Origin of the sequence: Rheinheimera maricola (genome assembly GCF_016918075.2) — a bacterium.
In the GTDB taxonomy this organism is placed as follows: domain Bacteria; phylum Pseudomonadota; class Gammaproteobacteria; order Enterobacterales; family Alteromonadaceae; genus Alishewanella; species Alishewanella maricola_A.
Map to the genome: position 1 here is coordinate 1 of NZ_JAERPS020000012.1, position 55,310 is coordinate 55,310.

The following is a 55,310-nucleotide window of genomic DNA, read 5'->3' on the forward strand; positions in this document are numbered from 1 at the left end:
TTTGGACAGCCGCAGGCTGGTCCCGTAGAGATGAGGCGCACGATGCGCCGAGCAATGTAGTTCACCGCTGGAAGGCCAGCCCCGCAGGCTCCTCATTAAGCAAACAAGCCCGTCTCGAAAGAGTCGGGCTTTTTGCTTTGCGCTTCGTTAGCAACTTTTTATATTAAAATCTTACACAACTGCTAAGCTTTAGGTCTTGGAGCTAAGTACAAAAGGAGTTGCCATTGGCTCATCCCATTCGAATTGCCAATTTTGCTGTTTTGGGGTTATGTTTTTCCCTTTTCATTGCGCTACTAAATATTACTTTGTTACTACTGGCCTCCCAGTCATTCCTGCTTCAACTTTACTTACCAATCAATGTTGTATTAATACTGGCGGTTGTTATTGGACTGTGGCTAAGTATGAAGGATGCTAGGTTACAGTCTGTATCCAGACAACAACTTGAGTCGGCCGTTTCTGCTGTAGCAAGCAAACTTGAATTAACTAAGTGGCAAAAAGCTGAGACAATAGATGTTGTTAGCCAAATAGCAGCACAAGTAGATCAGTTATTGAAACGCGAACTGGAAGTCAGACATCTGGTAAGGGTGCAGGGATTAGTGGATCATGAGTTAGCTGTAGGTAACCGGGTTTTTTTTGAAAGTAAACTACAGCATTATCTTAGTGATCAATCTGAAGCTAGTTTTGGCGCGATCTATATTATTCAGTTGTATTACCAAGATAAAACCCAATCTGGGATGCAACAGGTTAGCCAGCTCAAAGGTTGCATTGATGTATTGCATGGCATTGCTGCGGGTTATGCCGATACGGTAATTGCCCGTTTATCCGATACTGATTTGGTCTTATTAGTAGCCGGTATCAGCCCTAAAGATATGGAGAAGCTCGGTGATAGGATGGCGGTATTACTGAGTCGGGCTAGTTGCTTTGCAGGCTGTGCGGAACAAGATATATTGCATATCGGCTACGCTGCTTATCAACGAGAGCAGACTTCTTATCAAATACTTTCTGAGGCGGATATGGCGCTGAAAACAGCTCAGCTTCATGGTCCGAATGCCGCTTTTGGTTTTGTACAAAATGAAGACAAGCCTGAAGTAAAGGGCTCTGTGTGGTGGCGCTCTGAATTGAACAAAGCTCTTCAAGAACAAAGATTTGTACTTGGTTTTCAGCCTGTATTCTCTTGGCATGACCAAGAAATATTGCAGCATGAGGTATTGGTGCGGCTGCAAAGTAGCGATGATGTCCAGGTCCCCGCTGCGGTATTCTTACCCATGGCTTACAATTGTGGTTTGACTAGCCAAATTGACCAACATGTGTTGATTAAAGCGGCCAAAATTTGTGCAGCGGATGTTGGCAACTACAACCGGTGCAGTGTTAATATTAGTGTGCAATCGCTGCTGGAACCGCAATGGTGGCAGTGGTTAGAGCATAGCATATTGTCAGGCCAGCTTGAGCCTAAACAACTGGCTATTGAAATTAGTGAGCATCATCTTTTGAAGCATTACAAGCAACTGCGCCGGGGCCTGTTAAAATTGCATAAGCTTGGTTTTACGCTGATCGTCGACCAGGTTGGTCTGGCAATAGACAATGCGTTATATATTGATGACTTGCCACTGGAGTCAGTAAAGCTACATCCTTCAGTAGTACGCAATATCGATCAGCATTTGGAGCAGCAGTTATTTGTGCGAGGTCTCATTGCCACTTTTGCTGGTAAAAGTATCCGGGTTTTGGCAACAGGTATCGAGCTGGCAGCAGAATGGCAGGTGCTACAAAAATTGGGTATTGCTGGCGGGCAGGGTTTTCATTTTAGTAAGCCTCTAAACCAGATAATAACGCATAATCAGCTGCTGTAATTAGGCCACGATAATGTAACCCGGCGAGACCTTGTAAGCCACCGGTGTGAAAAAAGCTGAGTCTAGCTCTTCGCGGTATCTGGCCTGCAGCAATAAGGCTAAATAGTGCTGCTAGCGCTTTACCGCTGTAGATCGGTTCCAAATACAACTGTTGCTTTGCCATCTGACGACAAAACTGCAGTAAGGGCTCGTCGAACCTTGCATAGCCCGCACCGCAGTATCCCGTGATAAGCTGCCAGTTATGATTGTGGTTGTGATGCAACAGCGACGTGATACGCTGTTTTAACGAGTCATCTTTGACTACTGCTATGGCCAGTACACGAGTTACGTCTTTCGTTGCGTTTATTATTCCGGCAACGGTTCCCCCGCTGGCGGATGGACTAATAATAACATTTGCCGGACCAGCGGGTGTATTTAGCAGGTCCAGTTCTGTTACACCTCTAACACCCTCTATCGATGAGCCGCCTTCAGGCACTAACAGCATTGAAGGATACTGTTGCTGAATGTGTTGTATGAACTCAACTTCGGCCCGTTGTCGGTATTGTTGTCGGTCGAGTAACGTAAAATCCATGCCCTGCTGTTTGCAAAGCGCCAAGGTAGGATTATCTAAATCAAGGTTATCGGCACGCAAAAAAGCCAAGCTTTGCATATTGTGATGTTTACACATGGCTGCAACAGCGGCTAGATGATTGGAAAAGGCACCGCCAAAGGTAGCTATGCCGCTCTTCTGCATTTTTTGCGCTAGTATAATATGGTATTTTAATTTCAACCATTTATTACCCGATAGCTGTGGTAACGTAGTGTCTAGATGAAATACCCACAGCTCTTGCTGATGCTGCAGTAATAACGGATGTCGAATTTTTTGCCAACGACCAGAAATCGTTAATGTGGAATTTGTACTAGACAGCATAACAGTATGCAAATGACAGCGAATAGAAATGTCGCTAGTATAGCTTTACATAAGGAGTAATTGGCATCGCTATGCTGAGAAAAATAACACAACACCTTGGCAGAAAATCTGAATCGTCTGAGATAGCAGCGGTTATTCACCTGGCACAGCAAACGATAAAGTTGCTTGTGTTACGCAATGGCGAAGTCATACAAAACCAAATATTTGACGATAATGCCGCTAGCGTTCAGGAGAATCTGCGCGCAGCTATACGTGATATACCGGGTAGCAGCATGCTGCACTTGGTGTTATCCGCCGAACATTACCAGTTGGTCCAGCTAGACAAACCCGCAGTGGCAGCAGATGAAATGCTGCAGGCATTACCTTGGCAGGTAAAAGAGCTTGTCACTGTGCCGCCTGAGGATATGTTGCTAGATTACATTGACTTGCCTGGTGGTAACTCGCAGCAAACAAAGATTAGTGTTGTAGTTGCGAGTTTAAGTTGGTTGCAGCAGGTAGTCGCACTGGTTGACGCTGCAGGGCTGCAAGTTAGCACTATAGTTCCGGATGAGTGGTTACTACCGCGATTGCTGCCTAAAGCAGAGCAAGCAACGATGTTGGTTGCGCATCAGCAAGATCAGGAAGTACTTATCCAGATCGTCCGTGACGGCTTATTGTATTTTTCCCGCAGGACTCGCGGTTTTAGTCGCATCAATCTGAGTTCTGAAACTGAATTACGTGAAGGCATGCTAGATCGGCTCTTGCTTGAGCTACAACGTTCGATGGATTATTTTGAAAGTCAGCTGAAACAGCCACCGGTGCGTGACATCAGATTAATGATGGCTAATACCGACTTGATGTGTCAGCTGTTTCGCCAAAATGGCTTTACCCGAACCGAGCCTTTAACACCATATGCTGGTGCACCGGTAGCAGACTATGAAGAGTTGTTGCTACGTTGTCCGGTTATAGCTGTTGAGAATGCTATTGCCGCAGGTAAGCTGAAACAGCACGTTAATTTATATCAACCGCTACTACATCCGGTGCGGGAGCGGCTGAGCTTACAGCGTTTGGCCGTGGCACTAACATCGCTAGTGGCTGTGGTAGCAGTTAGTGGCTTGTTATTGTTGCAGCAGCATAGTCAGGCAGCAACAGCATTAGCCAATACCCAACTGAATTTGACACAACAGCTAGAGCAAATCACCTTATATCAACAAGCATTATCCCAACGGAAAGCAGATGATGGTTTGATTCGGCAGTATCAGCAGGCCGAACGTGCTGTCGCACATAAACAACAGTTGTTGGATTATTTGTCAGTGCAACAGCAACAAGCAAGCCAAGTGTATAGTCCGGTATTGCAGCATTTGCAGCAGATAGATATTGACGATCTTTGGCTGCAAAATTTTGCACTTCGCCAACAACATAGCAGTTTCTCCGGCATCACATTAAAGCCCGCTAGTGTTACGCTGTGGTTAGAAAGTTTGCGACAGTTAGGCTATTTCCGTGGTCAACGATTTAGCCAGGTTAGCTTGACACAGGTTGAAGGCGAAACTGCCGTGGGTTTTGAGCTGATAGCCCAACAAGGAGATACGCCATGAGCTTGTGGCAGCAGCAAGCGCTGAAGTTTGCTCAGCTTAAGCCGCGCGAAAAATCGTTAGTATTTTTTGGTAGTTTGGCTTTGGTGCTATACCTCAGTGTTATTTATTTTTTGGAGCCTGCATATCAAAAATTGCAGCTGGCAAAAACGCAGCAAGTTCGTGCCACTCAGCAGTTGCAAGACGCCATGCAACAAGCGGAGTTGTTTCGGCAGCAGCTGGCGAGCGATGTAAATCAGGATTACCGTGACGGGATCCTTGCATTGGACTTAGCACAGCAGCGGCTGAACGACAGCATAAAGCAAAGCGCCAGCCATTTTATTGGTGCAGAGCAAATGGTATCTCTGCTGCGAAACATCTTGCAGAATAGCCAGAGTGTACAAGTAAAAAGTTTGCTGACGTCTCCTCCAGACGCCATTCGTTTGCCGGGACAACAAGAAAGTGAGCCGGCCGTACTATATCAACATAACACGACCCTGGTGATTAGTGGCAGCTATGCTGACCTGCTGCAGGTAGTGCAGAAGATGGAGAAAATGCCCTGGTTACTGAATTGGGCTGAGCTGCAATATAAGGTTATTAGCTATCCAACGGCTGAGCTGGCGTTAACACTAATCACAGTGAGTGAATATGAAGATTTTATTCGGCTTTAGTATGCTTTTCAGCTTGGCTGTTTTAGCTGATCCGACTAAACCAGCGCCGTCCTGGCAAGGGGCTTCGTCAAGTGACTCGGCTGTATCAGCGTTGCAGGCTGAATCGTTGCAGCTACAGATTATAAGGACCAGTGGCGCTGGCAATGTTGCTGTTATAAATGGCCGGCAATTACGCCGTGGCGATAAATTGAATCAATACAATGTACTTAGCATTACAGCTGACCAGGTAGTGCTAGAGTTAAACGGTGAACGTAAAATTTTGCAGTTAGTTAATACGGCGATCAAACTATATGAATAACAAGCCATTACATAAAATGTTAGGCGGCTGTGGCGCCCTTTTGCTTTCGGCGTGCCAGGCTTTTCAACCCAGTGAAATAGGCCAGGGCGCACAGCGCGAACTGCAACAAGCCGCACAAGCTGCTGAGCTAGTACCGGCAACGGCTGCGGTACCGGCCGCCGTAACACAAGATCTATTGGCGGGTAGTTATATCCCGGCGCAGCCAGAATTGCCGCGTTTTGATGTGGCGGCGACCAAGGCCGGCTTAAATGATTTTTTTCAGTCCTTAGTTGCTGACACACCTTATAGCGTGGTGATGCATCCTACTGTAAGTGGTGACATAAGCTTGCAGCTTAAGCAGGTTACAGTACCTGAAACCATGGCAATCGTGCAGCAGCTATATGGTTTTGATATTCGCCAACATGGCTTGGTATACAAAGTCTATCCGGCAGGTTTGCGCACAGAAAGTATCGCGGTGAACTACCTGATGTTGCAGCGACAAGGTTTTTCTTCTATTGCTGTTAACTCAGGCGGTGTGTCACAAGACAATCAAAACAGCCAGAACAACCAGAACAACCAGAACAACCAGAATAGCAACAATCAGGGTAATAGTGGTTTTGGTAATCAGGCTAATCAAAATGGCCAACAGTCTGGACAGCAGCAATTCAATGGCAGCACCATTCAAAGTGAAAGCAAAACCGACTTCTGGAAAGATCTGGAAAAAGCGGTTAGCGCAGTATTAGGTGGTGGAGCAGAACGTATTGTGGTGGTGACACCACAAGCAGGTTTAGTGACGGTGCGTGGTATGCCAGAAGAAATAGCTGCAGTTAAGGCCTATCTGGGCCAGTCAGAGCAACACTTGCAGCGCCAGGTAGTGCTGGAAGCGAAGATTATAGAAGTCACATTAAATGATGAGTATCAGCAAGGTATAAACTGGCAAAACGCCATTATGAACCTGCGAAACACCGGTTTTAATTTTAGCACCAGCGGTGCCGTTGCCGGCAACGCAATAAGTTCGTCACTAGGTGGCGTAACTGCTATCTCTTTTAACAACGCTGATTTTAACGGTGTTATTAACTTGCTGGAAACGCAAGGCAATGCGCAGGTGCTATCCAGCCCGCGTGTTACTGCAATGAATAATCAAAAAGCGGTAATAAAAGTAGGCCAGGATGAGTACTTTGTTACCAACGTCAGTAGTGACACCACCATAGGAGCCGGCGCCACCACCAGTACGCCAAATATTTCATTACAACCGTTTTTCTCGGGTATCGCGCTGGATGTTACGCCACAGATTGATCAAAATGGTAGCGTGATTTTGCATGTTCATCCCTCAGTGACGGAAACGTCCGAGCAAAATAAAACTATCCGTTTTAGCAATGAGCAAATTGTGTTGCCATTAGCACAAAGCAATATCCGCGAGTCAGACACTATTATTCGGGCCCGTAGCGGTGAAATTGTTGTCATTGGTGGCTTAATGCAAACAGTAACCAGCGACAATGAATCACGTACCCCCGTGCTGGGCTCTATCCCGCTCATTGGTAAGCTGTTTACCAGCATCAACAAAGTAGACAAAAAAAAGGAGTTGGTCATCTTGCTTAAACCGACAGTGGTAGGTGAAGGGGTATGGTCGCAGCAACTGCAGCAGTCGTCTCGCTTGTTGTCAGGTTGGGATCAGTAAATACCATGTACTTGCAGCATTTTCAGCTCAGCAAGATGCCGTTTGGCTTAACGCCGGATACCGCATTTTTTGTTGCGCTGGAACAGCACCAGGATGTATTAGCCATGCTGCAAACCGCACTTAATGCCGGAGAGGGCTTTATTAAAGTCTGCGGTGAGGTTGGAAGTGGCAAAACTTTGCTATGTCGTAAATTATTGCAACAAGCACCGGCAGACTGGCAATTAGCTTATGTTCCCGACCCTTGTCTTACACCACTGGAATTGCGTTGGGCTCTGGCACTTGAACTAGGCCTGAAACATTCCGCCAATATAGAACCGCCACAGTTATTGCAGTTGTTACAACGACAGCTAGTGCTTTTGGCGGCACAAGGTAAAAAAGCCATAGTGTTGATAGATGAAGCCCAGGCGTTACCGGACGATACCCTCGAAGCGCTGCGGCTGCTTACCAACCTGGAAACCGAGCAGCGTAAATTGCTGCAGGTGGTGTTATTTGCGCAGCCAGAATTAAATAAGCGCTTGGCTGCTTATCGTTTTCGGCAATTGCGTCAACGCATCACCTTTGCCAGTAATTTAGCGCTAATGAGCCAGCCTCAGGTTCGCGCCTATGTTCAGCGCCGGTTGCAACAAGCCAGTGCCGACGGCATGCTGTTTAGTCGGCTTGCTTTATTCAGTATTGCCCGTTACAGCAGAGGGATCCCAAGGCTGGTAAATATACTGGCGCACAAAGCATTGCTGCTAGCGTTTGGAGAGGGTAAAGCCCGTGCGGGTTTTCAGCATGTGCGTCTTGCGGCTATGGACACTGAAGATGTTACTACCATCGTTGCGGCCCGTTGGCTTGCTGTTAGCGGTATGCTAATGCTGCTGGTTGGTGTCGTGATGGTATGGCAAAGTGGGCTATTAGCTGCGGTAGGAGGCGGATGAGTGTAATAAACAAAATGCTGCGCGATTTAGAGCAACGCCGCAGTATTGAACATGGCAATATGGATATTATCCGCCAGCAGCGTCAGCCTCTGTGGCTCACCATATTATTGTGCTCGACGTTGCTGCTGGCCATGTTTGCCATTTATGCAGTGTTAAATCGTAATCCGACCAGCGCACCAGTGCCAAACACGTTGTCGTTGCAGAGCAAGCCAATGGCGGTGCAAGCCACAGCACAACCGGCCATTTCTAACGACACCGTAACAATAACAACGGACAAACTGTTAGAGCAACAGCGTGTATCAGACCGCTCCGTGGTCGAAGCAGTTGTTACTGCTGCAACTAATACCAATACCGTTAAGACCAGAGCAGCAACCACAACAATAATTGCCGAGCCAGAGGTTATGTCATCGGCTACGCAATCTAATAGCTCAGCAACAGACCTGCAGGCAATCGAGCAGCAAGCCGACAAGCCCGCATCCATATCACAAGCTGTTTCGCCCGCTGCTGAAACCAGCATAGCAACAGCGCCGCCAGTTGCACAGTTAAGCATTACGCCTAGTGCTCCAGGTAACGAACAACGCGCAGCAATATTGCGTCAACAAGCATTAACTGCCACAGAAGCCGGGCAATGGTTGCAGGCTGTGAATTTCTGGCAACAGTTACAACAGATGCTACCGCAACAAGCGCAGTCATATTTGGCGCAGGCTCGTCTGTGGTTACAATTGGGTAACCGACAGCAGGCCGAGCTGATATTGCAGCAAGCTCGCACGCAAGGTATAGAAAACGCAGATATTCAGTTGCTGCTGGCCCAAGCCGCGGCTAGCCGACAGCAATGGCAGCAGGTCGACGAATTGTTATCCGCACAGTATGCGCTGGCACAGTATCCGCAATACTATGGTCTTAAGGCCACCGCCTTACAGCAAATGGCGCAGCACCAACAAGCGCTGTTGTGGTTTGACCGGCTTAGCCAGCTGCAGCCGCAGCAGGCTAAGTGGTGGCTGGGCGCAGCCATTTCGCTTGATGCTTTGGCACGCCAGGCAGATGCCAAGCAATATTATCGCAATGCTTTGCAATGGGGTGACAACTTATCGCAGCAAAGCACCAGTTACATTCATCAACGATTAGCGGCCACTGAGTAAAACCATGCAAAGACCTCGTTTAAAAATGCGTTTGGGCGACCTGCTGGTGCACGAGAACATTATCTCTGAGCAGCAACTGCAACAAGCACTAGCGCAACAACAGCAAAGCGGCCGCAAATTGGGCGCTACGCTAATTGAGTTGAAATTTCTCAGTGAAGTGCAGTTGCTACAATTTTTAGCACAACAGCTAAATGTCCCTTTTTTAGATATTGCCCAGAAACAAATTGATCCCAAAGCCGTGCAATTACTGCCAGAGGTGCAGGCGCGGCGTTTCCGCGCGCTGGTGCTCGAGGACCGAGGTAACGTTGTGCTGCTGGGTATGAGCGACCCGGCTGATCTGGCGGCGCTGGATCAAATTGCCATGTTGTTGGCACCAAAACAGATGGAAATGGCGGTAGTACGTGAAAGCCAGCTAATTGATGCCTTTGACACGCTATACCGGCGCACCAAGGATATTGAAAGCTTTGCTACCCAGTTAAAGGCCGAGCATGGTGCTGACAATGGCTTAGACTTGAATGTGCTGGATGAGCAAGCTGATGCTGATAACACCATCGTTAAGCTATTACAGTCTATTTTTGAGGATGCGGTCCAGGTTAAAGCATCCGATATCCATATTGAGCCAGATGAAAAAGTGTTGCGCATTCGCCAACGGATAGATGGCGTGCTACAGGAAAGTATTTTAAATGAAGTAAGTATCGCGTCGGCTTTGGTTTTACGGCTTAAGCTAATGGCAAATCTGGATATTTCGGAAAAGAGGCTGCCACAGGATGGCCGCTTTCAGATCAATGTGAAACAGCACCAGATCGACGTGCGGATGTCGACCATGCCGGTTCAATATGGTGAATCAGTGGTTATGCGTTTATTGGACCAGTCTGCGGGTTTGTTGCATCTGGAAGAAACCGGTATGCCAGCGCACTTGCTTACGCGGCTAAGGCGTATTATTCAAAGCCCACACGGTATGATACTGGTAACCGGCCCCACTGGCTCGGGCAAAACGACAACACTTTATGGATTACTCAGTGAGCTAAACCAGGCGGGCTGTAAAATTATTACCGTAGAAGACCCGGTAGAATATCGGCTGCCACGGGTTAATCAGGTGCAGGTGAATCATAAAATTGGTTTAAGTTTTAGCAATGTATTGCGCACAACCTTACGCCAGGACCCCGACATCATTATGGTGGGGGAAATGCGCGATCAGGAAACCGCCGAGATGGGCTTGCGTGGTGCATTAACCGGCCATTTGGTGTTATCAACGCTGCATACGAATGATGCCGTTACCAGTACACTGCGGTTGATTGATATGGGCGCCGCGCCATATTTGGTTGCATCTGCTTTGCGGGCTATTATTGCCCAGCGTCTGATTCGCCGCTTATGTGACTATTGCAAACAACCTTATCAACCAGACGAGCTGGAAAGCAGCTGGTTACAACATAACAAAGCTAATACGTCGGCAACATACTGGCATGCTAGTGGCTGTCAATCCTGCAATCAAAGTGGTTATAAAGGCCGGCTGGGTGTGTTTGAACTGTTGCTGATCACCAAACCCTTGGCCGATGCATTGCGACGCAACGATACTGCAAGTTTTGCTAATTTGGCACATAGCAGTGACGGTTTTACCAGCTTGGGTACTATGGCGCTTAATTATGCCCAGCAGGGCATTACCAGCCTTACTGAAGTGATCCGGGTGTCAGAATATCTCGATACGGAAAGCGGCTCTACGCCGTCTGAGGGCTAAGTACAATGGCAAGCTTTGTTTATACCGCCCGGGACAGCAAAGGCAAAGCTGTGACTGGCCAGGTTGAGGCGGGCAACGAGAGTGCTGCGGCCGATCTGCTGCGGCGGCGCAGTTATCTGCCGCTTACCATACTGCGCCAGGCCGAGCCGGCAAAAGCAGGGCTAGCACAGCTTGAGTTTTGGCAAGCCAAGGTGTCACTGACTGATTTAATTATGCTGTCGCGGCAAATGTATTCATTAATGAAAGCGGGCATTCCTATTGTCCGGGCTATCGAGGGCTTGTCGCAAAGTACCAGTTCAAAAAAATTACAGCAGGTTCTAACCGAGCTGGTAGAGCAGTTGCAGAATGGCCGCACGTTATCGGTAGCCCTAGCCGAGCACCCTAAGGTGTTTAGTCGCCTTATGGTTAGCCTGGTGCATGTGGGTGAAAACACCGGAAGGTTGGACGAAGCCTTTTTGCAACTGACCTATTATTTTGAACAGGAACTGGAAACGCGCAAGCAAATTAAGCAGGCCACCCGATACCCAATTTTTGTCATGTTAACTCTGGTGGTGGCACTGTTTATTTTAAACCTGGCGGTAATACCGCAATTCGCCGCCATGTTTGCCCGTTTTAATACCGAGCTGCCCTGGTCGACCAAAGCGTTATTAAGCAGTTCGGAGTTTTTTGTTGCCTATTGGCCGCTGATCCTGATTGTTATGGTAGGTAGCACAGTAGCGCTACGTCGTTATATTACTACCGAAGACGGTCGGGTAGCCTGGGGACGCTGGAAACTGCGTTTTCCTATTATCGGTAGTGTTATTTACCGCGCCACATTGGGGCGGTTTGCCCGCAGTTTTGGCATGATGTTAAAAGCCGGCGTACCCATGACCAGCGCATTGACGTTAGTGTCTGATGCGGTAGATAACGAATACCTGGGAGAAAAAATTCGTGACATGCGGCGCAATATCGAGCGTGGTGAAAGCTTGCTCAGAGTGAGCCAGCAAAGCCAGATGTTTACCCCGTTGGTATTACAAATGATAGCCGTAGGTGAAGAAACCGGTGCCATGGACGACATGCTGGCTGAAGTAGCCGGCTTTTACGAGCGTGAAGTCGCGTTTGATTTAAAAAGCCTGACAGCAAAGATAGAACCTATTTTAATTGCTATCGTGGCGGTAATGGTGTTAATTCTGGCATTGGGTATTTTTACGCCGATGTGGGATATGTTAAATGCGTATAAAGGCAGTAGCGGTTAAAATTTAGCGCAGCTGTCAACATTAGGGTGTAATTACAGTTTTTAGCGATATACTAACAATAACAAGCAACTTGGAGACGCAAGTATGAAGAAGCAAAGTGGTTTTACGTTAATTGAATTAATTATAGTGGTGATCATTTTAGGCTTACTGGCCGCGACAGCGCTGCCACGCTTTCTGGATATTACAGAGCAAGCTGAAGATGTCGCCGTAGAAGGTGTCGCCGGTGGTTTTGCTGCTGCCGTAGGTTTAGTAAGAGCGCAATGGGAAGTGAATGGTCGTCCTACCGGTAACAACACCGCCACGGGTACTTTTGTTACTATCGATGGAATACAAGTGGGTGTAAATGGTGATATTAACGCGATTCCGCGCGGCTACCCGACTGGCGCAAACTCCACAGATACTACCCTGGCTTCGGTAGATGCCGACGCCTGTGTTGATGTGCTGCAGCTCATTTTACAAAATCCGCCTAGTGCCTCAACCACTTTTGCCACTTCGAATAGCTTGTTTGTTCGCTTTGCGAATAATCTTTGTGAGTATCATCAAACTGCAGGTTTAACGGCTGCGCCCGCTGCGGGTCTATTGGCGACTAACGGTTTTACCTACAGTCCGGCAAATGGTAACGTTAGTGTATTTTTAAACCGGTAATAAATTAAAGGTGGGTTGTAATGAAGCGTAATCAAGGTTTTACATTAATTGAATTAATCATTGTTATCGTTATTTTGGGTATTTTGGCAGTAACGGCGGCGCCGAAGTTTTTAAACTTTTCCGGCGATGCCAAAGCCTCTACGCTAAGTGGTGTGCGCGGTGCACTGGAGTCCGCTGGTGCATTAGTGTATGGCAAAGCCATTATTGCCGGTAAGCATACTGCAGCTACCGAAACGCTAACAGATCCAGCTATTGCTATCGTTTATGGTTACCCGGCAGGTACTGCTGCAGCAATACAAGCCGCCGCAGAGTTGTCATCGGCAGAGTGGGCTATTCTGCCTGTCGCTACCGCTGGCGAACCGGCAGGTAGCGCAGTTGGTGATGTTGTTATTGCTACTGAGGGCACCCTTGCTGCAGATCTGGCCGCATTAACCTGCCATGTACTGTATAAACCTGCAACGGGTGCGGGTACGCCAGTTGTAGTGACTAAACCGGTTATTACTGTCGTTAGCACAGGTTGCTGATAGTTGTAGCTTGTTATGAAATCACAGCGCCGGGCCTCAGGTTTTACGTTAGTTGAGCTTATCGTGGTGCTGGTGTTAATCGGGGTGCTGGCGGTAAGCTTAGTACCCCGTTTTTTTGATGGCTCGGGCACATCTGAATACTTATACCGCGATCAGGCGCTAAACCTGTTACGCCGGGTGCAAATGCAGGCTATGCAATGTACGCTGGGCTGCAGCATAGCTGATGTCAATGTATCTTCTTCTGCCATAGTTATCGGCTCGGCAAATTGTAGCGATGCAGATACGACTAACTCGCTGTGTATCGCTGCGCGCGATGCGGTCGCATTGTCACCTGTTGGCACTATTCGCTTTGACAACTTTGGGCGGGCCAGCTGCAGTGCCGGCGCTTGTACGCTTAATGTGCTGGGCGCGTCTACACTAAGCGTCTGTATTGAAAGCGAAGGCTACATTCATCCATGTTAGCCCTGCAGCGTGGTTTCACACTCATTGAAATGATCGTCGGCATAGTGGTGCTGGCCATCAGTTTAAGCATTATTACCACTGTGCTGGGGCCGCTGTTTATTAAAAGTGCCGATCCCTGGCATCAGGTGCGCGCGGCCGAGTTGGGCCAAAGCCTGATGAACGAAATTATGGCCAAAGCCTTTGATGAAAACAGCAGCCGCAGTGGCAGTTTGTTGCGTTGTGGCGAAGCGGGAGCGGCGCCATGCTCGGTAGTGCTGGGGCCTGAAGAGTCCGAACGCAGCGAGTTTGATGACGTAGATGATTACCATAATTTTTTTGCCAGCGGTAACGACATTCACAGTATTTTTGGCGCCAGCGATACCCGGCTGCAAGATGTCTACCGTGGCTTTCAGTTACACATCAGCGTAACGGCCGACAGTCTGCAGACAAAACGTATTTTACTCACGGTCACTACGCCGACTGGTGCAGTGGTTGAGTTTAGTGCCATACGGGGCAACTGGTAATGCCTGCGCGTGGCTTTACCTTAATTGAGTTGGTTATCACTTTGGTGGTGCTGTCGATTATAGCGTTGGGCGTTACCAGCTATATTGGTATTGGCAGCCGTATGTATGCCGATGTTGCAGTGCGGGAGCAGGTATTGGGGCAAAGCCGGTTTGTTGCAGAGCGCCTGGTGCGCGAGCTTAGAAACGCCGCACCCAATAGTGTACGTATCAGTGAAACACCACTGGTTAGCTGCATTGAATTTACTCCGCTCCTGGTCAGTGGTATATATAGCCGCATACCCGTGGCGCCTGAATCTTCGACAGAGTTGGAATTACAACTTTTTGGCCCGGGTAGCCTGACATCCACCACGTCACTGTTAGTGTATCCGCAGCAGGCAGCAGATTATTACGCCGCTTCAGCCCGCAAGTTAGCGTTAAATAGCGCCCAGCGTGATGCTATTGCTGCAGCTTCCACATCAGGAGCTACTGTTACACTCACATTGGCAAGCAATTACAGTTTTCCTGCACACTCGCCAGAGCGACGATTTTACGTTAGTGGTGACCCAGTCAGTTATTGCTATCAGGCGGGGGCCATTTACCGGTACGCCGGGTATGTCTCTGCCGGGGTGCAGCCAGCGCCACCCGTTGGCGGCGTGTTAATGGCTGAGGGTGTAAGTGCTGCTGAGTTTGAGCTGCAACCGGCGGTGCTCACCCGCAATGCCGTGGTAAACCTGTTTCTACAATTTGCTGGCGCTGAAGCGGATATGTTTTTTAACTACGAGGTGCACTTACCCAATGTGCCTTAATAAAAAACAGCAGCGTGGCAGTGCGCTGGTGATTGCGGTATTTGTTATAGTGGTGATGCTGGCATTAACGCTTAGCCTGTCACGTTTATTGATCTCCAGCAGTGAAACGCTGGTATATGAAGTACAAGGCACACGAACATTGCTTGCTGCGCAAAGCGGCCTGGAGATAGCATTAACAGAACTTTTTCCTGTGCCGGCAGTGCTACCAAATTGTGCGTTGTTAACCGGCAGCTATACTTTTACTGGCCCGGCGTTGCAAGGGTGCAGCGCCACAGTCGGCTGTATACGTTATAGCGCTGCAGCGGCAGACGCCGTGGCTATTTTTCAGTTAAATAGCAGCGCTGATTGCACCGCTGGCGGTTTTCAAACCCGTCGTACAGTACAGATAGAGGTGCGTTAATGCGGCACTGGCAACAACTTATCGGGCTGTGTTTGCTGCTGTGCTCCGCTGCAGTGCAGGCGGTTGTGTGCAGTGATATCTGGACTCAGGCAGTGAGAGCAAATAGCAGTGTTCCTGCCACAATCACATTACCCGCAGCACTAAACGCGACCTTCCCTGAAGATCTTTCGCCAATAGATTACTATTATTCGGGTAATTTTGTCAGTGGGGCAAACCGTATCGCCCGCTCAAGTAGCGCCACTGCACGTTTAATTATCGATGGCAATTTTACGGTTGAATCAGGTTCTCGTTTTAATGCCAGCGGCCTGGCGCAAAACTTTATGCTTGTTGTTACTGGAAGCCTGACCATTCAGTCAGATGTGGTTATTAATGGCTTTATTCTGGCGGGTGGCGCTATCAGTATTACTAGTGGTGCCACTGTGAATGGCGCAGTTACGGCCCGTGGCGCCATTGCCAACAATGGCACGGTAAATTATCAAAGCGCACAGCTAATCAATATTAATGGTGGTACGGTTTGTCAGAACGCATTCTTAGAACTAAAAGCGCATTATCCTCTTGATCAATGCAGCGGCCCAAGTTCGGGCGTTATTGAAGATTTAACCGGTAGCTATCCGGCCTCTGCGGTAAATGTAGGTGCACAGGCGGACGGTCAGGTGCTGCAGGCCGCGGCGTTTTCTGCCGCTGCAGATTATATCAATATCCCCGCCAGTCTGGCCAACGGCGCTGGTAATTTTTCCTTAGCCATGTGGGTTCGGCTAGACAGCAGTGGCAGCGGTTTTCGGGAGTTATTCTCTGCCAGCAGCAACAGCTCTGACACTGAGCTTGAACTGTATATTAATGGCAGTAATGAAATACGAGCTGGCCTTAAAGGCGTTTATCATGCTTTTAGCGGTGGTAGTACCAGTGCGGTAGTTGCCAACAACGTGTGGATCCAGGTAACCCTGGTGCGCAGCGGTAGTCAGCTCTGTTTGTATAGCAACAACAATCTGGTTAACTGTGTTGCCGCCAGCACGACTAACTTGTCGGTAGCCCGTGCCGCTATCGGAATCTGGTGGCGGGCAAATGGCAGCCTGGCTGATAGCTTTCATGGCGATATTGACGAAGTACTTTGGTTTGACCAGGCGTTAACGGCGGCTCAGGTGAACTTGCTATATCAAAACCAGTTGGCCGGTAACAGTTTCGATGGAAGTAGCCGCGCCGACAGCTGCAGTGTGTGCCTGGCCGACGATTTTAGCGCCGGTGGCTTGTCTGACAACTGGGTAGTTGCACGCAGCAGTGGCAGCTTTACACCCACAGTGTTAAATGGCCGCTTGCGTATGACTCAAGCGGTAGCCAATCAGGCTACATCGGCCACGTTTCAGCGCTTGTATCCTGCAGCTAATAATTTGGTGGTGGTAGAGTTTGACTATCGTGCTTATGGCGGCAATGGTGCCGACGGGTTGGCTGTGGTGTTATCTGATGCCACTGTGACGCCACAGCCGGGTTCGTTTGGCGGGCCACTGGGCTACGGCTTTAAACCGGGTGTGCCCGGTTTTGCCGGCGGCTGGCTCGGATTTGGTCTGGATGAATTCGGTAATTTTTCCAACGAAGGCGGGAGCTATAACATAGGCAGACGCCGGCAAGCTGTCGCGGTCCGCGGCTCAGGCAGTGGCACATCCGGTTACCGTTACCTACGAGGCAGCTGTAACAATGGTACTTCCAATACCGGCACGGCCTGCCTTACACCGGCAGTCGACGGCAATGAAAATACACCACACCGTTACCGGTTCACTATCGACTCCCGCATTGCGGGTGCCACACAAGTATCGGTTGAACGTGATACTGGTAGTGGTTTTGTTATGCTTATTGCGCCATTTAATGCGCAAGGTCAAACCGGGCAGGCAGCAGTACCGGAAAACTTTTTTCTGTCTTTTACCGGCTCTACCGGTGGCTCTACCAATATACATGAGCTTGATAATCTGAGTATTTGTGCACTGCGTTCTAATGCCGTTGGCCAGCAGATTGACCATATTGAGTTAACGCACTCAGCTAGTAGCGTTAGCTGTTTGGCAGCTCCGGTGCAGCTTAAAGCTTGCCTTAACGCCGATTGCAGCAGTTTATTTACTAACCCGGTCAGCGTCACCTTAAGCGCGACCTCCGGCAACTGGGCAATGCAGCCGGTGCAGTTAATTAATGGTACGGGCACTGCTTATTTGCGGAATACGGCAGGGGGGCTTAGTAGCATTGGTGTCACTGAAACGGTACCCGCCAGAAAGGCGTTTAGCCAAACCGTATGTAAGATAGGCACGAATAACAGCAATTGCCAGATCAATTTTACCAATACAGGTTTGGCCGTTACGGCAGCCAACGGCACTAGTGCAGTGCCCAATAGCGTAGCGGCTGAAAATGTCAGTGCTGTGCTTCGTGCCGTGCGCACAAACAGCGTTACCGGCGCATGTGAGGCCAGAGTAAGTGGTACGCAAAGTGTGCAGCTGGGGTTTAGTTGTGACAACCCGGGTAGCTGTATAGCAGGCCAGCAATTGCGTATTAATGGCACGGCTATCGCGGCGAATAATGCCGGTACCAGTAGTAGCCGAACATCGGTTAATCTGCTGTTTGACAACGCTGGCTCTGCGCCGCTAAATCTGAATTATACCGATGTGGGCCAGCTCATGCTGCATGCCAGCCTGACGTTGCCAGAGCAGGCACCGGACCCCGCCATTATCCTAACCGGCAGTAGTAATGCATTCGTCGTGAAGCCGCATACCTTGGCTGTCACCTCAGCGAGTCGTCAGAATGACACTGCTAACCCGGCAACAACAAGTGCTGGCGCTGGTTTTGTTGCCGCCGGGGAGTTATTTAAGGCTAACGTTGAAGCGCGAAATGCCGCTGGCGCAGCGACGCCAAACTTTGGTAAAGAAACGCCGCGTCAGCAGGTTAATCTGGCGTTTGACAGTCTGGTGTATCCGGCCGGCGGTGTCGCTGGTGTGTTAAATCCGGGTAGCACTAATCTGGCCTTGGCAGCCAGCGGCGGCAGCCAGCAGGTCAGCAATCTGAGTTGGCAGGAAGTAGGAAGTCTGCGCCTGCGAGCTGAGTTAACCAGCAATAATTATCTTGGCGCTGGCGATGTTATCGCTAAGCCGGCCAGCGGTACTATCGGCCGCTTCTACCCGCAACATTTTGCGTTAGCAATCAGTAATAGCCTGAATAGCTGTGGTACGTTTAGTTATATGTCACAGCCAGCAATCGAACTGAAGTATCAATTGCAAGCTCGCAGTCTGGCTAATACGCTGACACAAAATTACACCGCAGGTTACAACAATACCGCGCAGTTTGCCGTGGTAGCCGAAAATCTAAGCGCCAGCAACTTGGCTGTTAATCTTGGCGGGCGTTTAGCTGTTAGTTCTGGCAGCTGGAATGCGGGTGTGTACAGTGTTAACCAGTCCAATGCGGCGTTTAACCGGCAATTGTCCGGTGCTATCGATGGGCCGTATACCCAGCTGCAATTGGGGCTGCAGGTATTAACCGAGCAGGACAATCGTAACTTTGCTAGTTTGGATATGGACGCCAGTACGCCCGGTGGCGCTGCATGCGGTGCCAGTTGCACAGCGGTGGCGTTGGCGCAGCCGCTAGATTTGCGCTATGGCCGATTGATGCTTGAAAATAGCTTCGGCCCGGAGAGCGAAAACCTGCCATTGCAGCTGCGGGCAGAATACTGGAATGGCAACGCTTTTGTCCGCAACTTACCAGATAGCTGCAGCCCGTTAAATAGCAGCCGTATTGTTGTGCCTATTTCGTTTGTATCGGAAGATGGTGGTAGTGCTACTATCACGGCAAATTCTAATCCGTTATCACCCAACCTAGTCCAAGGCAGTAGTATAATAAACGGTGCCAGCCAGCTATGGCTCAATGCACCAAATCCTAATCTGCGTGGTGCAGGTAACATTGAGTATCAACTAAATGATCACCCCTGGCTGCAATACGATTGGATGACGGAGCCTGTAGGAAACCCGGTTGTTATGGAAAACCCTACTGCCGATTTTGTGTTCGGTCGCTTTCGTGGCAACCCACGGCAGATTTCCTGGCGTGAACTGTTTCGTTGATTGGGGGTCTGAGAAGCAGCATGGCGCTAATCCAACAACAAATAGGTAAATTCTGACATTTCTTGGCTTAATTGCACAAAAAAGTAAGATAAGGCTATTCACACGCTGGCGAGTTACATAGAATAACTCAAGCTATATTGACTATCGCTGCGACCTTAGTGCGCAGTAGTGCTGATCTGCCATTGGCTGGTCAGGTTTATAAGGATCCGGTTTCTCCATGTTTAATAAATTGCGTGGCCTCTTTTCAAACGACTTATCTATCGACCTGGGTACTGCAAATACTCTAATTTATGTTAAAGATCAGGGCATTGTGCTGAACGAGCCTTCTGTAGTGGCTATACGGCAGGAGCGCGCTGGCGGGCCTAAAAGTGTGGCAGCAGTTGGCCACGCCGCTAAACGTATGCTGGGCCGTACGCCCGGTAATATCAAAGCTATCCGGCCAATGAAAGACGGCGTGATCGCTGATTTCTATGTCACCGAAAAAATGTTACAGCATTTTATTCGCCAGGCGCACAGCAACAGCTTTTTACGTCCCAGCCCGCGCGTGTTGGTGTGTGTACCTTGCGGTTCGACTCAAGTAGAGCGTCGTGCCATTAGGGAGTCTGCGCAAGGTGCTGGCGCGCGCGAGGTGTATTTAATTGACGAGCCAATGGCTGCCGCTATTGGTGCCGGCTTACCGGTATCAGAAGCCACCGGCTCTATGGTAGTGGATATTGGTGGCGGTACTACCGAAGTGGCCATTATCTCGTTAAACGGTGTGGTGTATTCCTCCTCAGTACGTATTGGTGGCGACAAATTTGATGACGCTATCGTCAACTATATCCGTCGTAACTACGGTATCTTAATTGGTGAAGCCACAGCCGAGCGCATTAAAACCGAAATAGGTTCAGCCTATCCCAGTGATGACGTGCTGGAAATTGAAGTACGTGGCCGTAATCTGGCCGAAGGTGTGCCGCGCAGCTTTACCATGACCAGCAACGAAATTTTAGAAGCGCTGCAAGAGCCGCTAGCCGGTATCGTCAGTGCAGTAATGGTGGCCTTGGAACAGTCTCCACCAGAGCTGGCATCAGATATTTCTGAACGTGGTATGGTATTAACCGGTGGTGGTGCCTTATTACGCGATCTGGATCGGTTATTGATGGAAGAAACTGGCATTCCGGTGGTTGTTGCCGATGATCCCTTAACTTGTGTGGCTCGTGGTGGTGGTAAAGCACTGGAAATGATCGATATGCATGGCGGTGATGTGTTCAGTTATGACTAACTGAACACACGCCAATGTTGGCAGTGCTATGAATCAAAGTTATCGTCGGGGTCCCTCATTGCCACTGCGGCTGTTTTTGGCTGTAGTGCTTAGTGCTGGCTTAATGTTTCTTGATAGATATACCGACAGCTCAACGCAGCTACGCAGCTACCTTACTACGGCGGTTAGCCCGCTATTCTATGTTGCCAGCTTGCCGGAAACGCTGTTTTCCGGAGCGTCTGAGCAATTCATGTCGCAGCAAGCTGTATTGGAAGAAAATGCCCGCTTAAAAGAAACCCTGTTGCAACAGAGCGGCCAGTTGCAACTAATGGCCTATTTGCAGCAGGAAAATGACAAATTGCGCGCCTTGTTGGGTTCGTCTGCAGCTATTGAAGGTGAACGTTTAGTAGCCGAAGTATTGGCCGTTTACAGCCATCCGTTCAGCCATCAGGTGGTACTGAATAAAGGCAGTAAACACGGTGTGACAGAGCATCAGGCGGTGATTGACGATCAAGGCATTGTCGGCCAAATAGTCAGCGTCGGCCCGGCCAGCAGCCGCGCATTGCTGATTTCAGATAACACTCATGCGATTGCCGTGCGCGCTGAACGTAGCGGCGTGCGCGCTATCGTTGAAGGCCTTGGCCAGTGGGATGTGTTGCGGGTACTGCACCTGCCGCACAGCACCGATATTCGAGAGGGCGACCGCTTATTGTCGTCCGGCCTTGATAGTCGTTTCCCAGAGGGATACCCCGTAGCACGCGTGGTGCGGATCAGCCAGGATGCCAGTCAGCCTTTTATGCTGGTGTATGCCGAGCCTTATGCCCGGCTGGATCGCATTCGCCATGTGTTGTTATTGTCAAAGTTGCAGCAAGCGATTGATGCAACCGACCTTGTCACACAGGAGCAACCCTGATGCGCAAAGCGGGACGGATAGGTTTTGTTTATTTGTCGGTGTTTATTGCGTTATTGCTAACCGTAATGCCAATGCCGCAGCTGGTTAAGTTGGCCAGGCCAGACTGGGCTCTGTTGGTGCTAATGTATTGGACTATGGCATTGCCGCAACGGGTTAGTGTTGGTACGGCGTTTTTTACTGGTTTTGTGGTCGATGTGTTGGTGGGTACCGTGCTGGGTGTCAATGCATTGGCATTTGCAGTGGTGATTTTTGTGGTTGCCCAGCATCACCTTAAAATGCGCAACTTTTCTGTAGTGCAGCAGTCATTATTGCTCGGTCTGTTGCTGGCGCTTTATCAATTATTATTGTTCTGGCTCAGTCACTTTCTTACCGGGGTGTATTTTATGCCGCAGTATTTATGGCCGGTGGTTACTGGCATGTTAGTGTGGCCCTGGTTGTTCTGGTTATTAAGACGTTATCGTCGGCAGTTGAAAATTCAATGAGTTACCCAAGTATTTTGTTAGCCTCTTCATCAATACGCCGGCGTGAACTGTTGGCACAGCTGGGCGTGTCGTTTGAGTTAATTCCTGCCGATATTGATGAAACCCCGCAACACAATGAACGGCCTGCCGACTATGTACAGCGGCTTGCCCCGGCCAAGGCAAGGGCTGGTTTGGCTCGCTCGGATGGTAGCAAGCCCGTGTTAGGCGCTGATACGATTGTCGTCGTCGACGGTCAAATTCTGGGAAAACCGGCAGACTTCAAGGCTTTTAGCCATACTATGCAACAGTTGTCCGGTCGCTGCCATCAGGTGATGACGGCGATAGCCTTAGTGGATCAACAGCGTTGTTTGCAACAACTCGTGTCTACCGAAGTCTGCTTTCGCCCGCTAAGTGCTGACGATATTGCGCGCTATTGGCAAACAGGCGAACCGCTGGATAAAGCCGGTGGTTATGGTATTCAGGGCCTTGCGGCTAAGTTTGTCCAGCGCATCAACGGCAGTTACACAGCAGTAGTGGGTTTACCGCTGTGCGAAACTGAGCAATTACTTTTGCAGTGGCAGAAACACAGATGAGCGCAGAACTATTACTGAATGTTACCCCCAGCGAAACCCGGGTGGCACTGATCGAAAATGGCGTACTACAAGAATTGCATATCGAGCGCCAAGCCAAGCTTGGCCTGGTGGGCAATGTATATGTTGGCAAAGTTAGCCGGGTACTGCCGGGTATGCAGGCTGCTTTTGTTGATATTGGTTTGGACAAAGCGGCCTTTTTGCATGCTTCCGACATTGTGCAACATGACCCGTTAACCGAAACTGAGAGTAAGCCTGCCGTCAGTAAAGATATTCGTGTATTAGTACGTGAGGGCCAGTATTTGCTGGTGCAGGTGGTAAAAGATCCCTTGGGAACTAAGGGCGCTCGTCTTACCACCGACATTACCCTGCCTTCGCGTTATCTGGTATTTATGCCGGGTTCTCCTCATGTTGGTGTATCACAGCGGCTGGAAAGTGACAGTGAGCGGCAACGTTTAAAAGACATCGTCAGCCAATATTTAGACGATAGTGGTGGCTTTATTGTGCGCACCGCAGCCGAGGGTGCCAAGGAAGAAGAGTTAGCTCAGGATGCCAAATTTCTGAAAAAGCTATGGGCAAAAATAGTTAAACGGAAACAAAAAACCCGCAAAGAGGGTGTGGTGTATGAAGACCTTACGCTGAGCTACCGTATCCTGCGTGATTTTGTTGGCACCGAACTGGAACGGATAAGGGTAGATTCTAAACTTACATTCCAGCAGCTTACGGCCTTTTGCGAAGAGTTCATTCCGCATTTATCACCGCTGTTAGAATACTACCCCGGCGAGCGGCCTATTTTTGATATGTTCGATGTCGAAAATGAGATCCAGCGCGCGTTGGAGCGTAAGGTGCCGTTGAAAAGCGGGGGCTACCTGATTATCGACCAGACCGAAGCGATGACCACCATCGACGTTAATACCGGGGCTTTTGTCGGTCATCGCAACCTGGATGAAACTATTTTTAATACTAATACCGAAGCTACGCAGGCGATTGCCCGTCAGCTAAGACTGCGCAATCTGGGCGGTATTATTATTATCGATTTTATCGATATGCAAAGCAGCGAACACAAGAAGCGGGTATTTCATAGCCTTGAGCTATCGTTAGCGCGCGACCGGGCTAAAACCAACATTCATGGTTTCTCGGCCTTGGGTTTAATAGAGATGACGCGTAAAAGAACCCGCGAAAGTCTGGAACATATTCTTTGCTCTGAGTGTCATGTATGTAAGGGACGCGGCAGTTTAAAGACAGTTGAGACAGTGTGTTTTGAAGTGCTGCGTGAAATAGTGCGGGTAAACCGGGCTTATGCTGCCGATAAATTTGTGGTGTATGCCTCACCAGCGGTGAAAGATGCCCTGACCAATGACGAGTTTCATAGCCTGGCCGAAGTGCAGGTTTTTATTGGCAAGCAAATTAGTATTCACACCGAGTCGTTATACACGCAGGAGCAATTTGATGTGGTGATGATGTAGTGCAACGCGCAACGCGGGTTTGTTTTTACTGCTTACATAAACTCTGGCTTACACTGGCGGTGAGCCTGGTGTTGTTGGCGGTGTTTATCTCTGTTTTGCGCTACAGCCTGCCCTATGCCGACAACTACAAACATCATATCGAACGTCTGATCAATGACCGTTATGGCGCCAATGTCAGCATTGGTGAGTTAAGTGCTGGTTGGCAAAAATTTGGTCCGGCGTTGTTATTACGTAATGTCACCCTGTTAGATGACAAAGCCAAGCTACAGTTAAATATTGCCGAAACCCGGGTTCGGCTGGATTTTTGGCGCAGCTTACGCAACCGCCAGCTTACCGCGCAGCACTTTGAATTAAGCGGGCTGCGGTATTATGCCGACGCCGACCGCCTGCTCAGCACCGATGGTGCTGACACGCTGGATACCGCCCCGGTTTTTGCGGCATTAGAGCAGCTATTTTTCCGCCAGCTTACCTACTTTTCTGTTGTCGACAGCCAGCTGATCCTACAAAACGATGACAACCCTGATGTGGTGGTTGATATTATCCAGTTAGACTGGGCTAACCGCGACAACCGGCACCAAGGCTATGGTGAGCTGTCTCTGGCTGGGGTTACTGCCAATACCGTGTCATTTGTGCTGGATTTATATGGCGATACCTTGGCCGACGCCTTTGGCCAGTTGTATCTACAGAGCGACAAGCTTGATGTCCTGCCCTGGTTCCGCACCCAAGTGCCTGCCAGCCAAAAGCTGCAGCATGCTAGCATTAATTTCAAAGCGTGGGGCCGCATCGACAATGGTTTGCTGCGCCGTATTCAGCTGGAGCTGGCCGATAATCGCTTAAGCTGGCAACAGGATGGCGTGGCACAAAGCCTGCAGTTAAGCGCTGGTCAGTTGCTGTGGGCACCTGAAACAGACGGTTGGTCATTGTCATCTGGCGCGCTAACCTTATCCGACCCACTGCAACAATGGCAGGGGCTGACGTTTTCAATTCAGCGCACAGCGGACGAATGGCTGGGTAGCGTACAAAATTTTCCGCTTGGTGCAGTCACACCGCTGGCGGGTTTATTTGCTGAGGACATAGATCAGTTGCAACAGCTGGTAGCTTATCAACCCGCGGGCGATATCCGTCAGCTACAGTGGCGCATGGCTGACGGTAGTTGGCAGGCGCAGGGCAGCTTCAGTGATGTCAGCTCATTAGCACGTGGTGATATCCCCGGGGTTAATAAACTTAACGGCGATTTTTTGCTATCACCACAACTGATCCGCCTGCAGCTGGACAGTGTCGCCAGCGAGCTTAGCTGGGACGGGCTCTTTATCGATGCTACGCCATACCAGGTATTGTCGGCAACAATTTATGCCAAGCGCGATGTTACTGCAGGGCATGCCGGGGCAACATCATGGCAGCTCAGTATTCCAACGGTTAGTTTGCATAGCGACGAGCTACAACTGGATGCCAGCCTGCAATTAGGCCATGAGTTGAGTATAGTGGCGCGGTTACAGCAGCTGGATGCACAGCGTGCCTGGCAGTATTTTCCACAGCGCTATATGCCCCAGCTTACGCGTGAATATTTAACCACCGCGATAAAAGCCGGCAACCTGACAGATGCCACTATGCTGTGGCATGGCAAGCCTGCCGATTTTCCTTACCGTGAGCAGCAAGGCGTATTCCAGGTGCTGGCCACTTTACAGCACGGTGAGTTTAGTTTTGCGCCGGACTGGCCAGACATTAACGGTCTCACTGCGGAGTTGTGGTTTGAAAACGCTGCAATGCAGATCCAATCTGTGGCCGGGAGCCTAAGTGATGTTGCATTGCAGCGCAGCGTGACTGCGACTATAGCCAATTTGTTTCATGCCGATACCCTCGATATTCATATTAAACAGCAGCTTGAAGCCAGCACACTCACCGGACTGATGCTTCAGTCGCCGTTACAGCACACGCTGGGCAAAACCTTGCAATATTTAGGCGCAGAAGGGACGGTGAGTGGCGATGTCAAGCTGGCAATTGGTTTAAAACAGCCAGCAGTGGTAGCTTCGGGCTCGGTGCAATTTGCCGACAGCCGGTTATCGCTGCAGGCACCAGCACTACACTTTGATCAGCTTAATGGCAGTTTACACTTTAACAATGCGCATATTTGGGCCGAACAACTGCAGTTAGGCTGGCGCGGTGTCGACATGACAGCCGCCTTGCAGGGTGAGCAGACTGATAATGGCTATCAATTGGCATTGCAGTTGGCTGGCCAGCAAGGCGCCGGACCATTGCTGCAAACACTTTATGCGCCTGGCAGTGATTTAATTGCCGGCAGCGCAGACTGGCAGGTTCAGTTGGCGTTAAATTTGCCTGAGAGCGGCTTTACTTATCAGGCCGAGTTGCGCGCAGACTTAGAGCAAACGGCATTACTGCTGCCAGCGCCTTACGCTAAGGCCGTCGGCGAGCCCGCCGAGCTGGTGTTGACAGTAACCGGTGATGCCAATCAGTCGGCAATAGCGGCTCATCTGCAGCAAAACCTGCACTTTAATGCCATGTTTGAGCACGATAGCCAGCAGCTAAGCCGGGCAAATTTGAGCTTGGGGCCGGATGATGCTGCCCTGACTGCGGCAGAATTTACTATCAACATTGATTTGCCGCAGTTAGATGGCTTAGCCTGGTTCGACCTGGTACAGCAACAATTGCAAGCTAACGCCGACAATGACAACCCGGCATTGTTTCCACCATTATCACTTGTGCGGGGCACCGTGGCTCAGTTAGATATTGCCCCTGGCATCCGCCTGACTAACAGCGTATTTGAGCTAAAGCAGCAGCCAGAATTGTGGCAGTTGCAATTGAATGGTACCGAGATTGCCAGTCGTTGGCAGTTCAGTAAACAGTGGCAGCAGCAGGGCATTAATGCCACCTTAGATTATCTGCATTTGCCTATCAGCAGTGGCGATGATGTCAGCGAGCAAGCTGCAGACCTTACGCAGCAATTGGCATTAACCGCCCAACGTTGGTTTTTGCAGTTGCCGCCGTTGCAGCTAAGTTGTGCCGATTGCTCTGTGGGAAGCTATCGTTTTGGCCAGGTTAGCGCCAGTGCAATTAGCCTGGCCGACCGTTGGCAACTAACAAACCTGAGTGCCCGGTATAAGAAAAGCCAACTTCAGCTGGCCGGTTTTTGGCAGGATGACGGAATTGCAGGTTTCAGCCAGTTTAGTGGCCAGCTGCGCAGCGACAATATTGGCGGCATGCTGGATGAGTATCAGCTTACATCGGCTATCTCCGGCAGTACCGCCGATATCAACTTTAGCCTGGGGTGGCCGGGCGCACCCAATCAGTTTGCCTTAGAGCAGCTTTCTGGCGAGCTAGACTATGTTCTTGGCGAAGGCGCATTAACCGAAGTCAGTGATCAGGGCTCACGACTATTCTCCATTTTTAGTCTTGATTCATTACTACGTAAGTTACGGCTAGATTTTCGCGATGTATTTGCCAAAGGTTTTTTCTACAACAATATGAGCGGCAAGCTGGCTATTAGTCATGGGGTGGCGCAAACCAGCAATGCCAGTATCGATGGCGTGCCGGGAAACCTGCAAATACAGGGCTATGCTGATCTGGTGAGTAAAAATCTCGATTACCAGATGGCGTTTTCGCCTAAAGTTACCTCCAGTTTGCCGGTAATTATCGCCTGGATGGTAAACCCAGCTACCGGTTTGGCCGCACTGGCACTGGATGAAGTGTTCCAAAGTGCTGAAGTGATCTCAAAAATTAACTTTACCGTTACCGGCAGTTTTGCCAAGCCGGTCGTCACCGAAGTGAACCGTCATAGTACAGAGGTGCCTGTACCTGTGCGGGTTGCGCAGCCCGAGGCAATTATTGAATTACCTGCGCCGTCTCAGCCGGAATCAGATCGGCGGCAACCCCATGGCTAACTGGCGCTTGTCGGCTATTCAATTAACCAGTACTCCCAATCCAGAGTACAATTTGGCGCAGGTGGCGTTATATCTGCAGCAGATGTCTGAGCAGTTTAACCAGGATTTACCACATTTGGTGGCGTTGCCAGAATGTTTTGCCGTATTTGGCGGGGCTGATGGCCTGCAGTTGCAATATCAGGCAGCGTTGGGGCAGGGTGTTATTCAGCAAGGGTGTGCTGCGCTGGCGCAACAGTTTGGGCTGTATTTGCTGGCTGGCTCGTTACCTACAATCAGCGCTGATCCGCAGCGCTTTAGTGCCAGTAGTGTGTTATTTGCGCCAGATGGCAGCATAGTAGCAGACTACCAAAAAATGCACTTGTTTGACGTAGCCGTGCATGACCGCACTGGTAGTTATCGTGAGTCGGCAAGTACCAACCCCGGACAAAAAATTAGCCTGGCAACGGCTGGGCAGTTAAAGCTTGGCATGACGATATGCTATGATGTGCGCTTTCCCGGCCTGATGCAGGCATTGGCAAGTCAGGGCATGAATGTACTAAGCGTGCCATCTGCTTTTACCCGGGTAACCGGCGCCGCCCACTGGCACATATTGCTGCAAGCCAGAGCAATAGAAAACCAGTGTTTTGTGCTGGCGCCGAATCAAACCGGCACCCATGCTAACGGCCGTGAAACATTCGGCCACAGCCTGATTATTGACCCCTGGGGCCGGGTATTGGCCGATGCTGGCGAGCAGCCAGGTTGGATATCGGCAACAGTAGATTTAACAGAGTGCCAACGGCAGCAGGCAAGTATGCCGCTGGCACAACACAACCGATTTAACAGTGAGCTAAAACCATGACTGCACCAGAGCAGAACCTGATCACCGCCTCCGACCTGACAGACCAAGATTTGCAGGCCACACTGGGCTATTTGTTTGATCATCAGCTCGATTTTGCTGACTTATATTTTCAATCCAGCGTGCATGAATCCTGGGTGCTGGAAGATGGGCTGGTTAAAGATGGTTCCTTTAATATAGAGCGGGGCGTTGGCGTACGCGCGATCAGCGGTGAAAAAACCGGCTTTGCTTATGCCGACACCATCAGTGCTGTGGCGTTAAAGCAAGCGGCTAGTGCCGCGCGCGGGATTGCCGCCGCCGGCCAGCACGGTAGTGTAAAAGCGTTTAGCAAAACCGGCAACAGCAATATTTACCTGCCATGCGAGCCGCTGCAAAGCCTGACCAATACCGATAAAGTGGGTTTGCTGCATCAAATTGAAGCCTATATTCGTACCCTGGATAGCCGTGCAGAGCAGGTAATGGTGAGTTTGTCGGGGGTATATGAAGAAATTCTGGTCGCGGCCAGTGACGGCACCTACGCCAGCGATATAAGGCCATTGGTGCGGCTAAACTGTTCGGTACTGTTACAGCAAGGCGATCGGCGTGAACGCGGCAGTGCCGGTGGCGGTGCACGCACGTCTTATAGCTATTTCACCGAGGATGTTAATGGTGAACCACGCTGGCAGCATTACGCCCGTGAGGCAATACGGCAGGCTCAGGTTAATTTAACCGCCATCGACGCGCCAGCCGGCACTATGCCGGTGGTTTTGGGCAGTGGTTGGCCTGGGGTGTTGTTGCACGAAGCGGTAGGCCATGGATTAGAGGGCGACTTTAACCGTAAAGGTTCATCGACGTTCAGTGGCCGGATTGGCCAGCAAGTCGCCTCTAAGCTGTGCACTATTGTTGACGACGGCACCTTAGCTCACCGCCGTGGCTCGCTGAATATCGATGATGAAGGCGTACCAAGCCAATATAATGTGCTGATCGAAAATGGCATATTAAAAGGCTATATTCAGGATAAACACAACGCTATGTTAATGGGCGTGCCGCCGACCGGGAATGGCCGGCGCGAGTCTTTCGCCCATTTACCTATGCCGCGTATGACCAATACTTATATGCTGGCCGGTGACAGTGATCCGGCTGAGATTATCGCCAGTGTTAAAAAAGGCATATATGCGCCTAACTTTGGTGGCGGCCAGGTTGATATTACCTCGGGCAAATTTGTGTTTTCCGCCTCAGAAGCTTATTTAATTGAAAATGGCAAAATTACCGCCCCGATCAAAGGTGCAACGCTTATTGGCAATGGCCCTGAAGCTATGCAACAGGTATCAATGGTAGGGAATGACTTAGCACTCGATGCCGGTGTCGGTGTCTGTGGTAAGCAAGGCCAAAGCGTGCCGGTAGGTGTAGGCCAGCCTACACTGAAGCTGGATGCAATGACCGTAGGCGGCACGCAGTAAGGTGCCCGGCTTTACACATAAATACAGTAAATAGAATAAATCACAGGACTTAACGCAAATGGCAGCATTTGGCACCGTATTTACGCCGGAGATGATCCTCTCCCGTTTTGATAACAACAGCTGGACTGAGCCAAAAATAGTGGCAGCAGACAGCATTAGCCTGCATCCGGGCGCGCATGTGCTGCATTATTCCAGCACCTGTTTTGAAGGCTTAAAAGCGTTCAGGCACGACGATGGCGGTATTTACATTTTCCGCATGGACAAAAACGTCGCCCGTCTGGCGCAAAGCAGCGAGTTATTGTCGTTACCGAAATTCGATGGCGGCATGCTTAGCCAAATGATCCTGGATATTGTTAAGCGCTATGCCGCCGACGTGCCTAATCCGCCGGGCTCTATGTATATTCGCCCAACCCATATCGGCACTGAAGCTTCAATCGGTAAAGCCGCTGCGCCCAGCTTGCAATCAATGCTATATGTATTGTTATCGCCGGTAGGGGATTATTTTGCCGGTGGCGCTAAACCGTTACGTTTATTGCTGGAAGATAACGCCCGCTGTGCCTCGCATATGGGCATGGTAAAAAGTGGTGGCAACTATGCCAGCGCGCTGCAACCTATAATGAAAGCCCGTGCTGCAGTACAGGCTGATCAGGTTCTGTTTTGCCCGAATGGCGATGTGCAGGAAACCGGTGCGGCTAACTTTTTACTGATAGACGGTAATGAAATTATTACCAAAGCGCTGGATAGCAGCTTTTTGCACGGTGTTACCCGTGATTCTATTCTAACCTTGGCGCGTGATCGCGGTATGACAGTATCTGAGCGCGAACTGACAGTAGACGAGTTGTTAGAACGGGCTGCTAAGCCAGGTGCTGAAGCGGCACTGTCTGGCACAGCCGCAGTATTAACGCCGGTAGGTACCTTAATTCACAATGGTAAAGAATATCAGGTGGGTTCTGGCCAAGGCGGTGATACCACCAATGCGCTGCGTCAGGCATTGAATGCGATTCAGTGGGGTAAAACCGAAGATAAACACGCCTGGCTAACCAAAGTGTGTTAAATGTTGATGAACGCATAAAAAAAGGCCGCTTAGCGGCCTTTTTTAATCCTGAATAACCAGCGGCTTAATAAACTGAAACAATTCACGAAACGCTTTAGGCGGTTGCTGCTTTTCCTGCTCTTTCTTGGTATTACGAATAAGCTGGCGCAGTTGCTGCACATCGACATCGGGATAGCTAGCAATAAACGCAGTAATGGCGTCATTATCGTCCAGTAATTTATCGCGCCATTGCTCAACTTTATGAAATTGCCGGGTGGCAGCCTGGTTGGTGTTACGCAGCAGGGCCAAAGCTTGTTCTATTGGCTCTAAATCCCGCGTACGCATTAAGCGACCAATAAATTGAATATGGCGGCGTAGCGCTTCACGCTTATTGCTAAGCTTGTCGGCCAATTGCAGCGCGTCTTTTAATTCGTCGTCCAGTGGCACCCTGGCGCGTGAAGCAGCGCTTAGCGACACCAGCTCTTCACCCAGCTTTTGCAGCTCGTGCATTTCACGCTTTACCTGCGACTTACTCTTGCCTTCTTCTTCGTCCCAGGTATCGCCGTTAATAAAATCGGTCATCTTTGGTTCACTCTTAATAATAATGCCGCTAAGTATACATGATCTGGCGTGGCAACAGCAGCCAGCGTGAGCAGACTATGATAAGCTGAGCAGAGTTTTTTTCAGGCAGACATAACATTATGCACGTAACACAACCGACTATCTGGCAGGAAATTGACGAAGTAAAACAGGCCGTAGCCGAAGTACTGGCGCATGCTAAGCAACTGGGCGCCAGCAGTGCTGAAGCGTCGATGAGCCGAACCAAAGGCTTAAGTGTAGAAACTCGCCACGGCGAAGTAGAAACTGTTGAGTTTAATCAGGACGGTGGCCTGGGCATCAGTTTATATTTTGGTCAGCGTAAAGGCTCGGCCTCTACTGCCGATTTAAGCCCGCAAGCATTACGCCGCACCGTAGAAGCCGCAGCCGATATTGCCCGTTATACCTCAGAAGATCCCCATACGGGTATTGCTGAAGCGAGCTGGCTGGAAATGTCGCCGCCGGATCTGGATTTATATTATCCAGACAGCATTGGCACCGATGAGGCCATTGCTTTGTGTGCGGCCTCTGAAGCGGCAGCTTTTGCCACCGACAGCCGGATCACCAATTCCGAGGGCGCGTCATTTTCATCGCACACCGGTTTAAAAGTCTATGGTAACAGCCACGGTCAGTTGGTAGGCCATCCTAGCTCACGTCACAGCTTTAGCTGCGTGGTAATAGGTGAAGATGGCGACGATATGCAGCGTGATTACAGTTTCACTGTAGCGCGCCAGTATAGTAAGTTGCTGGACCCAAAACAAATTGGCCGCGAAGCCGCATTAGAAACCATTGCCCGGCTAAATGCGCGACAAATTGCCACGCAAAAAGTACCGGTTATTTTTCGGGCGGATATCGCCAGTAGCCTGTTTGGCCATTTGGTGTCGGCCATTAGCGGCGGCAGTATTTACCGCAAGTCGAGCTTCTTACTGGATAAAGTCGGCAAGCAAATTATGGCACCGTCGATTAGCATTTTGGAGCAACCACATTTAAAACAGGCGTTGGCATCCAGCCCTTTCGATGGAGAGGGGGTGAAAACCCGCGATCTGGCCGTTATTGAGCAAGGGGTACTTACCACCTACCTTACTACCAGTTATTCGGCACGTAAGCTGGGTATGGCCAGCACCGGGCATGCTGGCGGTATTCACAACTGGCTGGTGCAGCATGGTGATGAAGACTTACTGCAATTGTGTCGCACTATGGGCAAAGGCCTGCTGGTTACCGAGCTGATGGGCCAGGGCGTTAATACGGTCACCGGCGATTACTCGCGCGGTGCGGCAGGGTTTTGGGTTGAACACGGCGAAATCCAGTTCCCGGTATCGGAAGTGACTATTGCAGGCAATTTAGCCGATATGTTTATGCAGATGGCCGCAGTGGGCAACGATGTTGACCGCCGCGGCGGCGTGCTAACGGGTTCAGTACTGATAAGCCAAATGCAGGTAGCTGGCAGCTAAGTGTGCCACAGGCATTAAAAAGCCCCGCTGTGTTGCCACAGCGGGGCTTTTTTTGTCTACAGCATATTAATCTACTTTGGTTTTTAAACCACGGCGGATTAATAGCGCATCTGTGGTAGGTTCCTGGCCACGGAAGGCTTTGTAAGATTCCATCGGTGGGCGGGAGTTACCCACAGACAGAATGTTTTTCCGGTAGTTTTGGCCATTCTCTAGTTTCAGGCCGCCCTGGCTTTGTACAAACGCAAAGGCATCTGCCGCTAAAATTTCACTCCACATATAGGCGTAATAACCGGCAGAATAACCGCCGCCCATCGAGTGTGAAAAGAAGGTAGATTTATAGCGCGGTGGCACGGCGACTAAGTCGACACCGTGTTTTTTTAATGCTGCAGCTTCAAAGGCGTTAACGTCTTGCAGTGCTTCGTCGGCGGATAATGAGTGCCATTCCATATCTAATAACGCCGCTGACATATATTCCAACGTATCAAAACCCTGATTAAAGCTGCGCGAGTTCATAACTTTTTGCAGTAATTCTGCCGGAATGGCTTCGCCGGTTTGGTAGTGCTTGGCGTAGTTGGCAATGACTTCCGGGTTAGCGGCCCAGTCTTCTTCAAAGGTAGATGGAAACTCAACAAAGTCGCGTGATACCGAAGTACCCGCCAGCGTTGGGAAATTAACGTCAGAGAACATACCATGCAAGCCATGACCCAGCTCGTGGAACATGGTAGTCACATTATCATAGCTAACCAGCGTAGGTTCTCCTGCTGGTGCTTTAGGAATATTCATTACGTTTACCACCACCGGTTTTTGCCCGGTTAAATGTGACTGGCCCACAAACGAACTCATCCATGCACCGCCACGTTTACCTTCGCGGGCAAAGTAATCGGCATAGAATATCGCCAGGCTGGTGCCGTCGGCATCAAACAGCTCGTAAGCTTCAACGTCAGGGTGGTATACCGGCAAGTCTGGCCGCGGTGTAAAAGTAACGCCGTACAAGCGGTTCATGGTGTAAAATACGCCATCTTTTAATACGCGGTTAAATTCGAAATACTGTTTAACTTCGTTTTCATCCAGCTCAAATTTGGCCTGGCGTACAAACTCGGCGTAGTACTCCCAGTCCCATGGTTGCAGTTCAAAATTACCACCTTTTTGCTTAATCATTTCTTGAATAGCCGCGGCTTCTTTGTTGGTGTTGGCAACTACGGCAGGCACCATGCTACCTAACATATCAAACACCGCTTGTGGTGTTTTTGCCATTTGCGCTTCTAAGCCATAACTGGCCCAGTTGTCATAACCTAACAGCTTGGCGCGTTCGGCCCGCAGTTGTGCTAAGCGTGCTACTAACGGCCGGTTGTCTGTATCGCCACTTTGCGCACGGTTGGCAGATGCTTGCCACACACGCTGGCGCAACTCGCGGTTGCTCAGCTGAGCTAATACCGGTTGGCGTGTAGTATTGGTAATGCTAAGTAAGTACTTACCTTCGTGACCAGCAGCTTTAGCAGCATTGGCTGCTGCCGTAATTTGCGATTCAGATAAACCATCCAGCTCTGCTTTGGTTTCAACTACCACAGCGATCTTTTTAGTTTCAGCCAGCAGGTTTTGTGAGAATTGGTTGGTTAGGGTGGAATGCTCTTCGTTCAGGGCGCGGATAGCGGTTTTTTGCTCGTCGGTCAGTTGGGCGCCGGCGCGCACAAAACGTTCATAATAAACTTCAATTAACCGCACCGACTCGCTGTCGAGCTTTAAGTCGTTACGTTGGTTATACAGGCTCTTTATGCGGGCGAACAGCTGCGGATTCAGGTTAATGTTGTCTGAATGCGCTGCCATTTTCGGGGCTAACTCTGACTGAATTTCGCGCCGTTGTGGGTTAGAGTTTGAGCCGGCCAGGTTATAAAATATGCGAGAAACCCGCGTCAGTAGCTCGCCGCTTTTTTCCAGTGCTACCAGTGTATTGTCAAAAGTCGCCGGCGCCGGGTTGTTAGCGATGGCCAGTACTTCTGCCATGTGCTGCTGCATACCCTCGACAAACGCCGGTAGGAAATGGTCATCGTTTATTTCAGTAAAATTAGGTGCTTCATATTGCAAGGTGCTTTTAATCATTAGCGGATTACCCGAATTGGCCTCTGCTGTGTTGCTGGCTTCAGCCGTTGTTTGCTGATTAGCGGTTTGTTGTGGCGCCGTGTTGTCAGAGCAGGCACTAAGCGCCAGCGCTGCGGCCACGGTAGTGGCTATAAGTGTTTTACGCATGTTGTAACTCCCTGGAAGATGAAAGCATAGTTATAGTAAGTGCGCTGCAGCGCGGGTTGTTTCGAGTATGCCAAAAAGCAGCGCAGAGTCATTGGCTTTGCAGCCAGTTGCCAACAAATTAAGATAAAAGCCCGTCTAGGGCAAGGTTACTGGCTGTATTGCGGCATCAAAAGGCAGGTCGAGGTAAAAACAACTTCCTCGCTGTTGTCCGGGCGTATAGCCAATATCGCCGTGCATATTTTGCATTAAATGCCGGCTAACGGCCAATCCCAGCCCTGTGCCCGAATATTCACGGCTATCTGAGCTATCTGCCTGGCTAAACCGGCTAAATAGCCGCGGTACAAAATCTTGCTCTACACCTTTGCCCTGGTCATGTATGGCGATGCGAATAAATTTCTGCTGCTGCAACACTTGCACCGTTACGCTGCTGTCTGCAGGTGAAAACTTTAACGCATTATTCAATAGATGCAGCACCACCTGCTTTAACCTGCCCGCGTCGACCCGAACCACTGCCTGCTGCAGTGCTTCGGGGCAATCCAGCCGCAACTGGGTGCGATGCTGCTGGGCAATCACCTGCGCTTCGTCTATGGCTTGTTGCACAACGTCCAGCAGCTGCAATGGCTCAAGTTGCAGCAACATATTGCCACTGGTAAGTTTCTCTACATCGAGCAAGGTATTAACCAGCTTATTTAACTGCTGACAATGGCTTTGCGCCAGTTGCAGCATGCGCAGTTGTGAGGCATTAAGCTCGCCCAGCGCGCCGCCTACGGCCAGCCCTAACGCACCCGAAATAGAGGTAAGTGGAGTGCGAAGTTCATGGCTTACGGTAGAGATGAATTCTTGCTTTAACTGTTCGTTTTTTTGCCGCTCTGACAGGTCCCGCAATACTAGTAGCTGCCGCGGCTGTTGGTGCAGGCGGATATTAGAGCGGCTAACAGATAGCGGAAATATGCTGTTGTCGCGCCGGCGGCCGCCGGTTTCATATTCGGCTTTGGTGGTGGAGGTGGCACTGTATACTTCATCGACATATTGCGGTTCGGCCAGCAATACCGACCAATGCTGCCCCGGCAGCGACGTGCCCGTATAGCCAAACATGGGGTAGCAAGACCGGTTTACCTGCTCAATAATGCCCTCGGCATTGGTGGTAATAACAGCGTCGGTAACATTATCCATAATAGTGCGCAAGTACACTTTGTCGCGCTGTTGCGCCACGACACTTTTACGTAAATGCTGCCGTGACATAAACAACCAAGCCAACAAGGCCAATAACAGTGCCGTAACGCTATATGCCGCCCAGCGAATTTCAGCACTGCGCTCAGATACCGGTGACAGCGAGCGCACAGCCATTTGCCAAAGCGCACCGCGTAAGCTAATGGCCAATAGCATGCTGTCATCATAGAACAAGCGCTCATCACCATAGAAGGCGGGGCCGGCCTTACCTGCAGAGTTTAAGCTACGAATAGCGACCTGCACGCCTTGCTCAGTGGTTTGACGTTGCAGCAGGCTCCACACCGACTCTATATCCACCACCGTGCTGATAATGCCCCAATAATTGTCGGCGTTCAGATACACCGGCAGCCGGTAAATAAAGGCAGTGCCGCCCTGAATCAGCGATATAGGGCCAACTAACCGCGCTTCGCGCTGCGTGATAATGGCGGCAATATCAGGCCACTGTTCTTTTAAATCCGGATAGTAGATGCCGATGGCTTGTTCATTGCCAATAAGCGGGTAGACATAACGCAAGGTATTGGCGGGCGCGACGCCAATATTGCGGATATGGCGGGCCTGATGCGCCAATTCTGGCAGCAGCAAATGCATTTCGGCCGGTGAAATGTCACCGTTTCTGGCCTGCACATGCGCTGTTAGGCCAATGGTAAGATAAAGCGGAATGTTTAATTCAGATTCAATAAGCGCACGCAGCTGGCCAGCACTAGCTATTTCATGACGCAGCTGTTGGCTGCGCGCCACTTGCCGCTCGTGCTCGACTAGCCTTTCAGTAGCGTAAATAGCCACTACAGCGAGCAGAATTAACAGCAGCCACTGCCAGGCAGACAGAAATAATTTATTACTCATCAAATACTGATTTACACCGGAAAGAACAGCCAACACTCACTTTAGCCCCTAGTGCCCGAGCTTGTAAATACGCCAGGTAAAACTGACCGTTGAAAAAACGCGCAGCTAAGCAATAGACACGCACCATAAGGCTGTCTATAATGCGCAGCTTCTGCCAAACAGCAGATTGTGCACCCGTAGCTCAGCTGGATAGAGCGTCGCCCTCCGGAGGCGAAGGTCCCGCGTTCGAATCGCGGCGGGTGCACCAAAACAATCAACCACCTTTACGGTGGTTTTTTGTTTTTGGCCCCCTGCCCAATGAAAACTCGTTGTTCGACAAAAACGTCGGGAACGTTTTTGAACAGCTTCGCTGGCCTGAAAGGCGAGGGCAGGAAAGCCCGAGTAATCGCGGCGGGTGCACCATATAAATCAAGGCCTTAGCTTAAAGGCAGGGCCTTTTTTTATGCCTGCAAGAAAATTTTATAGCGTATTTATAGCATTTTTATTATGGGTTTAGCAGATTGGGATAGTTTATCTGTACGAACGGATTACTTTTGTAAGACTAACTAAGCCATACTGATTAACCAACAACTCCTATTGTTCTTTATCTAGTTCATCACCAGCAGCATCCATATTTTCTCTGTTTGACTCATCGATAATTTCAGCAATATAAAATTCGTTTGGGTTTTCTCCGTATGCCCCCTCGACAATAAGTCGAACTTCTGTTGTACCTTTTGTTGAGTTATACAAGCCTTCCTCGGGTAATTTGCTCATGATTTTCCTTTAATTTGGCCAGTCTTAAGTTTTATAAAATGTATTCACGTATGCGTAAATTTTATCGAAATCAGGTAGCTCTCCTTCGATTTCGTCTTTTAAGGTGTGATATTCAGCTTTTGACGCCAGTTATTTTTAGAGTGTATTACCAACCAGCTGTTTAAATCCGACGATATTCGACAATGTTCATTTAGCCGTACATATTGGTTTCTAGTTGTTGAGAAAATAAATTCTATTTTTGACGTTGTTAGTTCTATTACGCATAATTGATTAAAATGCTATTATTGGCTTTACCACCTTGCCGCCTTAATTTTCTTAAAGGGAGCCTAGTCTTGGATCTACAGGTTATAAAAGCTGACAGACTGTATATCAAAGTTGCTCAGCAACTTTCAAAACTTATTCGAGATGGAGGTATTAAGCCAGGTGAAAGATTTCCGGCTGAGAGAGATTTAGCCGTCAAGCTTGGGGTTAGTCGCCCGACAATACGTGAAGCTATGATTGCGTTAGAGCTCTCAGGGATTATCGAAATCAGAACTGGGTCGGGTATTTATGTTACCGGAAAGAAGCCCAGTCTTGAAACTATCGACAGGGGTATTGGACCGTTCGAAATACTGGAAATACGTTACATTGTTGAATCTGAAGCTTGTGCTTTGGCTGCTGAGCGAATTACAGACGAACAGCTAGAACAATTGCGGCAAGCTCTGCGCGAGATGGAAGAAGAAGAAAAGCAAGAAGATGCGACAGAAAAAGCCGATTGGAAGTTTCATAGTATTATTGCAGAGGCTTCGCAAAATAGCGCTATCTACCAAGTGGTGAATTGGCTTTGGGAACTGCGTAACGAGTCGGTATTAAGCACGTCATTTTTAGAAAATATTCGAAAGGAAGGTATTCATCCATCCCTCAAAGACCATCGGCGCATTCTTGAAGCTTTAGAGAAAAGAAATGCCGAACGAGCCAGGATTGCCATGAAGAACCATATAGATAATGCTACATCTGCTGCGGCAGCCCATTTTGGGCCTGACGCATCTTAACTCGTAAACCGTCTTTTTTCTGAAATTTTCGATGTTTGAAAAGCAGCTATCCAACACACTGGATAGATTTAGTTTTCATGCTGGGCAGCTACCTTTAGATAAACCCCCTTTACGCTTTGACTAATAAACTCTAGTACAGTGGGGGTGTCACCAGGATAAAAGACTATCGATGCGTAGCCGCTGGAAAACTGAATATTATCAGTACCCGTTGGAGTGCCTTGATGCGTGCTGAAAAAGCCTGACTCTGTAAGGTTGGAGAAGAAGGCTCTTTCATTAAAATTCAATACTCTTAAACCATCTTCGTCTAAAGCCTCCGCCGCTATGAGTAGGCTACCATCTTCAAGATTACTATAAGTCAGTTCAACTCGCTTTAGTTTGCCGTGAGGTGTTGGTTGGTAATCAACCTGTAAGCTATCTTCTACTAAAAGATTGTCAATTTTCCCTATAACCTTCAATTTATTTGTACCCTTCACAAATGGAACTTGCCAAACTAATCCTGCAGCAGGGAAGAGCGTTACGTCTCGTTTTTTTACACCTAAGCTTTGGCCATTCAAAAATAACTCTGCGGTGTTCGTATTGCAGTAAACTCTTACTGGTCGGCCATTTTCTGAGCCCTGACGCTTTGTCCAAGTTTTTGACATAATGTAGCAAAAGGGAGTGTCTGACCAATAGCTGGCAAATACGTAATAGGCGTCTTTGGGTTTGCCGTCTCGTGTTAATAGTCCCTTTTGATTAACGTACGGGATGGGGTTTTCAGGTCGAAGCGGTGTAGCAAAGTCCCTGAATGCCCACTGTGCATTGCCCGCAAAACCCGGTGTTGACTCTGAAAGTCTCAGATGCCAGTCGAAAAGGTCAACGATGTAACTTTCGCTCCAATCTGAAGCGTTGGCAATGCTTGTTGTGCCAGCTTGGTTCATCGCATCTTGAGCACTGACTCGTATTTCATTAAATCCGTTTGGACCTATTGGGCTTTCTGTATGACGGCCTACATGGCTTGAACCTCCATATTCCATATGAACAAAGTGTGGATACTGTTTCATCGTGGCAGCTAAAGCGTCGCCATACTGACCATAAGCGCCACCATACCAACCCATCCAGATGGATGGTGAGTATGCATCGACAATATCAGCTCCAGGAGGATACTTTCGCAACGTCGTTAAACGGGATTTATCTAACGTTTTTACTAGGGTGTTCAACTTTTGCAAATACGGGGTAACTACTTCAGGGGCGCCACCGCCAGGAAAATCTTCCTCCCAATCCATCTCATTCCCAAGTGACCAAAACGCTATGCTTGGATGATTGTAATTTTGTTTAATCTGTTGTTTGAGATAGCGTTCAGTATTGTATTCCCAATCTGTGCCGCCTTTACCGCCACGAACCCACGGTAGCTCATCCCATAAAATCAAACCGAGCTCATCAGCAGCACGGTAAACCTCAGGATCTTGCGGATAATGTGCCAGTCGGACGAAGTTTGCGCCCATGGCTTTAATTTGCTGCATATCGGCACGATGTTGCTCATTGCTAAGAGCGGAACCTTTTCCAGCAATTTCTTCATGCCTATGGGTGCCCCGGATCAACAGTTTCTTTCCGTTGAGAAAAAAGCCTTGATGAGGTCGCATTTCAAACCATCGATAGCCAAAACGATCATCTATTTGATCAAGCAGATTGCCTTCTATATCGTAAATTGCAGCTTGTAATCGATAGAGTTTTGGGTTGTCTACTGACCAAAGCTCTGGGTTAACGATGTTGGGCATTTTGATCTGAATTGTTTGTAATTGGCTTTCAAATTCGATTGATTGCTGGTTCAGAGCCACCTCAGTATTATCTGGAGCCAGTATTTTGCTTTTAAGTATTAGCGTTCTGGGCTCTGGATTTGCTGAATTAATCGTGACTGAAAACTCTGTGCTGGGCTTTCCGGTTTGAACTTGTGAAGTACTAACTTCAAGCTGCTGTAAAAATGTGTCCGGCAAAGTTTTCAACCACACGTCTCTGGTGATGCCTCCGAACAGCACAAAATCTGCTTTTTGTGAGGGAATAAGATTGGGATCATAGCTGTTATCTACTCGAACCAAAATCTCATTAACGTTCTCTTGCAATAACAAGGGGGTAAGCTCTATGTCAAATCCGAGATAACCGCCTACATGCTCACCTGCCAAATGGCCATTTACGTATACACTGCTACGCATATTGGCACCTTCAAAATGCAGAATGCGTCGTTGTTTGGTCGTTGGAGTCAGACTTGTACGGTACCAGCTGGCACTTCGCCTGTATCCAGGTAATGGGTCAACTGAATCTGTTGTATTCCAACTATGAGGTAGTTCAACGGTTTGCCAGTTTTTTTGTGCTAAAGCTACATTAACATCTGTCGTGTGATGTTGTAGATATTGCCAGTTCTTATTGAATAGCTGTGTTTGGCGAAGTTTCATATGTGCGTCATTCGCATGGGCTTGAACTGAAGCCGTGCTCATAAAAGCCAAAAGTAGCATTAAGAACGCATAAATAATGCGGCCGGAGATACCTTGAAGTAACAATTGAGTATCAGAATTTCTTGCTATAACCATCAGAAGTTCTCCGACCTTTTTCAAATAATGCCAGCTCTGTTTTAATATGCGCAGAGACTGAATTCAGAAGTATTTGCAGCGATTGGCTGGGGTAAACCAAATAACAATGCACATTGGGCGGTTGTGGTAGGGTACGCATCCAAGATAGATTGATACTCAGAGGTTGGAATATCATAAGCTCTAGCCAGATCAGGTAGCACAGGAATTAACCGAAAGAGCTCAATTTGCTTTTCCTGTTTACCACCCCAATTTTGAGAACTCTTTGTGCGAGTCAGTATGTATTCGATAGCAGCTTTTATTGTTGGCGATTCAGCTTGGGGGTGATGCCACAAATCAATGCCGACTTTTGGTGCTATGGATGCCAATCCGACAAACGCCTGCAGATTAAATACGCTGTAATGAAATGGACGGGTACGACCTAACTCGTGAGGTTGTTGACCATCATTTTCAACTTGTTGCTTAAGTAGCTTAGTGGCATGTTTAACTTGCTGATGAGCAATGTCATGTTTCCCTACATAAATAGCCACGATAGCGGTTTGTAATGCATAAAAGGTTGCGTGGTTGTTGTGTGTGTTTCGTTCTTCAATACCAAGAGGGCTATTAACCAGCCAATCCAGATAGGTCGAAAACCACTGAAGTAACTTTCTGTTATCGACTTCGCTTAGTGCCGCAGACGACTGAATTAATCGGATGCCGTCAATCACACGGTATAGATACCACATATCAATAATACCAATACCGCGGCCATCGGTTATACCCGGTATAGCCTGAGCATAGTTTAAATGAGGGTTCATATAGGTGGCTTCATCCAGAAACCAAGCTTTTATTAAGGTTGCTGCTTTTTGCGCATACTCGGGTTTGTCCGTAAAAAAATACGCGGTTGCAAGGGTAGTTACTGCATCACTAAATTGTTTAAATGCAACTTTGTCTTGCTCCGGTTCTCGTGATGCTGGGTTAATTTTCCCATCGATTTTGACCCATGGTTTACCGTCGGCTTTAGACGGATCGGGCCACCAATATGGGCCAAAGCTAAAGTAATCGTGTTTATTCCCACTGGCTGGCAAGATGTTTTTATTTACGATAGTAAATATGGACACTGATAATAATTCAGTTGCCGCCTTATCTAAGGAAGCTATGGCTGACAGCGTTCTGATGTCGCCTTGCTTTGCCCGAATCTTTGTCTGCTGCAACGCGGACTCAGATAGTCGGATAGGTTCATTCAAATACGCTTTTGCCACTAACTCAGCGTCTTGTTGAGCGTGACAAATAAATGCCACGAAAAACAACATGCAACTAATTGCAGTTGAAAAGATTACATTCATACCGTCACCTATTAGTTTGCGTTTTGGCCTAGCTTTATGACTTCCGATGCCGCAAGCAGGAATGCGCCTGTACCATAAAGCTGAGTATCATGTTCAGTGGCGCTACCTGGCGCATAGGCAACTTGTTGAACCCAACCAATCCGGCCACTCTCATCTACGCTGTTAACCAGCGACTGCCAACCTTTTTCTATAGCGGGCACAAAGGTTGATTTATCTAGTAGGCCTTGATTTACTCCCCATGCCAGGCCAAATACTAACAAGCCGGTGCCACTGGATTCAGGTGTTGCTGAGCCATTGCTTTCTAATAGTGATGATGGCCAACTTCCATCAACATTTTGAAGTGCTAATAATCGATTGCTCATTTTAGTGAACAGCTCCACATACCGTGAGCGAGGTGTGAAGTCTGCAGGTAAGTATGAAAGTGTTCTTGCCAAACCAGCAAGTACCCAACCATTGCCTCTTCCCCAGTAAATAAGCTGCCCTTGAGGGTCTTTACGCTCAAAGTAACGGCTATCTCGTAAATAAAGTTGTTGTTCTGAACGGTATAAATAGTCTGTTGCCAACCAGAATTCTTTATCCATAAACTCTAGATATTTGTTGTCGCCAGTTAGTTCTGAAAGTTGTGCAAATACCGGAGGTGCCATAAAAATTGCGTCCGCCCAGCACCACCGTTGTGTGCACCAAGGATCGTCATATGTGCGGTAAGCAAGCTCAATATTCTCATGCTCTGTTGATTCAAAATTGAGAGTTCTCTGGCTCGGATTTGCGACGACCCAATCTAACGTCTCTTTGAGATGTCGAATCATATTGGGGTTTTTATATTGTCGATATAAGTCCATGTATACTTGGCCAATGGCGTGATCATCAGCGTGATAAACTCGGGGGCCTAGTTGCCAATCATTTACCGCTGAAATATTACGTACGGTTTGGTTATATATTTCATTTTCAGAGGCTAATGCCCAAGCTGAGAGTCCGATATGCAACGTCGCGTATATCCAGCCTTGAGGCAAAGCACTCGCTCGATCTTCAACCCGCATTTGATTTGAACGAATGTCATACTGAGCTAGCTGCCAATCAGCAACTTGATTAGCGACCTGTATAATTGCTTCAGAGGTTAATTCAGAGCTATAACTTAGAGGGGCTGTACCAGGCTTTTGGTATTTAATTGGTTTATACCATGTAGCAATAGGTAGTTGATCCTTTGCGCCACTATTATTCGAATCGTTCTTATGATCTGCAGTGCAGCTAGAGCATAGTGTCACGCTGGCTAAAGCCAGGCCAGTAAGTAATTGCTTCATACAACTCCCCTTTGTCTTTTTAAAAATTTGCCACAATAGTTATGATTTCTGGCAAGGTGGCATTACCAATTTTGTTAGGTTATAGTCTGCTCAAAAAAAAGTCTACGATTATTTGAAACACAGGGGGAGTTGATGAAGACCATACCGTTGATAGTATGTATGACACTACTAGCTGGCATGCTAGTAGCAGCGAATGAGCTGAAAAACGTGGCGCCAACAGAGTGCAAGATGTCATTCAAAGTCACAAACACCTTAGCGCAATATCGTGCTAGCGCACCGATTTATATATCCTTAAAACAGCTAGGTTGTCATTCAATTTATAAAGAGACGACAGACTACTTCACTGAAATATCTGGTGAGCCAATGCCAAACCAGCAGGTTGACACTGATCATGATGGTATTGTCGACTCTATACTTTTACTTGTCGATTTCGAAGCTAATGCCTCGCAGACTATTGAGTTTACTTCTTTACTGCAAGGTCGGTTACGTTTATCTCAGAGTCAAAAGACACAAGCGGAAATGGCTGTGAGAGTTGGCGGTAGTCGTGGTGAAGATGGTGTATACAGCGGTGGTCATTATCAGCAAGTGGACGAAATGACCGAACCTGAAGATCATGTAATTGGTGATAAATTATTTAAATATGAAGGGTTTGGATGGGAATCTGATCAGATTGCATATCGCTTTTATTTTGATGAGCGTGGGCTAATCGATATCTTTGGCAAACTGACTACAGATTTAGTTTTACAAGGCGTTGGTCTGGATGGCAGTGATTATCATGCTCTTGCCGAATGGGGGATGGATATATTAAAAGTTGGACCTTCACTGGGTCTAGGGGGTATTGCCGCCTGGCAAGATAACACTTTGCTCCCACCAACGGCCTTAAGCTCTCAATCTGTAAAGATATTCAGCGAAAACTTGCAGTCTGCGGCATTATTGGTGCAGCGAGGGTGGCGGGTAGGTAATAAGCTCTATGATATTAAACGGTATTTTAGTATTACGGCAGGGTCTCATCTTACTCATGCTTTCGTTAGTTCTGACAATTTATTACCCCACCTTGCTGTAGGTATCGTTAAACACGGTGTTGAGCGACTTGATAATTTGGCCTCTAACAGTGAATGGAATTACATAGCTACCTATGGCCAACAAAGTCTTGCAAATGATCAGTTGGGGATGGCGGTCTTTTTTCGCCAACGTGATTTAATGAATGTTACGTCTGATACGCATAATGAACTGGTAATTTTAAGACCATCCAGATCAGTGGAGTATTACTTTGGAGCGCGCTGGGCAGCGCAAAACCAAGGAGTTGAAAACATAAGTGATTTTAAACAATACCTTGAGTCTGTATTACTGGAATTGAATAACCCCATAAAAGTAGTCCAACTGAAACGTTAGATACAAAATTGCTTTATTTCAAAAAGTCGCGGCTTGTCAGCCGCGTATGCCTTGCGAACCTTGTCGCGTCAAATTTGTAATGTCAGTTTACATCTCAGTTCTGGTCAATAATTAAACATAAAACCCTTCTTAAAATTGGTAAGGCCGCTTGACAGTAAGTCAGGGTTGGTTCACTATCGTACAGTCATTGGGTTAGCGCTGTACTAAATCTGATGACAAAAAAGCCAAAATAAAAAACAGCAATATTTTAAGACGGGAAGGACGGGGTAATATGAAAATGGTTAGCGATAAAGCAACACAACGACAATTTACCAGAACGTTAATAAGCACTTTTGTTGCTCTTCATTTATCAAGTGCCTTTGCACAAGATAGCGAAAATTCCAGTGCTGGTGTTAACAAAGACGAAGCGTTAACGACGGCCGAACAAATTGAGGTAATAGAGGTTAAAGCTCAATTTAGTCGCAATTTAACAAGTGCGTTAAATGTGAAGCGAAGTGCCTCAACGATTGTCGATGGTATTTCTGCTGATGATATCGGTACCTTGCCAGCTCTTGATTTAGGTGAAGCTCTGCAGGCAGTTCCTGGGGTGCAATTGAACCGGGAAGGTGAGCGTCGCGAGTCCAGCATTAACTTACGCAGTCTTCCATCTGGTTTTGTGTTAAATACCGCTAACGGACAAACCTTTTCCAATCCCACCCGCAGTGAAAAAGCTTTTGGCGCACCAACACCATTTGGTGCTTTTGACCCTGCCATTTTTAACGGTGTTGATGTAATTAAGACGCAAACTGCTGCTATGCAAGAGGGAGGGATTGCAGGCACAGTTAATATGATTTTACCTAAAGCGCTTAGCAAGAAAGATGGTGCTTTAGCGGTTTCTGTAGCTGGTCGCAATGAGGAGTTGGCCGATACGATTGATGCCGAATTTGTTGTATCAGGCTCTAAGCATCTAATAGCAAATAAACTGGCTATTTCTGGCACCTTAGCAACATCTGAGCAAACATTTCGCAGGGATACGATTAAAATTAATAGGTACGACAATATCCCAACCAACAGCAACTTTGTAGGAGCTAATGGCGAAAACTATGCGCAGTGGAAAGCAGCAAGTGGTATTCCAGACAATGCGGTTACTAAAATGCCTGGTGAGTTGCGTCAGGGCTCTGAGCTAAACAGCGGCATAAGAACATCCTTTTCTGGTAGTTTGGAATTTAAGCCAACAGATGAGCTGAAATTTGGTGCTCAGGTAGTCTATACCGAGCGTGATATGGATGAAAATGGCCAGCAAGAAATTGACATCCGGCCGCGTAATTCAGGAGTTAAAATTACGCCGACATCCGCACCATTTGATACAGGTAGCGTAGATGCCAGCGGCAGACCAATTTATTCCGTTAGTGATATCAGTTTTAGTAATCTTAGTTATGGCTATACCTCTCGGGTATTTGATTTATATGAGCAAACTCAAGCGGCTATTCTTGATTCAGAGTGGGTGGGTGATGTTTGGGATCTGGACGCTGCCGTAACAGTTTCTAAGTCGAAAAACCAGTTAAACGAAATCCTTTATGCACCTAGATTCGAGCCGATGACAGGTAGTGGCAACAATGGTATTACGGGCAAGCTGCATACCGGTTTAGGAAATATTAAAGACTTTTTAGTTGAGTTGAATAACTTTGATAACCTGAATCTAAATCAAAATTGGCGAGTTTTAGATACTGTAAGTTCTGCCGGTGTAACCAGTCTTGTAGACAACAATAGGGTTCAGGCGCTCATTACTGGTAGTTATGAAGTTATAGAGCGTGATGCAAATGCTGTTGAGTTCAATGCCAAGCGAGCTATTGAGCTTGGGATCTTCAGAAATGTGCAGTTTGGGTATCGTTATTCTCAGGAAACTCAAGATTCTGATCGGTTCCGCAGTTCTCCAACCGGGCTTGAACTTACCGGTATTTTGACTAATGAAATTCGCATGGATCCAGCGTATGCCTCACAATCAGCATTTTTTGGTGGTGACGCTCCTGGGATCGCAGGTGCTGGACAAGGTTGGTATGCATTAGATGTAAGAAGTTTAAACGCAATGCTTACTCAGACTATTGGTAATGTTAATCCAGATCCTGTCACCGGAGAAATCGCTGCAAGGGTGCCATATTCGAATTTGGTCGCTCGCGGTGGGCAGCAAAGTGCAGGTCTGGTTTATGACGTTACATTGGACACTTCAGCTTTGTATCTAATGAGTGATTTTGGTTTTGACGTTAAAGGTATGAATGTAGAAGGCAACATAGGTGCTCGCTACGTAAAATCCTCACAAGACGCAATTGCACCTTTTTATCCGTTTGGTGCTGTCGATATTAACAACCCACCTGCAAAGACAGTAAGCAATGACTATGACTATTTACTGCCTAGTACAAATTTGGCTATAGATGTCACTGAAGACTTCAAAGTACGTTTTGCTTATAACGAGTCAATATCACGACCAAATATTCGCGCTGCAACCCCATCTACCCGTATAGATGCTGCTCGTCCTGGAGAGGTTAATGTGACCTTGCCGGGTGCTGATGTCGACCCGTTCTCAGCTAAATCTTATGACATATCTTTAGAATGGTATAACCGTGAAGGCAGCGCAATTACGCTGGCTTTATTCAGAAAGGATGTCAGTGATTTCTTCACCTCAGTAGCAAGCTGCGATGAAGCAATTCTGGAAAGTTATGGCATCGATTTAGGAAATATCACGACTGGCAGTGGGACCTGTGTCACTGATGGTAATGATGCATACAACAATGTTGACCCAGATTACATTCTTGATGGCGATAATGTAAATGTCTCTCAAGTTCGCAACACCGATGCCAAGATTAAGGTGCAGGGATATGAGCTTTCTATTCAACAAAATCTTAATTTCCTGCCTTATCCATGGAACGGTTTTGGCGGCATTATCAACTATTCAAACACCTCACAGGATTCTCCGTTAGAAGCTCGTATCCCTGGCATATCTGAAGATACCTTCAACGTTATTGGTTATTACGAGCAAGGGCCTTTTGGTATTCGTTTGGCATATAACTATCGCTCAGAGTATGAACTGGAAAGCGTTGGCACCTTTAACGGTGAAGGCAACAAAAATGTCAAAGCTGCTGGGCGGTTGGATTTATCAGCGTACTACAAAGTAACTGACAATCTGACAATTAGTCTCAAAGGCTACAACCTGACCAATACGCTTTACGAAGAGTATCAAGATACAGAGTATCAACCACGAGCCACTCATTACGACGGCCGTACCTTTGTGCTGCAAGCGGGTTATAAGTTTTAAGTTACACGCAGGTAGTACCAAAGTGGTACTACCTGCTGAAACTTCGTTACGTATTTTTATTTGCATCGTTTGATTACAGGAATTCAATATGCAGGAAACATGGCGTTGGTTTGGCCCTGACGATAACATTTCGTTGGAAAAGATCATGCAAGCAGGCGCAAGTGGTATTGTTACATCGCTGCATCATATACCAACGGGTGAGGCCTGGCCTTTAGCAGAAATTGAAGCGAGGAAGCAGCTGATTGAGCAAGCTGGCTTGACCTGGAGTGTTATTGAAAGCATTCCAATGCACAATGATATAAAAACCCGTAGTGGTAATTACAAGCAATATATTGAAAATTATAAAGAGTCAGTAAAAAATGCTGGTAAAGCTGGTGTTGGCTTGGTGTGTTATAACTTCATGCCAGTTGTCGATTGGACCAGAACCAACCTTAAATATACCTTGGCCAACAGTAGCCAAGCGCTGCGTTTCGAAATGACAGATTTTGCAGCCTATGATGTTTTCATTTTGCAACGTGATGGCGCTCGGCAAAGTTATTCTCAAGAAGTGATGACCCGAGCGACTGAGCGCTTTGCACGGATGACTGAAGAAGAGAAAACGCTTCTTGAGCAAAACATTATTGCTGGTTTACCTGGTGGTGAAGGTTCCTATACCCGAGACAGTATTCGTCAGGCTATTGCACAGTTTATATCGTTAGGTACTGAAGGCATGCGCCAAAATCTTTTTGCTTTTTTGCAAGAGGTGATACCTGTTGCAGAAGAGTATGGCGTGAAGATGTGTATCCATCCTGACGATCCTCCATTTTCACTGTTTGGATTGCCGCGAGTTGTATCTACTGCTGAAGATGCCCGAAAAATTCTAAAGACGGTTCCAAGTGAGGCTAATGGTCTTACTTTGTGCGCTGGCTCTTATGGTGCCCGCTGTGACAACAATTTGGTCGAGATGGCGACCGAATTTGGTCCCCGTATTCATTTTGTACATCTAAGAAACGTTATTCGCGAAAGTGACGGTTCGTTCTATGAAGCCGAGCATTTAAAAGGTGATAACGACATGGTCGGTTTGGTTGATGCGTTATTACGTGAGGAGCGTCGTCGGGCTAAATCTGGAGAGGCAGGTATGGCTATGAGACCTGACCATGGACACTTAATGGCGGATGAGATCAATCAACCAGGTGTTAAGCCGGGGTATTCCTACATGGGTAGATTAAAAGGATTAGCTGAACTTCGTGGTGTTATACACACTATTGAAGCTCTGCACCGTCAGAAGACCTCTGCTAGTTAACCAGACTTTGGAGGCTGTTTTGACTGAATTATTTTCTTTAAACAATAAAACGGCATTGGTCACTGGCGCCAGTCGGGGACTGGGTCAGGCTATCGCTATTGCGCTGGCGGCGGCTGGTGCTAAGGTGCTGTGTGCCAGTTCGCAGCCAAATGGCTGTCACGAAACTTTAGCGGCTATAGCTGCAGCCAACGGTAATGCACTTGAGCTTACTGCTGATTTAAGTGACGAAGTGGCAGTAGCCACTTTGGCAGATAAGGCTTTGGCACTGGGGCCGGTGCATATCCTGGTAAATTGCGGTGGTACGATTTTTCGCGCACCGGCACATCAGTTTCCTATGCAGGAGTGGCATAAGGTTATTGCGGTAAATCTGGATGCGGCCTTTTTACTCAGCCAGCGTTTAGGCGCGCAAATGATAGAACGCAAACAAGGCAAAATTATTAATATCGCCTCAATGCTATCGTATAGCGGCGGCATTACGGTGCCGGCTTATACCGCCAGTAAACACGCCATTGCCGGCGTAACCAAAGCATTAGCCAACGAATGGGCGCAGCATAATATTCAGGTTAATGCCATTGCGCCGGGTTATTTTAGCACCGACAACACCGCGGCGTTGCAAGCGGATACCGCGCGTAACGCCGCCATTACCGCACGCATACCTGCTGCGCGCTGGGGCGAGCCGGAAGATTTAGCCGGTGCGGCGGTGTTTTTGGCATCACAGGCCAGCGATTATGTAAACGGCCATGTGCTGGCTGTTGATGGTGGCTGGCTGGCGCGATAAGGCCAACTTTTTAATTCGAGATTTATATGACAGTAATTTTTGAAAGCCGTTATCCAACCCATCCGGATGACGTGAAACACTATGACACCGATGAATTGCGTCAGCATTTTTTGGTAGACAACCTGATGCAGCCCGATAAGTTGGTGCTCTGCTACACCCATTATGAGCGGGTGATTGTCGGCAGTGCCGTGCCGGTAAAGGCAGCGGTAAAACTCGAGGCGCCAGAGGCATTAAAGGCACAGTTATTTCTGCAGCGGCGTGAGCTGGGCATAATCAACGTTGGTGGTGCCGGCGTTGTTAATGTTGATGGCACAAGTTACGAGCTAAAAAATACTGAGGCACTGTATGTCGGCATGGGCGCCAAAGATGTCAGCTTTCATAGCAGCGACAGCGCTAAGCCTGCGAAGTTTTATTTAAATTCGGCCCCGGCCCATCATGCTTATCCAACCAAACATTTAACGATGGACAAGTGCACGGTGTTGCAAATGGGCGCGCTGGAAACGTCGAACGAACGAGCTATCCATCAGCTGATGATTAATGATGTGGTTGAGACTTGCCAGCTGCAAATGGGTTTGACCGTGCTTAAACCGGGCAGCGTCTGGAATACCATGCCGGCACACCAGCATGACCGGCGGATGGAAGCGTATTTTTACTTTAATCTGGCTGATGAGCAGCGTGTTTGTCACTTTATGGGGCAGCCACAACAAACCCGTCATTTGTGGGTTGCCAATGAGCAAGCGGTTGTATCACCGGCCTGGTCTATTCATAGCGGTTGTGGTACCAGCAACTATGCCTTTATCTGGGGTATGGCCGGTGAGAATCTGGACTATCACGATATGGATAAATTCCCGGCCAGTGCAATGAAGTAGTTTACTACGCAACATTTTTCAAAAATGCCTGCGATAAGCAGGCTGATAACAAAGGCATGCGCTAGACGTGCTAAGCCCGTCAACAGGGTAGGACAAGTTATGAAAAGTTATCTTTGGCAGACAAAGTGCCTGCTGCTGGTTGCGGCTGCCCTGCTTGCAGGCTGCAAGCCACAACAGGAAGTCACCACTTTGCGTTTGGCGCACTCGCTGGATCAGGAGCATGTGGTTCATAAAGCCATGGTGCTGATGGGCGAGCGGCTGGCCGAGTATTCAGGTGGCACTATGCAGCTGCAAATCTACAGTGGCGGCCAGTTGGGCAACGAGCGCGAACTTATCGAACTGCTGCAAATCGGCAGCCTGGCAATGACCAAAGTATCCGCCAGTTCAGTCGAAAGCTTTGTGCCGCAAATGCGCGTATTCAGCGTACCTTATATTTTTAACGACAATGCCCACTTGTGGCGGGTATTAAACGGTGACGTTGGCCAGCAGTTATTGCAGGAACTTAGCGGTGCCAGACTATATGGCCTGGGGTACTATGACGCAGGCAGCCGCAGTTTCTATTCTACCAATACTGAAATTCATAGCCCTGCCGACTTACGTGGTAAAAAATTTCGCGTCCTGGCCAGTCAGACTGCCGTACGTATGGTGGAAGCAATGGGCGGCGCTGCTACGCCGATAGACTGGGGGGAGTTGTACACCGCATTGCAACAGGGCGTGGTGGATGGCGCAGAAAACAATCCGCCCAGCTTTTATTTATCCCGTCATTATGAGCTAAGTAGGTATTACACGCTGGATGAACATACCTCAGTGCCGGACGTGCTGATACTCAGCCATCTGGTATGGCAGGGCTTAACTAACCAGCAACAGCAGTGGCTGACTAAGGCGGCAGAGGATTCGATTCGTTATCAGCGTGAAGCCTGGCAGCAGTCGTCAGATCAGGCGTTGGCTGCAGTAAAAGCTGCCGGTGTCAGCGTGATATACCCGGACAAACAACCGTTTCGTGATGCGGTAGCACCTTTTCATCAGAGCTTGCAGCAAACCGATATTGGCCCTTTGCTACAGCGTATTGCAAAAGCGGCAGATACGGCGGAGGTAAGCCATGACTAAGCTGATGCACGCAGTAGATTCGCTACTGAAATGGTTTCTTGCCAGCCTGATGGCCGGCATTGTACTGGTGGTGTGCTGGCAGGTGGTATCGCGCTATGTGTTAAATGCGCCAAGCTCTGTTACTGAAGAATTATCCCGTACGCTGCTGATCTGGATTGGCATGGCTGGCGCTGCTTTTGCCTATCGCACCGGTGTGCATCTGGGGCTGGATATTATCACCCGTAAACTGCCAGATGCGGTGCAGCGCAAAGTTGCCATGCTCCTGACCGGCGCAGTAGTGTTGTTTGCCCTTGCGGTAATGGTTGTCGGGGGCGGTAATCTGGTAGCCATGACTTATGAGTTAGGTCAGATGTCGGCAGCGTTAAATATTAAGATGGCCTATATCTACGTGATATTGCCTGTGTCCGGTGTGCTGATCGCGTTTTACGGTCTGTGTCAGCTGTATTTTCTGGCCAGTGGTAAAGCGGTGCCTGCAGTAGAGGGGATGCACTGATGGAAATGGCAATTCTGGTGTTACTGGCAGTATTTTTTACGCTATTGCTGCTTAACGTACCTATTTCATTTTGTATTGGGTTGGCCACGCTCGCAACGATGTTAATCAGCATCGATTTTATGCCGGCGGTCACGACGATGGCGCAGCGCATGGCGGGTGGCATTAACAGTTTCGCGTTACTGGCAATCCCGTTCTTTGTGTTATCCGGCCTAATTATGGGGCGCGGTGGTATCGCCAAGCGGCTAATTGAATGTGCGATGGCACTGGTGGGCATGTTGCCCGGTGGTTTGGCGCTGGTCAATGTCGTATCCTGCATGTTCTTCGGCGCCATTTCTGGTTCAGCAGTGGCCGCAACATCGGCCATTGGCAGCTTCATGCTGCCGGAGATGAAAAAGCAGGGTTACGACGTTAACTACAGCGCTGCTGTTACTGCCGCCGCCGCTACTACCGGCATGCTGATCCCGCCAAGCAATATTTTAATTGTGTATGCTATTGCCAGCGGCGGCGTTTCTATTGCCGCACTGTTTATTGCCGGCTACTTACCGGGGATTTTGCTTGGCCTTTCATTAATGATTGTCTGTGCCGGTTACGCCAAGTTAAAGGGCTATCCGGTTGGGGCTCGCCTGCCGCTAAAACTGGTGGTGCAAAAAGTGGCTGCGGCACTACCCAGTTTATTTATGATTATTCTGGTCATAGGTGGCATTGTCAGTGGCGTATTTACGGCAACTGAAGCCGGCGCTATTGCTGTGGTGTATTCGCTGGTACTGGCGGTGGGTATTTATCGTGAAGTTAAAGTCGCAGAGCTGCCGGCCATTTTAATGAAATCTACCGAAACCACCGCCATAGTGCTGGCGCTGATTGCCACTTCCTCTGCCATGTCGTGGATATTGTCCTACGAGCAAATTCCGCAAACCATCAGTGCTGCCATGCTGGCGCTGAGCGATAACCCGCTGCTTATTTTACTGATGATCAACCTGATCTTGCTGCTGGTAGGCGCCTTCATGGATATGACACCGGCAGTGCTGATTTTTACGCCGATATTTCTGCCGGTAGCGGTTGAGCTGGGCATGAGTCCGCTGCATTTTGGCATCATGATGGTGCTTAATTTATCTATCGGTTTGGTGTCACCGCCGGTAGGTAGTGTGCTATTTGTCAGCTGTGCTATCGCCAAAACCCGGTTAGAAGCTATTTTACGGCCACTGTTGCCGCTGTATCTGGCCATGTTTGTAGTGTTGATGCTGGTGAGCTATGTGCCTGCCATCAGTGAATGGTTACCGACACAATTTGGTTTGTTGTCTGCAGATAAATAGTTAGGGATAGTTAGATGAATGTACGACAATTGACCCTACACCCGGACAGGTTGTTTCCGTCAGATCCGGTGGTGCGCGATATCGCCCGTCGCTTATATCAGCAAATCAAAGATTTGCCGATTGTCAGCCCGCATGGTCATACTGACCCGAGTTGGTTTGCTGAAAATGCCAACTGGGATAACGCCACCAGCCTGTTGCTGCTGCCTGACCACTACGTATTCCGC

General features: G+C 48.5%; 43 protein-coding genes, 1 tRNA gene and 1 pseudogene. 37 read left to right on the forward strand and 8 right to left on the reverse strand.

Going from position 1 to position 55,310, the window contains the following annotated elements; translation table 11 throughout:
* Window positions 1-401 precede the first annotated feature (401 nt).
* Window positions 402-1,847, forward strand: a complete 1,446-nt coding sequence (locus I4W93_RS19665) for an EAL domain-containing protein (RefSeq protein WP_224673583.1) — start codon at window positions 402-404, stop codon at window positions 1,845-1,847.
* Here the strand turns inward: I4W93_RS19665 and I4W93_RS19670 are convergent.
* Window positions 1,801-2,757, reverse strand: a complete 957-nt coding sequence (locus I4W93_RS19670; RefSeq protein ID WP_205313653.1) for a 1-aminocyclopropane-1-carboxylate deaminase/D-cysteine desulfhydrase — start codon at window positions 2,755-2,757, stop codon at window positions 1,801-1,803. The genes I4W93_RS19665 and I4W93_RS19670 overlap by 47 nt on opposite strands.
* 71 nt (window positions 2,758-2,828) lie before the next feature.
* Between I4W93_RS19670 and I4W93_RS19675 the strand changes: the two genes are divergently transcribed.
* From I4W93_RS19675 to I4W93_RS19790, 24 genes and pseudogenes are all read left to right on the forward strand, one after another.
* Window positions 2,829-4,331, forward strand: a complete 1,503-nt coding sequence (locus I4W93_RS19675; protein ID WP_205313652.1) for a type II secretion system protein GspL — start codon at window positions 2,829-2,831, stop codon at window positions 4,329-4,331.
* A complete protein-coding gene (locus tag I4W93_RS19680; RefSeq protein WP_205313651.1) occupies window positions 4,328-4,978 on the forward strand; it encodes a type II secretion system protein M in 651 nt (216 codons plus the stop codon). The genes I4W93_RS19675 and I4W93_RS19680 overlap by 4 nt, the downstream gene beginning before the upstream one ends.
* Window positions 4,956-5,276 (forward strand): hypothetical protein, encoded by a 321-nt coding sequence (locus tag I4W93_RS19685; protein ID WP_205313650.1) that lies wholly within the window; start codon window positions 4,956-4,958, stop codon window positions 5,274-5,276. The genes I4W93_RS19680 and I4W93_RS19685 overlap by 23 nt, the downstream gene beginning before the upstream one ends.
* A complete protein-coding gene (gene mshL, locus I4W93_RS19690; protein WP_205313649.1) occupies window positions 5,269-6,933 on the forward strand; it encodes a pilus (MSHA type) biogenesis protein MshL in 1,665 nt (554 codons plus the stop codon). Before I4W93_RS19685 ends, mshL begins: the two co-directional genes overlap by 8 nt.
* Window positions 6,934-6,938: 5 nt before the next feature.
* Window positions 6,939-7,853, forward strand: coding sequence for an ExeA family protein (locus tag I4W93_RS19695; protein ID WP_205313654.1), 915 nt, complete (start codon window positions 6,939-6,941; stop codon window positions 7,851-7,853).
* A complete protein-coding gene (locus I4W93_RS19700) occupies window positions 7,850-8,992 on the forward strand; it encodes a tetratricopeptide repeat protein (RefSeq protein ID WP_205313648.1) in 1,143 nt (380 codons plus the stop codon). The genes I4W93_RS19695 and I4W93_RS19700 overlap by 4 nt, the downstream gene beginning before the upstream one ends.
* Before the next feature lie 4 nt (window positions 8,993-8,996).
* Entirely contained in the window at window positions 8,997-10,727 is a 1,731-nt protein-coding gene (locus I4W93_RS19705; protein ID WP_205313647.1) for a GspE/PulE family protein, read from the forward strand.
* 5 nt (window positions 10,728-10,732) lie between these two features.
* Window positions 10,733-11,962, forward strand: a complete 1,230-nt coding sequence (locus tag I4W93_RS19710) for a type II secretion system F family protein (protein ID WP_205313646.1) — start codon at window positions 10,733-10,735, stop codon at window positions 11,960-11,962.
* An 84-nt stretch (window positions 11,963-12,046) separates the two neighbouring features.
* On the forward strand, window positions 12,047-12,607 hold the full coding sequence (locus tag I4W93_RS20580; RefSeq protein WP_205313645.1) for a prepilin-type N-terminal cleavage/methylation domain-containing protein: 561 nt from the start codon (window positions 12,047-12,049) through the stop codon (window positions 12,605-12,607).
* 20 nt (window positions 12,608-12,627) lie between these two features.
* Window positions 12,628-13,131 (forward strand): prepilin-type N-terminal cleavage/methylation domain-containing protein, encoded by a 504-nt coding sequence (locus tag I4W93_RS20465; RefSeq protein WP_205313644.1) that lies wholly within the window; start codon window positions 12,628-12,630, stop codon window positions 13,129-13,131.
* A gap of 15 nt (window positions 13,132-13,146) precedes the next feature.
* Window positions 13,147-13,593, forward strand: coding sequence for a prepilin-type N-terminal cleavage/methylation domain-containing protein (locus I4W93_RS19725; protein WP_205313643.1), 447 nt, complete (start codon window positions 13,147-13,149; stop codon window positions 13,591-13,593).
* Window positions 13,587-14,096 carry a type IV pilus modification PilV family protein gene (locus I4W93_RS19730; protein WP_205313642.1) on the forward strand — a complete coding sequence of 170 codons (510 nt, stop codon included), beginning with the start codon at window positions 13,587-13,589 and terminating at the stop codon, window positions 14,094-14,096. The genes I4W93_RS19725 and I4W93_RS19730 overlap by 7 nt, the downstream gene beginning before the upstream one ends.
* Window positions 14,096-14,881: a PilW family protein gene (locus I4W93_RS19735; RefSeq protein ID WP_205313641.1), complete on the forward strand. Its 786-nt coding sequence runs from the start codon at window positions 14,096-14,098 to the stop codon at window positions 14,879-14,881. The genes I4W93_RS19730 and I4W93_RS19735 overlap by 1 nt, the downstream gene beginning before the upstream one ends.
* On the forward strand, window positions 14,871-15,281 hold the full coding sequence (locus I4W93_RS19740; RefSeq protein WP_205313640.1) for a type II secretory pathway component: 411 nt from the start codon (window positions 14,871-14,873) through the stop codon (window positions 15,279-15,281). The genes I4W93_RS19735 and I4W93_RS19740 overlap by 11 nt, the downstream gene beginning before the upstream one ends.
* Window positions 15,281-19,363, forward strand: a complete 4,083-nt coding sequence (locus I4W93_RS19745; RefSeq protein WP_205313639.1) for a DUF6701 domain-containing protein — start codon at window positions 15,281-15,283, stop codon at window positions 19,361-19,363. The genes I4W93_RS19740 and I4W93_RS19745 overlap by 1 nt, the downstream gene beginning before the upstream one ends.
* 217 nt (window positions 19,364-19,580) lie before the next feature.
* Window positions 19,581-20,624 (forward strand): rod shape-determining protein, encoded by a 1,044-nt coding sequence (locus tag I4W93_RS19750; protein WP_008219881.1) that lies wholly within the window; start codon window positions 19,581-19,583, stop codon window positions 20,622-20,624.
* A gap of 28 nt (window positions 20,625-20,652) precedes the next feature.
* Window positions 20,653-21,516: a rod shape-determining protein MreC gene (gene mreC, locus I4W93_RS19755; RefSeq protein WP_205313638.1), complete on the forward strand. Its 864-nt coding sequence runs from the start codon at window positions 20,653-20,655 to the stop codon at window positions 21,514-21,516.
* Window positions 21,516-21,998 carry a rod shape-determining protein MreD gene (mreD, locus tag I4W93_RS19760; protein ID WP_205313637.1) on the forward strand — a complete coding sequence of 161 codons (483 nt, stop codon included), beginning with the start codon at window positions 21,516-21,518 and terminating at the stop codon, window positions 21,996-21,998. Before mreC ends, mreD begins: the two co-directional genes overlap by 1 nt.
* Window positions 21,995-22,570, forward strand: a complete 576-nt coding sequence (locus tag I4W93_RS19765) for a Maf family protein (protein WP_205313636.1) — start codon at window positions 21,995-21,997, stop codon at window positions 22,568-22,570. Before mreD ends, I4W93_RS19765 begins: the two co-directional genes overlap by 4 nt.
* Window positions 22,567-24,033, forward strand: coding sequence for a ribonuclease G (rng, locus tag I4W93_RS19770; protein WP_205313635.1), 1,467 nt, complete (start codon window positions 22,567-22,569; stop codon window positions 24,031-24,033). The genes I4W93_RS19765 and rng overlap by 4 nt, the downstream gene beginning before the upstream one ends.
* A complete protein-coding gene (locus I4W93_RS19775; RefSeq protein WP_205313634.1) occupies window positions 24,033-27,929 on the forward strand; it encodes a YhdP family protein in 3,897 nt (1,298 codons plus the stop codon). The genes rng and I4W93_RS19775 overlap by 1 nt, the downstream gene beginning before the upstream one ends.
* Window positions 27,922-28,767 (forward strand): carbon-nitrogen hydrolase family protein, encoded by an 846-nt coding sequence (locus tag I4W93_RS19780; protein WP_205313633.1) that lies wholly within the window; start codon window positions 27,922-27,924, stop codon window positions 28,765-28,767. The genes I4W93_RS19775 and I4W93_RS19780 overlap by 8 nt, the downstream gene beginning before the upstream one ends.
* Window positions 28,764-30,203, forward strand: coding sequence for a metalloprotease TldD (gene tldD / locus I4W93_RS19785; protein WP_205313632.1), 1,440 nt, complete (start codon window positions 28,764-28,766; stop codon window positions 30,201-30,203). Before I4W93_RS19780 ends, tldD begins: the two co-directional genes overlap by 4 nt.
* 55 nt (window positions 30,204-30,258) lie before the next feature.
* Window positions 30,259-31,257 (forward strand): annotated as a pseudogene (locus tag I4W93_RS19790) (branched-chain amino acid aminotransferase); the annotation flags it as partial.
* A gap of 42 nt (window positions 31,258-31,299) precedes the next feature.
* On the opposite strand, the gene yjgA reads toward I4W93_RS19790, so the two are convergent.
* A complete protein-coding gene (yjgA, locus tag I4W93_RS19795) occupies window positions 31,300-31,818 on the reverse strand; it encodes a ribosome biogenesis factor YjgA (protein WP_205313630.1) in 519 nt (172 codons plus the stop codon).
* A 119-nt stretch (window positions 31,819-31,937) separates the two neighbouring features.
* On the opposite strand from yjgA, the gene pmbA reads away from it, so the two are divergent.
* Entirely contained in the window at window positions 31,938-33,284 is a 1,347-nt protein-coding gene (pmbA, locus tag I4W93_RS19800; protein WP_205313629.1) for a metalloprotease PmbA, read from the forward strand.
* 66 nt (window positions 33,285-33,350) lie between these two features.
* Here the strand turns inward: pmbA and I4W93_RS19805 are convergent, their stop codons facing one another.
* Both I4W93_RS19805 and I4W93_RS19810 read right to left on the reverse strand, forming a co-directional pair.
* Window positions 33,351-35,528 (reverse strand): M3 family metallopeptidase, encoded by a 2,178-nt coding sequence (locus I4W93_RS19805; RefSeq protein WP_205313628.1) that lies wholly within the window; start codon window positions 35,526-35,528, stop codon window positions 33,351-33,353.
* A 135-nt stretch (window positions 35,529-35,663) separates the two neighbouring features.
* Entirely contained in the window at window positions 35,664-37,601 is a 1,938-nt protein-coding gene (locus tag I4W93_RS19810; RefSeq protein WP_205313627.1) for an ATP-binding protein, read from the reverse strand.
* 170 nt (window positions 37,602-37,771) lie between these two features.
* Between I4W93_RS19810 and I4W93_RS19815 the strand changes: the two genes are divergently transcribed.
* Window positions 37,772-37,848 (forward strand) — tRNA-Arg (locus I4W93_RS19815).
* A gap of 326 nt (window positions 37,849-38,174) precedes the next feature.
* Here the strand turns inward: I4W93_RS19815 and I4W93_RS19820 are convergent.
* Window positions 38,175-38,354: a DUF8087 domain-containing protein gene (locus tag I4W93_RS19820; protein ID WP_205313626.1), complete on the reverse strand. Its 180-nt coding sequence runs from the start codon at window positions 38,352-38,354 to the stop codon at window positions 38,175-38,177.
* A 332-nt stretch (window positions 38,355-38,686) separates the two neighbouring features.
* Here I4W93_RS19820 and I4W93_RS19825 point away from each other — a divergent pair, with 332 nt between their 5' ends.
* Entirely contained in the window at window positions 38,687-39,385 is a 699-nt protein-coding gene (locus I4W93_RS19825; RefSeq protein WP_205313625.1) for a FadR/GntR family transcriptional regulator, read from the forward strand.
* Window positions 39,386-39,453: 68 nt separating this feature from the next.
* Here the strand turns inward: I4W93_RS19825 and I4W93_RS19830 are convergent, their stop codons facing one another.
* From I4W93_RS19830 to I4W93_RS19840, 3 genes are read right to left on the reverse strand one after another with little or no spacing between them, the layout of a single operon-like run.
* Complete coding sequence (locus I4W93_RS19830) at window positions 39,454-41,946, reverse strand: glycoside hydrolase family 2 protein (RefSeq protein ID WP_205313624.1); 2,493 nt, start codon at window positions 41,944-41,946, stop codon at window positions 39,454-39,456.
* 41 nt (window positions 41,947-41,987) lie between these two features.
* Window positions 41,988-43,268, reverse strand: a complete 1,281-nt coding sequence (locus I4W93_RS19835) for an alginate lyase family protein (protein ID WP_205313623.1) — start codon at window positions 43,266-43,268, stop codon at window positions 41,988-41,990.
* A gap of 11 nt (window positions 43,269-43,279) precedes the next feature.
* Complete coding sequence (locus tag I4W93_RS19840; protein WP_205313622.1) at window positions 43,280-44,566, reverse strand: glycoside hydrolase family 88/105 protein; 1,287 nt, start codon at window positions 44,564-44,566, stop codon at window positions 43,280-43,282.
* A 132-nt stretch (window positions 44,567-44,698) separates the two neighbouring features.
* On the opposite strand from I4W93_RS19840, the gene I4W93_RS19845 reads away from it, so the two are divergent.
* The 9 genes from I4W93_RS19845 to I4W93_RS19885 all read left to right on the forward strand — a co-directional run.
* A complete protein-coding gene (locus I4W93_RS19845) occupies window positions 44,699-45,958 on the forward strand; it encodes a DUF4861 family protein (protein ID WP_205313621.1) in 1,260 nt (419 codons plus the stop codon).
* A gap of 271 nt (window positions 45,959-46,229) precedes the next feature.
* Window positions 46,230-49,247: a TonB-dependent receptor gene (locus I4W93_RS19850; protein WP_205313620.1), complete on the forward strand. Its 3,018-nt coding sequence runs from the start codon at window positions 46,230-46,232 to the stop codon at window positions 49,245-49,247.
* Between the two features lie 88 nt (window positions 49,248-49,335).
* A complete protein-coding gene (gene uxuA / locus I4W93_RS19855; RefSeq protein ID WP_205313619.1) occupies window positions 49,336-50,529 on the forward strand; it encodes a mannonate dehydratase in 1,194 nt (397 codons plus the stop codon).
* Between the two features lie 19 nt (window positions 50,530-50,548).
* Complete coding sequence (locus I4W93_RS19860) at window positions 50,549-51,307, forward strand: SDR family oxidoreductase (RefSeq protein ID WP_205313618.1); 759 nt, start codon at window positions 50,549-50,551, stop codon at window positions 51,305-51,307.
* A 26-nt stretch (window positions 51,308-51,333) separates the two neighbouring features.
* A complete protein-coding gene (kduI, locus tag I4W93_RS19865; protein ID WP_205313617.1) occupies window positions 51,334-52,176 on the forward strand; it encodes a 5-dehydro-4-deoxy-D-glucuronate isomerase in 843 nt (280 codons plus the stop codon).
* Between the two features lie 99 nt (window positions 52,177-52,275).
* Complete coding sequence (locus I4W93_RS19870; RefSeq protein ID WP_205313616.1) at window positions 52,276-53,283, forward strand: TRAP transporter substrate-binding protein; 1,008 nt, start codon at window positions 52,276-52,278, stop codon at window positions 53,281-53,283.
* Window positions 53,276-53,776 (forward strand): TRAP transporter small permease, encoded by a 501-nt coding sequence (locus I4W93_RS19875; RefSeq protein WP_205313615.1) that lies wholly within the window; start codon window positions 53,276-53,278, stop codon window positions 53,774-53,776. The genes I4W93_RS19870 and I4W93_RS19875 overlap by 8 nt, the downstream gene beginning before the upstream one ends.
* Window positions 53,776-55,086: a TRAP transporter large permease gene (locus I4W93_RS19880; protein ID WP_205313614.1), complete on the forward strand. Its 1,311-nt coding sequence runs from the start codon at window positions 53,776-53,778 to the stop codon at window positions 55,084-55,086. The genes I4W93_RS19875 and I4W93_RS19880 overlap by 1 nt, the downstream gene beginning before the upstream one ends.
* 14 nt (window positions 55,087-55,100) lie before the next feature.
* The coding region (locus I4W93_RS19885; protein ID WP_224673584.1) for a glucuronate isomerase at window positions 55,101-55,310 on the forward strand (210 nt) is incomplete at its 3' end.

Excerpts from the sequence above, each read along its gene's own strand:
- I4W93_RS19705 (WP_205313647.1), top strand. The coding sequence starts at position 8,997 with ATGCAAAGACCTCGTTTAAAAATGCGTTTGGGCGACCTGCTGGTGCAC.
- I4W93_RS19710 (WP_205313646.1), top strand. The coding sequence starts at position 10,733 with ATGGCAAGCTTTGTTTATACCGCCCGGGACAGCAAAGGCAAAGCTGTG.
- mreC (WP_205313638.1), top strand. The coding sequence starts at position 20,653 with ATGAATCAAAGTTATCGTCGGGGTCCCTCATTGCCACTGCGGCTGTTT.
- I4W93_RS19740 (WP_205313640.1), top strand. The coding sequence starts at position 14,871 with ATGTGCCTTAATAAAAAACAGCAGCGTGGCAGTGCGCTGGTGATTGCG.
- I4W93_RS19745 (WP_205313639.1), top strand. The coding sequence starts at position 15,281 with ATGCGGCACTGGCAACAACTTATCGGGCTGTGTTTGCTGCTGTGCTCC.
- I4W93_RS19875 (WP_205313615.1), top strand. The coding sequence starts at position 53,276 with ATGACTAAGCTGATGCACGCAGTAGATTCGCTACTGAAATGGTTTCTT.
- I4W93_RS20465 (WP_205313644.1), top strand. The coding sequence starts at position 12,628 with ATGAAGCGTAATCAAGGTTTTACATTAATTGAATTAATCATTGTTATC.
- pmbA (WP_205313629.1), top strand. The coding sequence starts at position 31,938 with ATGCACGTAACACAACCGACTATCTGGCAGGAAATTGACGAAGTAAAA.
- I4W93_RS19845 (WP_205313621.1), top strand. The coding sequence starts at position 44,699 with ATGAAGACCATACCGTTGATAGTATGTATGACACTACTAGCTGGCATG.
- I4W93_RS19850 (WP_205313620.1), top strand. The coding sequence starts at position 46,230 with ATGAAAATGGTTAGCGATAAAGCAACACAACGACAATTTACCAGAACG.
- I4W93_RS19835 (WP_205313623.1), bottom strand. The coding sequence starts at position 43,268 with ATGAATGTAATCTTTTCAACTGCAATTAGTTGCATGTTGTTTTTCGTG.
- I4W93_RS19675 (WP_205313652.1), top strand. The coding sequence starts at position 2,829 with ATGCTGAGAAAAATAACACAACACCTTGGCAGAAAATCTGAATCGTCT.
- I4W93_RS19670 (WP_205313653.1), bottom strand. The coding sequence starts at position 2,757 with ATGCTGTCTAGTACAAATTCCACATTAACGATTTCTGGTCGTTGGCAA.
- I4W93_RS19805 (WP_205313628.1), bottom strand. The coding sequence starts at position 35,528 with ATGCGTAAAACACTTATAGCCACTACCGTGGCCGCAGCGCTGGCGCTT.
- I4W93_RS19695 (WP_205313654.1), top strand. The coding sequence starts at position 6,939 with ATGTACTTGCAGCATTTTCAGCTCAGCAAGATGCCGTTTGGCTTAACG.
- I4W93_RS19880 (WP_205313614.1), top strand. The coding sequence starts at position 53,776 with ATGGAAATGGCAATTCTGGTGTTACTGGCAGTATTTTTTACGCTATTG.
- tldD (WP_205313632.1), top strand. The coding sequence starts at position 28,764 with ATGACTGCACCAGAGCAGAACCTGATCACCGCCTCCGACCTGACAGAC.
- I4W93_RS19665 (WP_224673583.1), top strand. The coding sequence starts at position 402 with ATGAAGGATGCTAGGTTACAGTCTGTATCCAGACAACAACTTGAGTCG.
- I4W93_RS19735 (WP_205313641.1), top strand. The coding sequence starts at position 14,096 with ATGCCTGCGCGTGGCTTTACCTTAATTGAGTTGGTTATCACTTTGGTG.
- I4W93_RS19680 (WP_205313651.1), top strand. The coding sequence starts at position 4,328 with ATGAGCTTGTGGCAGCAGCAAGCGCTGAAGTTTGCTCAGCTTAAGCCG.
- I4W93_RS19840 (WP_205313622.1), bottom strand. The coding sequence starts at position 44,566 with ATGAAGCAATTACTTACTGGCCTGGCTTTAGCCAGCGTGACACTATGC.
- I4W93_RS19810 (WP_205313627.1), bottom strand. The coding sequence starts at position 37,601 with ATGAGTAATAAATTATTTCTGTCTGCCTGGCAGTGGCTGCTGTTAATT.
- I4W93_RS19820 (WP_205313626.1), bottom strand. The coding sequence starts at position 38,354 with ATGAGCAAATTACCCGAGGAAGGCTTGTATAACTCAACAAAAGGTACA.
- I4W93_RS19765 (WP_205313636.1), top strand. The coding sequence starts at position 21,995 with ATGAGTTACCCAAGTATTTTGTTAGCCTCTTCATCAATACGCCGGCGT.
- I4W93_RS19730 (WP_205313642.1), top strand. The coding sequence starts at position 13,587 with ATGTTAGCCCTGCAGCGTGGTTTCACACTCATTGAAATGATCGTCGGC.
- I4W93_RS19685 (WP_205313650.1), top strand. The coding sequence starts at position 4,956 with ATGAAGATTTTATTCGGCTTTAGTATGCTTTTCAGCTTGGCTGTTTTA.
- uxuA (WP_205313619.1), top strand. The coding sequence starts at position 49,336 with ATGCAGGAAACATGGCGTTGGTTTGGCCCTGACGATAACATTTCGTTG.
- yjgA (WP_205313630.1), bottom strand. The coding sequence starts at position 31,818 with ATGACCGATTTTATTAACGGCGATACCTGGGACGAAGAAGAAGGCAAG.
- I4W93_RS19700 (WP_205313648.1), top strand. The coding sequence starts at position 7,850 with ATGAGTGTAATAAACAAAATGCTGCGCGATTTAGAGCAACGCCGCAGT.
- mshL (WP_205313649.1), top strand. The coding sequence starts at position 5,269 with ATGAATAACAAGCCATTACATAAAATGTTAGGCGGCTGTGGCGCCCTT.
- rng (WP_205313635.1), top strand. The coding sequence starts at position 22,567 with ATGAGCGCAGAACTATTACTGAATGTTACCCCCAGCGAAACCCGGGTG.
- kduI (WP_205313617.1), top strand. The coding sequence starts at position 51,334 with ATGACAGTAATTTTTGAAAGCCGTTATCCAACCCATCCGGATGACGTG.
- I4W93_RS19725 (WP_205313643.1), top strand. The coding sequence starts at position 13,147 with ATGAAATCACAGCGCCGGGCCTCAGGTTTTACGTTAGTTGAGCTTATC.
- I4W93_RS19830 (WP_205313624.1), bottom strand. The coding sequence starts at position 41,946 with ATGGTTATAGCAAGAAATTCTGATACTCAATTGTTACTTCAAGGTATC.
- I4W93_RS19750 (WP_008219881.1), top strand. The coding sequence starts at position 19,581 with ATGTTTAATAAATTGCGTGGCCTCTTTTCAAACGACTTATCTATCGAC.
- I4W93_RS19780 (WP_205313633.1), top strand. The coding sequence starts at position 27,922 with ATGGCTAACTGGCGCTTGTCGGCTATTCAATTAACCAGTACTCCCAAT.
- mreD (WP_205313637.1), top strand. The coding sequence starts at position 21,516 with ATGCGCAAAGCGGGACGGATAGGTTTTGTTTATTTGTCGGTGTTTATT.
- I4W93_RS19870 (WP_205313616.1), top strand. The coding sequence starts at position 52,276 with ATGAAAAGTTATCTTTGGCAGACAAAGTGCCTGCTGCTGGTTGCGGCT.
- I4W93_RS20580 (WP_205313645.1), top strand. The coding sequence starts at position 12,047 with ATGAAGAAGCAAAGTGGTTTTACGTTAATTGAATTAATTATAGTGGTG.